The sequence below is a fragment of the Duganella sp. Dugasp56 genome, assembly GCF_047304105.1.
In the GTDB taxonomy this organism is placed as follows: Bacteria; Pseudomonadota; Gammaproteobacteria; order Burkholderiales; family Burkholderiaceae_D; genus Rugamonas; species Rugamonas hordei.
The window spans coordinates 1-56,829 of the sequence record NZ_JBGLYQ010000013.1; the positions used below are offsets into that span (position 1 = coordinate 1).

Here is a 56,829-nt window from a genome sequence, read left to right on the forward strand (position 1 = left end):
GGGAGACATTTTTCAAAAAAAAAACCCCCCCCTTTTTTTTTGGGGGGGGGGGCCGCCCCCCCACAAAAAAAAAAAAAAAAACCCGGCCCCCCCCCGGGGGGGGGGGGCCCCCCCCCCCCCCCCCCCCGCTACCATGAAACGGACTAATAGTGAGACGATGGCAAATCGAGAAGAGTTAGGCATTATCCGGGGCGCCCGCGCGGGAGACGCGGTGTGCCAGCTGGCGCTGGGCAAGCTCTATCTGTTCGGCGGCGCCAGCCTACCGTTGAGCCTGCCAACCGCCCTGCACTGGCTGAACCGCGCCGCGCTGCAGGAACAGGATGAGGCCTGGATGTTGATCGGCAGTCACGTGCCGTTCGAGCATGCGCAGCATTGCCTGCCGTCGGTGCTGTCGTGGTACGACCGCGCCTACGATGCCGGCATCGAGCAGGCCGGCCTGGTGCTGGCCCAACTTGTGCTAAATCAGGCGCAGCCGGCGGAATCGTTGCATTTACGCGACAAGGCGCTGCAGGCGCTGGAATCGGCCGCCCGCTCCGGTTCGGCCGAGGCGCAGTGGCTGCTGGCCCATCAATCCGGCGCGCAACCGCCGGTTCCCGCGACGCAGGCGCCGGTGCCGGCGCGCCAAGGCGCGCGCGTGCTGCCGGTCAGCCGCGGCAATGCACGCCAGCAATGGCTGGCGCGGGCGGCCGACGGCGGCCTGGCCGCCGCCCAATACGCGGTGCTGGAACAAAGCTGGAACGGCGATCGTGAGGCATTTTTACAACGCGCGCTGCCGCTGGTGCGCGCGCTGCTGGCCGAGGCGCCGCTCGATGCCGAAGCGGCCCGCCTGGCCGACTGGCAGCCCGAGCCGGTGCAACAGACGCTGCTGGCCCGCTGCGCCGAGTTGCTGGACGGCTTGCCGGACCACGAGGCCGAACTGCGGCATTGCCGCGAACTGGCCGCGCACGGCGGCGACCGCGCCGCGCAACTGGCGCTGGGACTGTGGTTTGCGCGCATGGACGGCGAGGGCAGGCGGCAAGCCAACGGCATCACCGCCGTCAATTTCAAACGGGCAATACGCTGGCTGACGCTGGCCGGCGAGCAGGGCCTGGCCGACGCCTGGTACGCGCTGTCGCGGATCTACCTGAAGCCGGAATTTTCGCAGCGCAGCGTGGCCGAGGCGCAGGGCTACCTGGAGCGCGCGGCCGACATGGGACACAAGGGCGCGCAGCTGGAGTGCGGCATGTATGCGTGGCGCAACCGCCGCACCGACGAATACAGCGACGTGCGCGCCGCCTACTGGCTGCAGAAAGCCGCCACCCAGGGCTGTTGCGAAGCCGAGGCGGCGCTGCTGCGCGTCGCGGCCGAGCCCAAGGAAGCGGAGTGGACCGGCGCGATCCTGGCCGGCCTGACGCGCGAGGCGCTGGAAAGCCAGCCGCTGCTGGCGGCCCGCCTGGAACTGGCCGAGCTGTTCGGCCTGAGCCGGGCTGAAGCGCTGTTACTGGATGTGAAGGCGGCCGACCAGGGCCATTGCCTGGTGGTGGATATCCGCGCCAGCTATGGACGCAGCAAGCGGCGGCTGATCTTGCTGCGCACGGCGCGCGAGCGGCAGGCGCTGGATCGCATCGTGCGCCTGTTCGAGAGTGTCGACAGCGGCCCCGATGGGCTGGAAGGCAATTACCGCCAGCGCCTGTACCGCCTGAAGACCTGGGCGCCGGCCGCAGCCGGAGTCGCCGCCGGCGACGACCGGTTGGCCGCCTGACGCCGCTTTAACGCCGGTTTAGATTTCTATCTCGCCTTCGAACACCGTCACCGCGGGGCCGGTCAGCCACACCGGCTGGCCCGGGCCGTCCCAGCTGATCGACAGCTGGCCGCCGCGCGCATCGATGCGCACCGGGCTGTCCAGCAAGCCGCGGCGGATGCCGGCCACGGCGGCCGCGCAGGCGCCCGTGCCGCAGGCCAGCGTTTCGCCGACGCCGCGCTCGAACACCCGCAGCCTGACGTGGTTGCGGTCGATGATCTGCATGAAGCCGGCGTTGACGCGGTTCGGGAAGCGCGCGTGGTGCTCGATCAGCGGACCGGTCAATTCCACCGGCGCCGTGTCGACGTCGTCGACGATCTGCACCGCGTGCGGATTGCCCATCGATACCACCGAGATCAGGATCTTTTCGCGGGCGCCGCCCAGTTCCAGCACCAGCGGCCACAACGTGTCCTCAGCCTGCCGCTCGCCGTGCAAGCCTTCGGCGTCGAACGGCACGCGCGCCGGCTCGAGCACCGGCGCGCCCATGTCCACCGTGATGCTGCCGTCCAGCTCCAGCCGCGGGGCGATCACGCCGGCCTTGGTTTCCACCGTGATGCTGCGCTGGTCGGTCAAGCCTTTTTCCGACACGAACTTGACGAAGGCGCGCGAACCGTTGCCGCACTGCTCGACTTCGCCGCCGTCGGCGTTGAAGATGCGGTAGCGGAAATCGCAGCCGGGCTGGGTCGGCTTTTCCACCAGCAGGATCTGGTCGGCGCCGACGCCGAAGCGGCGGTCGCCCAGCAGCTTCCACTGCGCCGGCGTGAAGGCGATGGCCTGGTTGATGCCGTCGATGACGACGAAATCATTGCCGGCGCCGTGCATTTTGGTGAATTTGAGTTTCATCTGCGCTTTTATTGTTTGCTGTACAGGGACGGTTCGCCAGGCGGCCGGGTCTTGAACCGCTTGTGGGTCCAGAAATACTCGGCCGGCGCCTCGCGCACGCGCTCTTCGATGAACTCGTTCATGCGGCGGGTGGCGGCGACCATGTCGGGACCAGGGTAATTGTCCCACACTGGATAGAATTTCACACGCCAGCCCTGGTAATCGGGCAGGAAGGTGGCGATCACCGGCATCACCTGGGCGCCGGTGGTGGCGGCGATGCGGGCGGTGGCGGTCAAGGTGGCCGCCTCGATGCCGAAGAAGGGCACGAACTCGGCATCCTTGTCGCCGAAGTCCATGTCCGGCAGCATGAAGTAGGGCAGCTTGTCGCGCAGCGCGCGCAGGATGGGCTTGATGCCGTCCTGGCGCGTGAACAGCTTGACCGGCTTGAAGCGGGCGCGGCCGGCGCGCAGCACCCGGTCGAAGGTGGCGTTCTTTTGCTGCACATACATCGACGAGGCGCTGGCCACCATCGCGATCGAGGCGCCGGCCACGTCCAGGCAGACGAAGTGCGGGCACAGCAGGATGGTCGGCTTCGAGCTCATCTCCTCGACCGGCACCGGACCCGGCTCGACCTTGATCAGGCGGTTCAGGCGCTCCTCGGAAGCCCACCACAGGATGCCGCGCTCCCACACGCTGCGCGAATACGCCTGGAAGTGGCGGTGGGCGATGTCGACCCGCTGCGCTTCGGTCAGCTCCGGCATGCACAGACGCAGATTGGTCAGCGTGATGTGGCGGCGCGAGCGCATCGCCACGAACAGCAGGCTGCCGACCAGGTCGCCAAAGCGGCCCAGCACCGGCAAGGGCAGCCAGTGCAGCAGCCACATGATCCCCAGCAGCAGCTTCATGGCTGTTCTCCCGCGTTTGCCGCGGTGGGCGCGGCGATGCCGGCCGGTACCTTGTAGCGGTTGTAGCTCCAGAAATACTGCGCCGGGCTGCGGGCGATCAGGCGTTCCATGGCGCCGTTGATGGCCTGGGCCTGCTCGGCGGCGCTGCCGTCCAGCGTGCCGTCGAAGGGCACGAAGCGGATCACGTAGCCGCGTCCGCCAGGCAGGCGCTCGGCGTAGGTGACGATGACGGTGGCGTCGCCCAGCTGCGCCAGCTTGGCGGGCAGGGTCATGGTGTAGGCGTCGCGGCCGAAGAACTTGGCCCACACGCCTTCGCCTTCCTGCGGCACCTGGTCCGGCAGCAGGCCGATCGGCTTGCCTTTCTTGAGGCACTTGGCCAGCATGCGCACGCCGGACATATTGGCCGGCGCCAGCAACAGATTGTCGCGCGCGCGGGCGCCTTCGATCAGCGGTTTCAATGCCGCTTTTTTAGGCGGGCGGTACATCACCATCAGTTCGGTGCGCAGCGCGATTTCCTGCGCGACGATTTCAAAACAGCCCAGGTGCGGCGTCAGGAACACAATGCCGCGTCCGGCGTCCAGCTCGGCTTGGACGATGTTCCAGTTCTCGTCGGTGGCGTGGCGCGACACGCGTTGCGGATCGGCGCACCAGATGAAAGGCAGTTCGACGATGCTCTTGCCGGCCTCGGCGATCGCCGCCGACAGGTGTTGCGTATAGCCGGCCAGCGCCAGATTGTCGCGCATGCGGCGGCGGTAGGAAGGCGAACTCAGGTAGACCAGCCAGCCAAGCGCGGCCCCCATTGCGTGCAGAAACGGCAATGGGAAAAATGAAAGAAAACGAAAAATGGGAACAAGCATGAAGATGATTTGTCTATTTGAGGGTGACTCTGGCTTCTGTTGCTATGCCAAAATTTTTTAAGAAGCGTAAAATACCACGTATGCAGTATCCGCTGAGTTAACAGACAACTTGCGTGGCGGAATATAAATATCGCTAAAGCGTCGCAAGCCGTATTGGTTGGCGACAAACATATTTAACCAGTATCAGGAGCTTGCGATGTCAAACGATTATCTCTTCACCTCGGAATCCGTCTCCGAAGGCCATCCGGACAAGGTCGCCGACCAGATCTCCGACGCCATTCTGGATGCGATCCTGACCCAGGACCCCAAAGCCCGCGTTGCCGCGGAAACCTTGTGCAACACCGGCCTGGTGGTGCTGGCAGGTGAAATCACCACCCACGCCAACGTGGATTATATTCAAGTCGCGCGCGAAACCATCAAGCGCATCGGCTACGACAACACCGAATACGGCATCGACTACAAAGGTTGCGCCGTGCTGGTGGCCTACGACAAGCAATCGCCGGACATCGCCCAGGGCGTGGACGAAGGCGCCGGCATCGACCTGGACCAGGGCGCCGGCGACCAGGGCCTGATGTTCGGCTATGCCTGCGACGAAACCGCCGAGCTGATGCCGGCCGCGATCCACTACGCGCACCGCCTGGTCGAGCGCCAGTCGCAGCTGCGCAAGGATGGTCGCCTGCCATGGCTGCGTCCGGACGCCAAGTCGCAAGTCACGCTGCGTTACGTCAACGGCCGTCCGGTGTCGGTCGACACCGTCGTGCTGTCGACCCAGCACGCGCCGGAAATGCAGCACAAGCAGATTGAAGAAGCGGTGATCGAGGACATCATCAAGCAGGTGCTGCCGCGCGAGTGGCTGGTCAACACCAAGTACCTGGTCAACCCGACCGGCCGCTTCGTCATCGGCGGTCCTCAGGGCGATTGCGGCCTGACCGGCCGCAAGATCATCGTCGACACCTACGGCGGCGCCAGCCCGCACGGCGGCGGCGCGTTCTCGGGCAAGGATCCTACGAAAGTGGACCGTTCGGCGGCCTACGCCGCGCGTTACGTGGCCAAGAACGTGGTGGCCGCCGGCCTGGCGCGCCAGTGCCAGGTGCAGGTCAGCTACGCGATCGGCGTGGCGCGTCCGATCAACATCACCGTCTACACCGAAGGCACGGGCGTGATTCCTGACGAGAAAATCGCCGCGCTGGTGATGGAGCATTTCGACCTGCGCCCGAAAGGCATCGTGCAGATGCTGGACCTGCTGCGTCCGATCTACGCCAAGACCGCCGCCTACGGCCACTTCGGCCGCGAAGAGCCGGAGTTCAGCTGGGAGCGCACCGACAAGGCGGCGGCCCTGCGCGCCGCCGCCGGCCTGAAGTAATCCGGCCGGTACAGTAAAAACGCCCTGCGGGGCGTTTTTTTTTGCTAAAATGCGCCTTCCGAGGAGCGTTGCGACGAATCACGAATTCGCCAGGCTCGGAATCTGCAACTGCGCTCACGTTACTTTTTTCAACACATGAAAGGAGGGCGTGATGAACGCCGTACTCAAATCCGCACAAGACTACCTGGTCGCCGACATCTCCCTGGCGCCCTGGGGCGACAAAGAAATCAAGATTGCCGAAACCGAAATGCCTGGCCTGATGGCCATCCGCGAGGAATTCGCCGCATCGCAGCCGCTCAAGGGCGCGCGCATCACCGGTTCGCTGCACATGACCATCCAGACCGCCGTGCTGATCCAGACGCTGGAAGCGCTGGGCGCCAAGGTCCGCTGGGCCTCGTGCAACATCTACTCGACCCAGGACCACGCCGCCGCCGCCATCGCCGCCGCCGGCACGCCGGTGTTCGCCATCAAGGGCGAAACCCTGGACGAATACTGGGACTACACCCACCGCATCTTCGAATGGCCTGCCGACGCAGCGGGCAACGCCGTCTACTCGAACATGATCCTGGACGACGGCGGCGACGCCACCTTGCTGCTGCACCTGGGCGCCCGCGCCGAGAAGGATATTTCGGTGCTGGCCGCGCCAGGTTCCGAAGAAGAAATCTGCCTGTTCAACGCCATCAAGGCGCACCTGGCGATCGACCCGTCGTGGTACTCCAAGCGCCTGCCGCAGATCCTGGGCGTGACCGAGGAAACCACCACCGGCGTGCACCGCCTGTACCAGATGCACAAGGAAGGCAAGCTGGCCTTCCCGGCCATCAACGTCAACGACTCCGTCACCAAGTCCAAGTTCGACAACCTGTACGGCTGCCGCGAATCGCTGGTCGACGGCATCAAGCGCGCCACCGACGTGATGATCGCCGGCAAGGTCGCCGTCATCGCCGGCTACGGCGACGTCGGCAAGGGCTCGGCGCAGGCGATGCGCGCGCTGTCGGCGCAAGTGTGGGTCACCGAAATCGATCCGATCTGCGCGCTGCAGGCGGCGATGGAAGGCTACCGCGTCGTGACCATGGACTACGCCGCCGAGCACGGCGACATCTTTGTCACCTGCACCGGCAACTATCACATCCTGACCGAGAAGCACATGCTGGCCATGAAGGACCAGGCCATCGTCTGCAACATCGGCCACTTCGACAACGAGATCGACGTCGCCGCGCTGAAGAAGTACACCTGGGACAACATCAAGCCGCAAGTCGACCACGTGATCTTCCCGTCGGGCAAACGCATCATCCTGCTGGCCGAAGGCCGACTGGTCAACCTGGGTTGCGGCACCGGCCATCCGTCGTACGTGATGAGCTCGTCGTTCGCGAACCAGACCATCGCCCAGATCGAGCTGTACGCCAACACCGACAAGTACCCGGTCGGCGTGTACGTGCTGCCGAAGCACCTGGACGAGAAAGTCGCGCGCCTGCAGCTGAAAAAGCTCAACGCGCAACTGACCGTGCTGACCGAAGAGCAGGCGGCCTACATCGGCGTGTCGCAGCAAGGTCCGTACAAGCCTGACCACTATCGTTATTAAAACCTCCGTCATTACCGCTTGCGCGGGAATGACGCCGTGCCACTTTGCAGCGAGTCTTAACTATGCGTTTGGTCCTTACCTGGTTAATCAATGCAATTGCCTTGCTGGCAGTTCCCTACCTGATGCATTCCGTCGATGTCACAAGCATAGGCGCAGCCCTCGTCGCGGCTCTTGTACTGGGCCTGGTAAATACGCTGATCCGCCCCGTGCTGCTGTTGCTGACGCTGCCCGTGACCCTGGTGTCGCTGGGCCTGTTCATTTTCATCATCAACGGCTTCATGTTCTGGCTGGTCGCCCAATGGGTGGACGGCTTCCACGTCGACAGCTTCGTGTCGGCCATCGGTGGCGCACTGTTGTACAGCGTGATTTCCTGGGCTCTGTCTACCTTACTTTTGAAGAACTCAGATGGCTAATCATAATTTCAGTATCGAATTCTTTCCGCCGAAGACGGCGGAAGGCGCGGAAAAGCTGCGCGTCACGCGCGCCAAGCTGTCCGAGCTGAAGCCCAAATACTTCTCCGTGACGTTCGGCGCCGGCGGCAGCACGCAGCGCGGCACGCTCGACACCGTGGTGGAAATCCTCGCCGCCGGTGAAGACGCCGCGCCGCACCTGTCCTGCGTCGGTGGCACGCGCGAATCGATCCGCGAGATCCTCACCGATTTCAAGTCGCACAACATCAAGCGCATCGTCGCGCTGCGCGGCGACCTGCCGAGCGGCTACGGCGCGGCAGGCGAGTTCCGTTACGCGAACGAGCTGGTGGAGTTCATCCGCCAGGAGACCGGCGAGTGGTTCCACATCGAAGTGGCGGCCTATCCGGAAGTGCACCCGCAGGCCAAGTCGCCGCAGGACGACTTGCTGGCCTTCGAGCGCAAGGTGAAGGCCGGCGCCAACGCCGCCATCACGCAGTACTTCTACAACGCCGACGCCTATTTCCAGTTCGTCGACCAGACCCGCAAGCTGGGCCTGGACGTGCCCATCGTGGCCGGCATCATGCCGATCACGAACTACACGCAGCTGATGCGCTTCTCCGACATGTGCGGCGCCGAGATCCCGCGCTGGGTGCGCCTGAAGCTGGCCAGCTTCGGCGACGACAGCGCGTCGATCAAGGCCTTCGGCCTCGACGTGGTCACGCAGCTGTGCGAGCGGCTGCTGGCCGGCGGCGCGCCGGGCCTGCACTTCTACAGCATGAACCAGGCCGCCGCGACCACCGCGCTGTGGCAGCGGCTGGTGTAACGGGCACGGGCTTAATCCACCTCGGCCTCGGTCACGATGCGGTCCAGCGCCACGTCGTGGCCGTCGCTGTCGAACCGCACCTGCAGGCACCGGTAGGCGATGCCAACCGTCTGCGGGCGCGGCTCCCGCGCCAAGGTGCGGTCGTAAAACCCGCCGCCATACCCCAGCCGATAGCCTTGCGGATTAAAACCCAGGCAGGGCACCAGCAGCGCCGGCGGATACGCCGCCTGCAGCCGCAGATCGGCCGGCACCGCCACCCCCATCGCATCCTTGACCATCGCCTCGCCGATGCGCCATTCGGCAAACTCCAGCGCCGCATGTTTTTCCACCACCACCGGCAGCAGCAGCCTGGCGCCCAGGCGGGCCAGCTCGGCATAGGCCGCATGCAGGTCCGGCTCGTCGCGCAGCGGCCAGTAGACCCCCAGCGCCGCCGGCTGCGCGGCGCGCCACCACGCCACCACCTGCGCGCCGATCGCATGGTCCCACGCGGCCCGCGTGGCCGCGTCCAGCGCGCGCCGCGCGGCCAGCAGGCGCTTGCGCAAATCGGCCTTGGCCATGGTGGCCGGGGCTGGTGGTTCGGTCGCGCTGCGTGGTATTCTAGGGTCGCTGGTCATGGTTCAGATATTAAAGACTTTAGAGAGTTGCACATTGATTTCCGCTTCGAAATGGATTGCCGGCGCCGTCGCCGTGGTCATGACTGTGGCCCTCAGCGCCTTTGCCCATGCCGACGACCTTGGCGATGACGGCCGCAGGGCGGACGACTCCTTCCTGCTGCTGCGCGACGCGGTGCGCCAGGACGATGCCGCCAAGGCCGATTTCTACGCCGCCCGCCTGACCGATTATTCGATCCCGTCCTATGTCGATTATTATCGGCTGAAACCGCGCCTGAAGGATGCTTCAGGCGCCGAAATCCGCGATTTCATGAAGCGCTACGAAGGCCAGGCCATCGTCGACCGCCTGCGCAACGACTGGCTGCTGGAGCTGGGCCGCAAGCGCGACTGGGCCACCTTCGACGAGCAGCTGCCGCTGTTCGTGCTGAACGACGACACCCAGGTCAAATGCTACGCGCTGCAGTCGCGCGCCCTCAAGGGGCAGAAGGTGGCCGGCGAGGCGCGCGAACTGCTGACCGCGCCCAACGGCTACGGCGAACCGTGCGCCGGCCTGATCGCCACCTTGTACCAAGCCGGCCAGTTCGGCGTCGACGACCTGTATGCGCAGCTGCGCCTGTCCGGCGAATACAACGCCACCGGCCAGGCGCGCCGCATCGCCGCGCTGCTTGGCGGGAACGAGAAGAAGGCGGTGCAGGCGGTCGACCTGCCGGCCATCGCGCTGACCAAGGGCGCCGGCAGCGGCCGCACCGATCACGAGATCTACATCGTCGCCATCGGCCGCATGGCCAAGACCAGCAGCAGGCTGGCGGTGCTGGCGCTGGACAAGGCGGCGCCGAAAATGACGGCGCAGGAGCAGCAGGAAGCGTGGGCGGCGATCGCGCTGCAGTCGTCGTATTCGTTGTCGCCGGAGACCACCGAGTACTGGCAGAAATCGAACGGCGCCGCGCTGTCGATCGACCAGATCCAGTGGAAGACCCGCATCGCGCTGCGCAACGGCGACTGGCGGCAGGTGGAGAAGAACATCCGCGCCATGCCGTCGGCGCTGCGCGGCGATCCGGCCTGGGTGTACTGGCTGGGCCGCGCGCTGATGGCGCAGACCAATGCCGGCCAGCCGACGGGAGAGGCGCTGCAGCTGTTCCACAGCATTGCCGACCAGTCCAACTTCTACGGCCAGCTGGCGCTGGAGGAAACCGGCAAGCTGGTGACGATCCCGCTGCCTGGCTTGCCGATCGGAGCAAACGAGATCGCCCCCATCGCGGCCAACCCGAACTTCCAGCGCGCGCTCAAGTTCTTCAGCATGCGGCTGCGCTTCGAAGGCACGCGCGAATGGAACTGGGGCCTGCGCGGCCTGAGCGAACGCGAACACCTGGCCGCCGCCGAATTCGCGCGCCAGAACAATATCCTCGACCGCATGGTCAACACCTCGGACCGCACCCGCATCCAGGTCGACTACACGCAGCGCTTCCCGTCGCCGCACATCGACATCATGCATCCGACCACGCAGACGCTGGGCCTGGACAAGGCCTGGGTCTACGGCCTGATACGCCAGGAATCGCGCTTCATCATGGACGCGCAGTCGAACGTCGGCGCCTCGGGCCTGATGCAGGTGATGCCGTCCACCGGCCGCTGGGTCGCCAAGAAAATCGGCCTGGCCGACTTCGCGCAGAACATGCTGAGCGACGTGCGCACCAACATCCTGCTGGGGGCGAACTACCTCAACATGGTGCTGGGGAACATGGACGGCTCGCAGGTGCTGGCCACCGCGGCCTACAACGCCGGGCCGGGCCGCCTGCGCTCATGGCGCTCGACCCTGACCAAACCGATGGACAGCGCGGTCTTCATCGAATCGATCCCGTATGTCGAAACCCGCACCTACGTCAAGAACGTGATGTCGAACACGACCTACTACGCGGCGCTGTTTGAAGGGCGGCCGCAATCGCTGAAGGCGCGCCTGGGCAACGTCGCGCCGAAGGGCTACACCGAACAGGAACAGCAGGAATCGAGCTTCGGTTCGCGCTAAAGAACACCAACCACTACGGACGCATCATGCAGAGCACTCAACTTGATCCCAGCCTGTCGCAATCCCTGGCCGCCGCGCGCGAACCGGGCCTGACGCTCGTCATCGGCAACAAGAACTATTCGTCCTGGTCGATGCGACCATGGGTGGCGATGACCGCCTTCGGCATACCGTTCCAGGAAGTGCGCGTGCTGCTGGACCAGCCCGACACCGCCAACCGCATCTGCGGCTACTCGGCCAGCGGCCGCGTGCCGGTGCTGCTGGCCGGCGAGATGACGATCTGGGACAGCCTGGCGATCTGCGAATACCTGGCCGAGCAATTCCAGGAACTGCACATGTGGCCGCAGGACGTGGCCGCGCGCGCGATGGCGCGCTCGATCTGCGCCGAGATGCACGGCGGCTTTTCCGACCTGCGCAACTCGATGTCGATGAATATCCGCGCCAGCTATCCGGGCAAGGGCCGCACCAACGGCACCCAGGCCGACATCGGCCGCATCAGCGAAATCTGGGAAGAATGCCTGTCGCGCTTCGGCCACCACCAGTTCCTGTTCGGCGACTTCTCGATCGCCGACGCCTACTACGCGCCGGTGGTGATGCGCTTTAAAACCTACGGCGTGGCGCTGGCGCCGGCGCTGGACGCCTACTGCCAGCGCGTGCAGGCCCATCCCGCCGTGGCCCGCTGGGTCGCCGAGGCGCTGGCCGAAACCGAAACGGCGCCCAGGCACGACGCCGAGATGCCGGATTAAGCGATGCAGATATATGTCGTCGGCGGCGCCGTTCGCGATGAGCTGCTTGGGCTGCCGGTCAAGGACCACGATCACGTCGTCGTCGGCGCCACGCCGGACGACATGCTGGCCAAGGGCTTTCGCCCGGTCGGCAAGGACTTCCCGGTGTTCCTGCATCCTGACACGCAGGAGGAATACGCGCTGGCCCGCACCGAGCGCAAGACGGCGCCCGGCTACAAGGGCTTCGTGTTCCATACTTCGCCCGACGTCACGCTGGAAGACGACCTGGTACGGCGCGACCTGACCATCAACGCCATCGCCCGCGCCGGCGACGGCACGCTGACCGACCCGTACGGCGGCCGGCGCGATATCGAGGCGCGCATCTTCCGTCACGTGTCCGACGCCTTTGCCGAAGACCCGGTGCGCATCCTGCGCGTGGCGCGTTTCGCCTCGCGCTTCAGCGATTTCCGCGTCGCCCCCGAAACCAATGCGCTGATGAAGCGGATGGTGGAGCAGGGCGAGGTCGACGCGCTGGTGCCGGAGCGCGTGTGGCAGGAACTGGCGCGCGGCCTGATGGAAGCCAGGCCGTCGCGCATGCTGGAGGTGCTGCGCGACTGCGGCGCGCTGGCGCGCATCCTGCCGGAACTGGACGTGCTGTGGGGTGTGCCGCAGCCGGAGAAATGGCATCCAGAGATCGACACCGGCCTGCACATGCTGCAGGTGATCGATTGCGCGGCGGAGGCGGGGCTGGAGCTGCCGACGCGCTTCGCCTGCCTGATGCACGACCTGGGCAAGGGCGTCACACCGTCCGGAAGCTGGCCGGCCCACCATGGCCACGAGGGCATGGGCGTCAAGCTGGTCGAACAGGTGTGCAAGCGCCTGAAGGTGCCGACCGAGTGCCGCGACCTGGCCGTGATGACGGCGCGCGAGCACGGCAACGTCGGCCGCGCCCTGCAGCTGCGGGCCAACACCATCGTCAAGCTGCTCGAGCGCTGCGACGCCTTCCGCAAGCCCGCCCGCTTTGTGCAGATGCTGCTGGCGACCGAATGCGACTCGCGCGGCCGCATCGGCCCGCAGGCCAGCTATCGCGACGCGCCGTTTCCGCAGAAGGCGTGGCTGGAGAACGCCATGGCGGCGGCGCGCGGCGTCAACGCCGGCGAGATCGCCCAGGCCAGCGCCGCGGCGCCGCAGCGCATCCCCGAACTGGTGCACAACGCCCGGGTCAGCGCCGTGAAGGCGGCGCTGCCGGTGTCCGACGCTCCCGGCACGGACGGATAAAGAAGGGTACAATTGATCGTATGTTGCACTGCACCATAATTATTTGGCAAGTATGAACTCGATCGATCTGTTCCAAAATCCGCTGCGCCGCTGGGGCAAGCACAAAGACGACAAGCGTCGTCCGACGGTGCTCGTCAAGGAGCTGCACGAGCGCGACCGGCGGCGCATGGTCAAGCACTTCCTCGGCCTGGAGAGCGGCGACCGCCTGCTGCGCTTCGGCACCGTGCTGCCGGACGAGCAGGTCGAGAACTACGTCAACCGCATCGATTTCTCGCGCGACATGGTGTTCGGCGTGTACAACCGCATGTTCAAGCTGGTGGCGGTGGGCCACCTGGCGTTCGCGCCGCGCGATGAATCCAGGAGCGCCGTCACCGAGAAGGAGAGGGTGGCGGAGTTCGGGGTGTCGGTCAGCAAATCGGCGCGCGGCATGGGCATCGGTTCCAGGCTGTTCGAGCGCGCCGCCATCCACTGCCGCAACAACGACGTCGACACGCTGTATATGCACTGCCTGTCGTCCAACAAGACGATGATGCACATCGCCAAAAAGGCCGGGATGGAAATCCATCGCGACCACGGCGAGGCCGATGCCTATCTCAAACTGCCGCCGGCCAATCCGGCCAGCATGCTGCAGGAAGCGCTGGACGAGCAGTTCGCCACGCTGGACTACACCCTCAAAGCCAACAAGCGCATCGCCGCCAAGTGGTTCGACCGCCTTACCGGTCGCAAATAAATCTCCTGCCGCTAGAACCTTTGCCGCCGGACCGGGAATGAACGGTCCGACAAGATACGTAATCGGCGGCAAATCCATGACCTTGATCTCACACTTATGCAGCGCGCAGCTGCAGGCCCCGGACTTTGGCGCCTGTGTGCGCCTGCTGTTGCTGGCGCCTGCGCTGGAGGAGTGCGTGGTGCGCGCCGGCCTGCAGGAATGGATGATGCGGCAGGTGGCGGATGGCGGCATGCACGTTCCGCAAGCCGCGCCGGTGCTGGCGTCGACGGCGGTTTTCGGACTGCTGCACCTGGGCGCCGGCTGGCAGCAGGCGCTGGCGGTGCTGGCGCCGGGCCTGGCGCTGGCGCTGTTGTACCAACGCACCCGCAGCTGGCACTGGTGCGCGCTGGTCCATAGCGGCATGAATGCCTTTGCGATCTCTGTCTGCGGCTTATAGATCAATCTTCAGGAGAACGGCATGGCATGGGGTATTCGAATACGGTGGGCGGGGGGGCTGCTGGCGATGGTGGCCACCCTGGCGGGTCTGTCGGGGCAGGCCATGGCGGCCGATGCCTTGAACGGCAAGAGTCTTTATCTGAACGGGCCGGTTTCCGGCGGCGCCAGCTGCGCATCCTGCCACGGCGCCTCGCCGGCCAGTAACGTCAACGGCATACTGGCGGCGGCCAACCAGCCTTCGGTCATCTCCAACGCCTTCGCCGCCAACGTGGGCGGCATGGGCAGCCTGTTCAACGGCAAATTCAGCGCGGCGGAACTGGCCGACCTGGCGGCCTTCATCGGCAATCCGAACGTGGTGGCCGCACCGGCGGCTTCGCTGGCTCCGTCCAGCCTGACCTTCAGCGGCACCGGCATCGGCCAGACCGCCGGCCCGCTGGCGGCTACCCTGAGCAACACCGGCAACGCCGCGCTCAATATCGGCACCATCGCCATCGGTGGCGCCGCGGCGGGCGACTTCCTGCTGGCAGGCGGCAGCTGCGCCAACGGCGCGGCCATCGCGGCAGGCGGCAGCTGCACCGTGCAGGCCAGCTTCAAGCCGACCGCCGCAGGCGCGCGCGCGGCTTCGCTGACCATCACCCACAACGCCGCCGGCGGCAGCAGCAGCGTCGCCCTCAGCGGCACCGGCAACAGCACGCCGCAGGCAACCATCGCGCTGTCGGCCGCCAGCGTCAATTTCGGCACGCTGCTGACCGGGTCGCCGTCGACGGTGTCGACTGTCACGGTCAGCAACAGCGGCCAGGCCGCGCTGACGTTCTCCTCCATCGCGCTGGGCGGCGCCAACGCCGGCATCATCACGCTTGGCGGCTCTTGCGCCGTCGGCGCGCCGGCAGCCTTGCCTGCGGGCGCCAGCTGCACGGTGACGCTGCAGGCATTGCCGGTGACGGCCGGTGCCTTCACCGCCAGCCTGACGCTGGCCTCCAATGCCTCGAATGGCAATGCCACGCTGGGCGTGTCCGGCAGCGCCACGACGCCGGCGCCGGCGCTGACCGCGACGCCATCGGCAATTGCCTTCGGCGCGCAGACCATAGGCGCCGCGGCGGCGACCCAAACGGTCACGCTGGCCAATACCGGCAACGTCGCCATCGGCTTCACCAAGATCGGGCTGACCGGCAATGCCGGCTTCAATCTCGGCGCCGGCGATTGCGGCGTCAGCCTTGCCGTGGGCGCCAGCTGCGCGGTGCCGGTGCGCTTTGCACCGACGGCCGAAGGCGCCGCCAGCGGCGCGCTGGCGGTGACTTCCAATGCGCCGGCGCTGCAAGTGGGCATCAGCGGCACCGGCACCAAACAGGCGACCGGCACGCCGGCGCTGTCCGAAACCGGCCCGGTGGCCTTCGCCGATACGCAAGTCGGCAGCAGCGCAGCCGTCCACACGACCACGCTGAGCAACAGCGGCAGCGCCGCGCTGACCATATCGACGTTGACTCTGGGCGGCAACCAGCCGGGCGACTTCGTCGTCGGCGGCACTTGCGCGGCCAATGGCGCGGTCGCGCCGGGCGCCAGCTGCACCGTCACCACGGCGTTCAAGCCGGTTGCGGCGGGTGCGCGCAGCGCGGATCTGCTGCTGGTGACCGACAGCGGCGCCCAGTTTCACCTGGCGCTGAACGGCAGCGGTGTCGCCGTCGCCGGCGGCACGCCGTCGCTGACCATCGCTCCGCAAAGCTTTGACTTCGGCGCTGTGGTCATAGGCGGCACGGCGCCGACGCGGCGCTTTACGCTGACCAACAGCGGCGCCGCCGCGCTCACGCTGGCCAGCGCCGCCTACACCGGCCCGTTCGCCGCCGTGTCCGACAGCACCGGCTGCGCAGCCTTCCCGCTGACGCTGGCGCCGGGCGCGTCCTGCGACCTGGTGGTGCGTTACACCCCGCTCAATGCAGGCACCAGCAGCGGCAGCGTGGCGATCCAGTCGAACGTTGCCAGCAGCAGCTGGACCATCGCGCTGAACGGCCAAGGCACCGCCGCCGCATCCAGCGGCACACCGTCGAATCGCGGCGGAGGCGGCTGCTCGATGGCGGCCGACGTTACCGATCCCATGATGGTCGTGCTGGTGGTGGTGGCGCTGGTCGTCATCGGCTGGCGCCGCCGCCGGCCTTTGGTCAAACAGAAAAATCACTGGAGCCTGAAATGAACACAAAATCAATCGCATTGCTGTTTGCCGCGGCGCTGGCTGCTTCCTCTTCCTTCGCGCTGGACAAGGGCGCTGCCGCACCGCAGTTCGACCTGCAGGGCATGGAGGGCGCGGTGAAGCTGGCCAAGCTGCAGGGCAAGCTGGTGTACGTGGACTTCTGGGCCTCGTGGTGCGGACCGTGCCGCCAGTCTTTCCCCTGGATGAACGAGATGCAGGCGAAGTATGGCGCCAAGGGCCTGCAGATCGTCGGCATCAACCTCGACGCCAACAGCGCCGACGCGCGCCAGTTCCTGGCGACGACACCGGCGCGCTTCAGCATCGTCTTCGATCCGCAGGGCGCAACCCCGCGCAACTACGGCATCAAGGGCATGCCGAGCAGCGTGTTGATCGGCCCTGACGGCAAGGTGCTGCTGGAGCACTCGGGTTTCCGCGAAGCCGACCGTGCCGACCTTGAAGCAAAAATCCAGACCGCGCTGGGAGCCGTCAAATGAAGGCGATACTGTTGATCGTCCTGGCGGCCGGCCTGTCCGGCTGCGCCTCGCTCGGCAATGTGCAGCCGTGGGAAAAGGGCACGCTGGCGCGTTCCGAAATGACCTTCGGCGACAGCCACCTGTTCAACCGCTTCGACGAGCATATCTACACCAGCCGCGAGGCGTCCGCCGGCGGCGCCGGTGTGGGCGGCGGCGGCTGCGGCTGCAATTAAGGGAACACCATGACTGAAAAAGATTCCAACCGCAGCCTGGCCGCCTCCATCATGGCGGCCGCGCTGATGCTGCCCGGCGTGCAGGCGCACGCCGAGACGCCGCCGGCCAACGGCAGCATCTCGCTGGGTTACCTGGACTACAAGGACAGCCAGTCCGGGCTGGACCGGATCACCGTGCATTCGCCGTCGGTGGCGATCGTGGCGCCGGTCGCCGGCGTGTGGAGCATCGGTGCATCGCTGGTGTCGGACGACGTGTCGGGCGCCTCGCCGCGGTATCACACGGCCATCTCCGGCGCGTCGCACATGCAGGACCACCGCACGGCCGGCGATGCCTCCGTCACCCGCTACTTCGAGCGTGGCAGCGTGACCGTGGGCGCGGCCTACTCTACCGAGCATGATTATGTGTCGCGCGCCTTGTCGCTGCAGGGCAGCTACGAAAGCGAGAACAAGAACACCACCTGGACCGTCGGCGTCGGCCATGCCGACGACCGCATCGATCCGGTCAACCGTATCGTCAGCAACGAAAAGAAGCGCACCACCAATGTGCTGTTGGGCGTCACCCAGGTGCTGACGACGAACGATATCGCCCAGCTGACGCTGACGCACAGCGCGGGGGAAGGATATTTCTCCGATCCGTACAAGTCGCTGGACAACCGTCCGCGCAGCCGCGACGAGAGCACCTTGCTGGCGCGCTGGAATCATCATCTGGCGTCGACCGGCGGCACCAGCAGGCTGTCGTACCGCTACTATCGCGACAGCTTCGGCGTGCGCGGGCATACGCTGGGCGAGGAGTATGTGCAGCCGCTGTCGGACGGCTGGACCGTGACGCCGGAAGTACGCCTGTACACGCAGAGCGCGGCCAGCTTCTATTATGATCCGGTCTACGATACGCGTCTCGGCGCGCCGTTCCCGCCGGGGTATAACGGCAGCGGCTACATGTCCGCCGACCAGCGCCTGTCCGGCTTCGGCGCGGTGACGCTGGCGCTCAAGGTCAGCAAGCAGCTGGACAAACTGTGGTCGGTCGACGTCAAGGTGTCGGCCTACCAGCAGCGCGGCAGCTGGCGCCTGTTCCATGAAGGCAGCCCGGGACTGGACGCGTTCCGCGCGCAGACGATACAGATAGGGATCAACCGGCAATGGTAGAGGCGATACACCGCACCACGTTTGACGCAATGGCGAGCCGCTGCGAGCTGCGCATCGGCGCACCCGATGCACAGGCGGCCGAGCGCCTGGCGCAGCAGGCCATTGCCGAGGTGCGGCGTATCGAAACCAAGTATTCGCGCTATCGGCCGGACAGCATCGTCTCGCGCATCAACGCGGCGGCGGGCGGCGAGGCGGTGCATTGCGACGACGAGACCATGTCGCTGATGAACTACGCGGCGGCCTTGCACGGCGCCAGCGACGGGCTGTTCGACATCACCTCCGGCGTGCTGCGGCGGGCCTGGGATTTTCGCCAGCCGAAAGTGCCGGCGGCCCAGGTACTGCAGCCTTTGCTGGCGCTGGTCGGCTGGTCCAAGGTGGAGTGCGGCGGACAGGACGTGCGTCTGCGGCAGGCCGGCATGGAAATCGATTTCGGCGGCTTCGGCAAGGAGTATGCGGCGGACCGCGCGGCGGCGTTGCTGGCCGATGCCGGCGTCAGGCACGGCTACGTGAACCTGGGCGGCGACATGCGCTTCATCGGGCCCGACCTGGACGGACGTCCATGGAGCATCGGCATCCAGGACCCGCGCGATCCGGATGGCGTGATCGCCAGCATCCCGATCAGCAGCGGTGCGCTGGCGACCAGCGGCGACTACGAGCGTTTCTTCGAGATCGACGGGCGGCGCTACTGCCACATCCTCGACCCGCGCGACGGCATGCCTGTGCGCTACTGGCGTTCGGTCAGCGTGCTGGCGCCGATGGCGATTGCGGCCGGCAGCTGTTCGACCATCACGATGTTGAAGCAGCGGGATGGAGTGGATTTTTTGAATGCGTCTGAAATGGGGTATCTGGCTGTGGACGACCAGGGGCAGATGCTGTTCAAGGATATTTGATCATGGTGGATTTTATGAGCATGCGGAATTTAAGAGTGCGGCTGTTGGCGCTGTTGGTGGCCTTGTTCGCGTTGATGGCCGGCGCGGCGAGGGCGGACGATTTCCTGGAGCCGGACCAGGCGTTCCAGCTGAAGGGTGAGCTGGTCGACGCGCACACGGTGCGGTTGACGTGGGCGATCGCCAGGGGGTATCACCTGTACCGGGATCGCTTGAGCTTCAAGTCGGCCGGGTCCGAGGTGAGCGCGCCGGCGCTGCCCGCGGGGCTGCGCAAGTTCGACACCAACTTCAATAAGGAGATGGAGACTTACCAGGACAGCCTGGTGGTCAACCTGCCGGTCGCGGCGAAGGCGGCGTTCACGCTGCAAGTCGGCTATCAGGGCTGCGCGGATGCGGGGCTGTGCTATTCACCGGCGACGCAGAGTTATCGTGTGGACCCGGCGGCGCCAGGCGCGCTGACGGCGGTCGATGCGCCGGCCGCCGCTTCATCGCCGGCGGCGCCGGCAGCGGCACAGGCAACGACACCAGCACCGGTATCGGCACCCGCCGCCGGCGCAGCCGTGCCCGAGGACGACAGCTCGCTGGCGCAGCGCACGCTGCAAAGCGGCAGCGCCTGGCGCATCGGCCTGGCCTTCCTGGTGTTCGGCCTGCTGCTGTCGTTCACGCCATGCGTGCTGCCGATGGTGCCCATTCTCTCCTCGATCATCGTCGGCGAGGGCACGGTATCGCGCGGCCGCGGTTTCTCGCTGGCGCTGGCTTATTGCCTCGGCATGGCGCTGGTCTACACCTCGCTCGGCGTGGGCGCCGGCCTTGCTGGCGAAGGCCTGGCCGGAGCGCTGCAAAAGCCGTGGGTGCTGCTGACCTTTGGCGCGCTGCTGGTCGGCCTGGCGCTGTCGATGTTCGACGTCTACCAGTTGCAGCTGCCGAGCGCCCTGCAGAGCCGCCTGAGCGAAACCAGCGGCAGCATGGGCGGCGGACGCTTCGCCGGCGTGTTCGTGATGGGCGCGTTATCGGCGCTGATCGTCGGCCCGTGCGTGGCCGGCCCGCTGGCCGGCGCGCTGCTCTACATCAGCCAGACGCGCAACGTCTGGACCGGCGGCTGGGCGCTGTTCTCGATGGCGGTCGGCATGAGCGTGCCGCTGCTGCTGACGGGGATCTCGGCCGGCAGCCTGCTGCCGCGCGCCGGCGCCTGGATGAACGGCGTTAAAAAGATCTTCGGCCTGCTGCTGATCGCCGTCGCCATCTGGATGGTCACGCCGGTGTTCCCGGTCACGGTGGCGATGGCGCTGTGGGGGATGTTCGCGTTGCTGTGCGCGATGTTCCTGCACGTGTTCGAAGCGATACCGAAAGGCGCCGGCCTGCGCACCTATGCCGGCAAGACGCTGGGCCTGGCCGCGCTGCTGGTCGGCCTGTTCGAGCTGACCGGCGCCGCCAGCGCCGGCCGCGACGTGCTGCAGCCGCTGGGCCACCTGGGCCTGGCACGCGCGGAAAGTCCGGCGTCGGGCGCCGAGGGCGAGATCAAATTCAGCCGCATCAAGACGGTGGCCGAGCTGGATCAGGTGCTGGCCACCAGCACCACGCCGGTGATGCTGGACTTCTACGCCGACTGGTGCGTGTCGTGCAAGGAGATGGAGCGCTTCACGTTCTCGCAGCCGGCCGTCAGCGGCAAGCTGAAACAGGTACGCCTGATCCAGGTCGACGTCACCGCCAACAGCGCCGACGACAAGGCGCTGATGAAGCGCTTCGGCCTGTTCGGCCCTCCGGGCATCATCCTGTTCAACGGCGGCAAGGAAATTCCCAACAGCCGCATCATCGGCTTCCTGGCGGCCGATCCCTTCCTGCAGCACCTGGGCCGCCATCTCACTTCTTAAACCAGCGGCAGCGCCGTGGTGTCCTTGATGCGTTGCAGGGCGAACGAGGATTTCACGTCCAGCACGGCGGGGTGGCGCAGCAGCGTCGCCATCATGAAGCGCGAGAAGTGGTCCATGTCCTCGACGTGCACCCGCAGCAGGTAGTCCATCTCGCCGGTCATCGCGTAGCAGGCCACCACTTCCGGCCACTGCTCCACCGACACCGCGAAATCGGCGCGCGGCGACGCCGGCGCGTTGGCCGCGCCCAGCGCGCGCGCGTTGCTGTGCGCCGCCGCGTCGCTGTGCTTCTCCAGCCGCACGTTGACATAGGCCAGCAGCCCCAGGCCGATCTTGTCCGGGTCCAGCAATGCCACGTACTGGCGGATCACGCCTGCCTCTTCCAGCCGCTTGATGCGGCGCAGGCAAGGCGACGGCGACAAGGCCACCAACTCCGCCACATCCTGGTTCGACAGCCGCCCATCTGCCTGTAATATTGACAAAATCTTACGGTCGGTTTTGTCCAGCGCAATCTTGGTCATAAATGCCTCATAAATTCCCGGTTCAGGCAATATTATTGCTCAAAATGGCCGTCCGTGGGAATTGTTTGCAATTTAATGCTGGTGAAGCGGGACTATACTGTGCGCTAATTCATAAGGAGACTCGCATGCAATTTACGCCTTGGGACAACCCGATGGGTACCGATGGTTTTGAGTTTGTCGAATACGCCGCGCCGGACCCAAAAGCGTTGGGTGCGCTGTTCGAGAAAATGGGTTTTACCGCGATCGCCCGCCACCGCCATAAGGATGTGACCCTGTATCGCCAGGGCGGCATCAACTTCATCATCAACGCCGAGCAGGACTCCTTCGCCCAGCGCTTCGCCCGCCATCACGGCCCGTCCGTCTGCGCCATCGCGATCCGCGTGCAGGATTCCGCCGCCGCCTACAAGCGCGCGCTGGACATGGGCGCCTGGGGCTTCGACAACAAGACCGGCCCGATGGAGCTGAACATCCCGGCCATCAAGGGCGTGGGCGATTCGCTGATCTACCTGGTCGACCGCTGGCACGGCAAGAACGGCGGCGAGAAGGGCTCGATCGGCGACATCAGCATCTACGACGTCGACTTCGTCGCCATCCCCGGCGCGGAAGCCAATCCGGTCGGCCACGGCCTGACCTACATCGACCACCTGACCAACAACGTCCATCGCGGCCGCATGAAGGAATGGGCGGACTTCTACGAGAAGATGTTCAACTTCCGCGAAGTGCGCTATTTCGACATCGAAGGCAAGCTGACCGGCCTGAAGTCGAAGGCCATGACTTCGCCGTGCGGCAAGGTGCGCATCCCGATCAACGAATCGTCGGACGACAAGTCGCAGATCGCCGAATACCTGGATGAATACCACGGCGAAGGCATCCAGCACATCGCGCTGGGGACCGACGACATCTATTCGTCGGTCGAAGGCATGAAGGGCACCGGCATCGCCTTCCAGGACACCATCGAGACCTACTACGAGCTGGTTAACCGCCGCCTGCCGAACCACGGCGAGCGCCTGGAAGACCTGCGCCGCCTGCGCATCCTGATCGACGGCCACAGCAGCGAGAACGAACGCGAACTGCTGCTGCAGATCTTCAGCCAGAACGTCATCGGTCCGATCTTCTTCGAGATCATCCAGCGCAAGGGCGACCAGGGCTTCGGCGAGGGCAACTTCCGCGCGTTGTTCGAATCCATCGAACTGGACCAGATCAAGCGCGGCGTATTGCAGGATCCAAGCAAGACGCCGGCATAAGGAATATAGTTTAGAAAACCGCCGCCAACACCGCAAAGAACGGTGCGGCGGCCAGTGCGCGGCAGAGCCTATCCGGCCCTGTCGCGCGTAGCACTTTGAGAATATTGGAGACGCAATGAACGCACCTCATAAGGGTACGCAGCTGGAGCCGGGCACACCCTCGGACGAAATTTCCCTGGACGACAAGTGGACGCTGGAACGCGGCCGCGCCTTCATGACCGGCACGCAGGCGCTGATCCGCCTGCCGATGATGCAGCGCGAGCGCGACGTCAAGGCCGGCCTGAACACCGCCGGCTACATCACCGGCTATCGCGGCTCGCCGGTCACCAGCGTCGACATGACGGCCATGAAGGCCAAGAAGTATCTCGACGCGCACCACGTCAAGTTCCATCCCGGGATGAACGAGGACCTGGCCGCGACCGCCGTCTGGGGCACGCAGCAAACCAATCTGTTCAAGGACGCCAAATACGACGGCGTCTTCTCCATGTGGTACGGCAAGGGCCCCGGCGTCGACCGCTGCGGCGACGTGTTCAAGCACGCCAACAACGCCGGCTCCGCCAAGCACGGCGGCGTGCTGGTATTGGCCGGCGACGACCACGCCGCCAAGTCCTCGTCCACCGCGCACCAGTCGGACCACATCCTCAACGCCTGCGGCATTCCGGTGCTGTACCCGTCGTCGGTGCAGGAATACATCGACTACGGCCTGCACGCCTGGGCCATGAGCCGCTACACCGGCCTGTGGGTGTCGATGAAGTGCGTGACCGACATCATCGAATCCGGCGCGGTGGTGGACTTCGACCCGGACCGCGTGCAGATCAACCTGCCGACCGACTTCGAGCTGCCGGCCGGCGGCCTGAATATCCGCTGGCCGGACACCGTGCTCGATATGGAAGTGCGGATGAACAGCTACAAGTGGTACGCCGCGCTGGCCTACTGCCGCGCGAACAAGCTCAATAAAATCATCTGGGACAGCCCGAAGCCGAAGATCGGCATCATCACCGCCGGCAAATCCTACCTGGACACGCGCCAGGCGCTGGCCGACCTGGGCATCGACGAGCAGGCCGCCGCCGACATCGGCATCCGCCTGTACAAGATCGGCATGACCTGGCCGCTGGAAGCGGACGGCGTGCACGAATTCGCCAAGGGCCTGGACGAGATCCTGGTGGTGGAGGAAAAGCGCCAGATCCTCGAATACGCGCTGAAGGAAGAACTGTACAACCTGCCGGACGGCGAACGCCCGCGCGTGGTCGGCAAGTTCGACGACACCGGCGAGTGGAGCAACAAGGGCAAGACCGGCCACGGCGACTGGCTGCTGCCGGCCACCTATGAACTGAACCCGGCGCAGATCGCCCGCGCCATCGCCTCGCGCATCGCCCACTACTGCGCCGGCCATCCGGTGGCCAAGCGGGTGCAGGAGCGCGTCGCCTTCCTCGAGGCGAAAGAGCTGGCGCTGAAGACGCTGCCGACCAAGTCCAACCCGGACACAGACCGCACGCCGTACTTCTGCTCCGGCTGTCCGCACAACTCGTCGACCAAGGTGCCGGAAGGCTCGCGCGCGCTGGCCGGCATCGGCTGCCACTACATGGTGCTGTGGATGGACCGCGAGACCTCGACCTTCACCCACATGGGCGCCGAGGGCGTCACCTGGGTAGGCCAGGCGCCGTTCACCAACGAGAAGCACGTGTTCACCAACCTGGGCGACGGCACCTACTTCCACTCCGGGATCCTGGCGATCCGCGCGGCGGTGGCGGCCAAGGTCAACATCACCTACAAGATCCTGTTCAACGACGCGGTCGCGATGACCGGCGGCCAGACCTTCGACGGTCCGCTCGATCCGGGCATGATCTCGCGCCAGATCGCGGCCGAAGGCGTGGGTCCTATCATCGTCGTCACCGACGAGCCGGAAAAATACCCGTCCGACTACAAGTGGGCCGAAGGCGTCACCGTGCGCCACCGCAGCGAGTTGATGGACGTGCAGCGCGAACTGCGCGACAAGCCGGGCGTGTCGGCGATGATCTACGACCAGACCTGCGCCTCCGAGAAGCGCCGCCGCCGGAAACGCAACGAGTATCCTGATCCGGCGAAACGCGCCGTCATCAACGAAGCCGTCTGCGAAGGCTGCGGCGACTGCTCCGTGCAGTCGAACTGCCTGTCGGTGGAGCCGCTGGAAACGGACCTGGGCCGCAAGCGCCAGATCAACCAGTCGTCCTGCAACAAGGACTTCTCGTGCACCACCGGTTTCTGCCCGAGCTTCGTGACGGTGGAAGGCGGCGCGCTGAAGAAGCCGAAGAAAGCCGCAGTGGGCGAAGGCCCGCAAGCGGTCCTGCCGATGCCGACGCTGCCGTCGACCGAGACGCCTTACGGCATCCTGATCACCGGCATCGGCGGCACCGGCGTGGTCACCGTCGGCCAGATCCTGGCCGTGGCGGCGCACGTCGAAGGCAAGGGCGCCATCGTGCTGGACATGAGCGGCCTGGCCCAGAAGGGCGGTCCGGTGATGTCGCACGTGCGCCTGGCCGACAAGCAGGCCGATCTGCACTCGACCCGCGTCGGCACCGGCAGCGCGGACCTGGTGATCGGCTGCGACCTGATCGTCACCGCCTCGCGCGACGCCTTGTCCCGCATGGGCGAGGGCCGTACGCATGCGATGATCAACTCGACCGGTTCGTCGACCGCAGCCTTCGTCAAGAATCCGGACTGGCAGTTCCCTGACGCCAGTTCGCGCGGCGAGATCGTGCGCGCCTGCGGCAACGAGCTGGTGGACTTCGTCGATGCCGGCCAGATCGCCACCGCGCTGATGGGCGACTCGATCGCCACCAATATGTTCATGCTGGGTTACGCCTTCCAGAAAGGCCATGTGCCGCTGAGCGAAGCGTCGATCGTCAAGGCGATCGAGCTCAACGGCGTGTCGGTGGGCTTCAACAAGTCCGCCTTCAACTGGGGCCGTACCGCCGCCCACGATCTGGGCTCGGTCACCAAGCTGACCACGCCCGCGAAAGTGATCGAGTTCAAGCGCATCCAGACCCTCGACGACATCGTCAGCCGGCGCGTCGAGCTGCTGACCGCCTACCAGGACGCGAATTATGCTAAACAGTATAAATCGTTTGTCGACCAGGTCCGCGCGGAAGAGGCCAAGCTGGGCAAGGGCACCCGCCTGAGCGAAGCCGTGGCGCGCTACTACTACAAGCTGATGGCGTACAAGGACGAGTATGAAGTCGCCCGCCTGTACACGGACGGCGCATTCCAGCAGAAGATCGCCGGCATGTTCGAAGGCGACATCAAGCTGAAGTTCCACCTGGCGCCGCCGCTGCTGGCCAAGCATGATTCCAAGGGCCAGCTGATCAAGCAGGAATTCGGTCCGTGGATGATGAAGGCGTTCGGCGTGCTGGCGAAATTCAAGGGCCTGCGCGGCAGCGCGCTGGATATCTTCGGCTACACGGCGGAGCGCAAGATGGAACGCGCACTGATCGGCGAATACCGCCAGACCGTGTCGTCGCTGCTGCCGAAGCTGACGGCGGAGAACCTGGCGCAGGCGGTGGCCATCGCCAGCATCCCTGAAGACATCCGCGGCTACGGCCACGTCAAGGAGCGTCACTTCAAGGCGGCCAAGGCGAAGGAAGCCACGCTGCTGGCGGCCTTCGGCAAGCCGGCCACGCCGGCGCCGGCCGACAGCCACACGCACGCCGCGTAACACGCATCGCTGTCGACTGAAAACGGCCCCTCGCGGGGCCGTTTTCTTATCCGCCGCGCGTCACACCTTGCGCAGGGAACATACTGTGTCGAACCAGGCTTGCATGCCCACCAGCGGTTGCGGGTTAATCGGCAGCAAAGCGTTGATATTGACGCCGTTGCCGCGTCCGCCGTTTTTCTTGTCCCACCAGACTCCTGCATTGAGGTCGTCCGGCTCCGGCGCGGGGCCGAATGCCTTGGCCGCATCGGGGGCGATGCCATGCGCCGCCACCTCCACCCGTCGTCCGCTGCGCCCTTCGGCTGCGCGGCCGCCGCTGATCCAGCCCAGCGAGTTCGATACCGCCACCACGCGTGGATGGATGCCGCGCGTGACGAATACCCGCAGCTGGGCCGAGCCGATTTTTTCCCCTGTGCCGCGATAGGCCTGCTGCGCTGGCTGGCTGGCCGCCCCGGATCGCGGCCGGTAGGTCGTCAGCTCGACCAGGTCGCCGTTCTTCAGGCCGAGCTTTTTCGCGGTGGCCGCGTTGATCCACATCGGGTTGTCGTGCACGATCTCGCTCAGGTATTTCTGCGATGCCGTGCGGCCCTGGGTATGGACGTTCCACTTGAAGGTGGTGAGGATGAAGCGGTCCTTCGGCAAATCACGGTGCCACGGCACCTGCGCGAAGGTGGGCATGCCGTCGTCCGCAATGCCCAGCGTGCCGGCCACCAGCGCGACCTCCGGCGCATGCACTTCAAACTTGCGCGACGGCGTGGCGAACCCGCGCACCGCCTTGCCGCCGGCCGACAGTCCGATCGCGCTCTCCTTGCCCTTGTCCCCGGTGCGGTAGATCACGCCGCTGGCGGCGTCGACGCGGCTGCCGTCAAGCTGCTGGGCGCTCAGCGGCTTCTGGAACACTTCGTAGGGCTTGGGCTGCGAACGGTCCACGTACACGCCGTAGTGCTTCATGTACTCGAAGCCATCCTTGAACTGTCGTCCGTCCGGCCCGGTGGCGGGCAGTTTGGAGCACTGGATGCGCACGAAGTCTTCGTGGCTGCCGAACTGGAAGTATTTCGCCTGCTCGGGAGCGAGCCGGCGGCCGATCTCGAACAGCACGTCGGCGAAGCTGCGCGCCTCGCCCGGCGGCGTCACGACCGGCTGGCGCAGCGTGACGAAATGCTGCAGCTCCATGTTGTTGCGGATGTCCATGCCCCAGCGTTCGAGGTAGCTGGCGTCCGGCAGGATCAGGTCGGCGTAATGGGCCATTTCGGAGTACACGACATCGGAGCAGGCGTGGAACGGGATCAGCTTCTCGTCGAGCAGCACCTCGACCGTGGTGCTGCGGCCTTCGGGCCAGGTCATCGGCGACGCCAGCGTGTAGCTGAGGTAGACGTCCAATTTGGCGCGCCCCTGGCGCAGATAGTCGTACACCACCTGTCCGACCTTCATCTTCTGCCAGCGGTTGGCCAGCGGCCACTCGGGCGGATCCTCCAGATCGGTGCGGATCTTCGACGCCGGCGGCAGCGGCAGCGGTTGTGGATAGCGGCTGATCGACAGCTTTTCCTCCAGGCCGTAGCAGTAGCCGCCAGGCCGGGCGATCGAGCCGACCAGCGCATTGAGCATGATGACCGCCCGCTCCGCGTTGAAGCCGTTGTAGTGGGCGCCGGCGCCGCGGTTGGTGAAGGCCGCCACCGCCGGCCGCTTGCGCGCGAACTCCAGCGCCAGGCGCTCGATGTCGCGTGCCGCGATGCCCGACAGCCCCGCCGCCCACGCCGGCGTGCACGGCGCCAGCCAGTCGCGGATGGTGGCCAGTCCGGGCTGGACGAAATTGGCGATGAACTCGTGATCGATCTCGTTCTCGCGCACGATCACGTGCGCCATCGCCAGCGCCACCGCACCGTCGGTGCCGGGAAACGGTTGATGCCATTCGTCGCTGCGGCCTGCGGTGTTGGACAGGCGCACGTCGAACGTCACCAGCTTGGCGCCGTGATCGAAGCGGGCCTTGACCACCCGGCTCACCAGATGCAGGCCGCCTTGATGCGCCTCGTAGAAGTTGGCGCCGAAATTGAGGAAGTAGCGGCAACGCTCGGCGTCGATCGATTCCCAGTCCGTCTCGCCGAGCGAGACGTAGTTGGCCGCGCGCTTGTTGGACGAGCACAGCGCCCGGTGGTTCAGCTGGACCGGCGTGCCGATCGCGCTGAGGAAGCGGTTGATCTCGGCGTCGATGCGGGACCGGCCCTGGTGCAGCGCGACCCGTTCCGGATGGCCGCTGGCGATGCTGGCCTTGATGCGTTCGGCCACCTCGGTGTACGCCTGTTCCCAGCTGATGCGCTGCCAAAGGCCGGCGCCGCGCGCGCCGGCGCGCTTGAGCGGGTAAAGCAGCCGTTCCGGATAGTCGTTGATGGTCGGTCCCGACTGCCCCTTGGCGCAGGTCATGTAGCTGCCCATGTTGGGATCGAGTGGATTGCCGCGGATCTTGATGACCTTGTTGTCCTGCACGAAGGCTTCGATGCCGCAGACGGTCGAGCAGTTCAGGCACACGCTGGTCGTGCGCCGGGCGGTGCGGTAGTCGTTCTTAACCTTGCGCCGGGCGCCGTCGGCCAGCGGCCGGTAGTTCAGCGCGCCGGCGGCGTTCGGCGTCAGCAGGATGGTCTCTCCCAGGCCCAGGCCGGCCATCGAGCCGATGCCGCTCCGGATAAATCCTCGACGGTCCATGCTCATTCTCCCCGGGTTTTGCCGGCCACCGGCGGCGCCGGCGAGAACGCCGGCTTCAGCTGGTCCCAGGTGTCGATCTCGTACGAGAACGGATCGTGGCTGCGGCCCTTGGGCACCTTGTGCTCCATCGCGCGCGGCACCACGCCGCCCAGGCCGCGGTACTGCACCAGCGGCCGGGTGTTTTCCTCCGGCTTGAGCGCCGCCACCTGCTGGCGGTGTACGGCGTGGAACTGGTTGATCTTGCTGGACGGATCGTTCAGGTCGCCAAACGCGAACACGTCGGCCGGGCACGCTTCGACGCAGGCCGGCGCCATGTCGGCCGCCAGCCGGTGCGAACAGAAGTCGCACTTGTCGGCCACTTCGGCGACCGGATCGATGTGGATGGCGCCGTAGGGGCAGGCCTTGATGCAGTCGCGGCTGCGGTCGCAGGCGGCGTCGTCGATGCGGACGATCCCGTCGGCGCCGCGCGCGATCGCATCGTTCGGACACGCCTTGAGGCAGGGCGCGTCCTCGCACTGCATGCACAGCGTCGGCAGGAAGGCGCGCCGGGTTGTCGGCTGATGGTTGTAGGGATTGACCGCGGCGTAATCGTAGTAGTACACCTTGGTGCGGAAGTGGCCGAGCGAGACCGAGTTCTCCACCTTGCACGCCACCGAACAGGCATGGCAGCCGATGCAGCGCTCAAGGTCGATCGCCATGCCCCATTTGGGGCCGGCCGCGATGGGTGTGGTCATCAGACTCTCCTTGAGAAACTTGAAAAATGCCGGGCCGTGCCAAGCGTCTCAGAAGATTAGACCACAAAAAAGACCCCGCGCAGTTCTTATGCGGCTTGCTGTTTCATGCGGGCGCGATACGCCGCCTGCTTGGCGCGGTTGCCGCAGATCGCCATGCTGCACCAGCGGCGCGCGTGGCCCTGGGTGCGGTCGTGGAACAGCAGCGTGCAGGTGGCCGACTCGCACTTTTTCACTTGCGTGAAATCGGCGGAGCAGACCAGGTCCGCCATCGCATCGGCGATCGGCGCCAGCAGCGTCGCCGGTGAGCGCCAGCGGCGCAGCGTCGTCCTGGCCAGGCCGGACACCGGTTCGTCTGCCGTCTCGCCGCCGGACGGCGCATCTTCGCGTATGCCGATGAGGCGATAGGTCTCGTCCTTCTCCAGCAAGGCGTTCAGCGGCGCCAGTTCCAGCAGCGCGCTTTTGGCCAGCATGCCGCCCTTGTGGCGGTACACAAACTCGCGAAACCATTCGCGCAACTCGCGCGCCTGCGAGGCCACCCGATCCAGTTCGGCCGGCGCGGCATTGGCGCGCATCCACGCCGCCGTCTCTGGCGGCAGCAAGCGCGCCTGCTCCAGCCACGACAGCAAATCTTCTCCGTTCGCCAGCCATTCGACCTGCTTGCCGGTGGGCTTGGCGACTGAATTCAAAAAGTCGAGACCAGGCGCATCGGCCAGGAACATGGCGGCAGGGCGGGTGTTCGTCATTCCAGTTTTCCCAAAGTGCGTTCTATGGCTCAAATATAACCTGATAAAAAGCGCTTGACAAGTTACTTTTGGCGATAGTAACCTGTATTTAGCATTTTAACGGGTTACTAAATTTAAGGAGCCAACCATGAATCCAGTCCACAACCGCACCGTCGACATCGACGGCCTGAACGTTTTTTATCGCGAAGCCGGTCCGGCCGATGCGCCCGCCATTCTTCTGCTGCACGGCTTTCCCAGCTCCAGCCACATGTTCCGCGATCTGATTCCGCTGTTGTCGCCGCACTTCCGCGTGGTGGCGCCGGACCTGCCGGGTTTCGGCCGCACGGACCTGCCGGGCCGCGACGCCTTCCACTACACCTTCGACGCGCTGGCCGGCGTGATCGACCGCTTTACCGAAAAAGTGGGACTGACGCGTTTTGCGATGTACGTGTTCGACTACGGCGCGCCGGTCGGCTGGCGCCTGGCGATGAAACATCCGGAGCGGATCGGCGCCATCATTTCGCAGAACGGCAACGCCTATGAGGAGGGACTGAGTGCAGGCTGGAATCCGATTCAGGCGTACTGGCGCGACCCCAGCGCGGAGAACCGCAACGCCCTGCGCGCCATGCTGACGCCGCAGACCACCGTGTTCCAGTACACCCACGGGGTGGCCGATCCATCGCTTGTTTCGCCGGACGGCATGGCGCTCGATGATCACTACCTGGCCCGCCCAGGAGCGGACGAGGTGCAGCTGGACCTGTTCCTGGACTATGCAAGCAATGTCGCGCTGTATCCCGCCTTCCACGATTACCTGCGCGCGCACCAGCCGGCCCTGCTGGCGGTATGGGGCAAGAACGATCCGTTCTTCCTGCCGGCCGGCGCCCAGGCGTTTGCGCGCGATGTGCCCAATGCAGATGTCCGCTTCTTCGACACCGGCCACTTCGCGCTGGAGACCCATGCCGGCGAGATCGGCGCCGCGATCATCGAATTCCTGACCAAATAAACGGAGGCCACACCATGAAAGACAATATTGAAATCATTCGCGACTTTTATGCGGCGCTGGCGGCTGAACAGGCGCCGCGCGCGCTGGCCCTGATGGCCGACGACATCGAGTGGACCACGATGTGGCAATACAAGGCGGAAGGGCGCGGCCCGCAAAAAGTCGCCGAAGGTGTGCTGATGCCGATGATGAAGGAGTGGCGCGAGGTGGCTTTCGTGCCGACCGAATTCATCGCGCAGGGCGCCGCCGTGGTGTCGCTGGGCGTGTTCAACGGCGTGCACGGCGCCACCGGGAAAAGCGCCGAGGCGCGCTATGCCCACGTATGGACGGTGGTCGATGGCCGCATCGCCAGCTTCCGCCAGTACATCGACACGCTGGCCGTCGCCGAGGCGTGCGCATGAGCGCCGCCACCGTGATCGTCACCGGCGCCAGCCGGGGCATAGGACGGGCCGCGGCGATACGCCTGGCGCGCGACTTCGCGCAGGTGGCGATCGTCGCCCGCAGCGCCGAGTCGCTGGCGGAAACGGCGGCGCGCATCCGCGAGGCCGGCGCGGAAGCGCTGGTGTTGAGCGGGGATCTGCGCGAACCGGAGGCCGCGCGGCGCGTCGTCGCCCGCACGCTGGAGCGTTTCGGTCGCGTCGACGCGCTGGTCAACGTGGCCGGGGCGGTGGCGCCGGCCGACCTGTTCTCGATGAGCGACGAGGAATGGGACGACGGACTGGCGCTGAAACTCCACGGCGCGCGCCGCCTCACCATCGCGGCGTGGGACGCGCTGAAGCAGTCGCGCGGCGCGGTGGTGCTGACCTCCGGCGCCACGGCACTGGCGCCCAAAGCGGCAATGGCCGCGGTGGGCACCGTCAATGCCGCGGTCAACGCGCTGGCCAAGGCATTTTCCGAGCGCGGCGTCGTCGACGGCGTGCAGGTCAACAGCGTGCTTCCGGGGCCGGTGCTCACCGACAGGCGCCGGGCGATGCTGGTCAAATACGCGCAAGCGCGCGGCCTGACGCTGGAAGACGGCATGCTGCGCTACGCCGCCGAGGCGGGCATCAGCCGTCTCGGGCAGCCGGAAGAAGTGGGGGATTTGATCGCCTTCCTGGTATCGCCGGCCGCTCGCTGGATGACCGGCGCCGCGGTGCGGATGGACGGCGGCGAGGTCGGCTCGGTGTGAGCCGCTCCTGCCTCACGCCGGCGTGCGCAGCGCAGCTGTGCGGCCGGCGTATTCCGTCAGCCAGTAGAGCAGGGCTGCGCCGTTGAAGGCCATGCCGGTCAGCAGCGCGGCGTGCCAGCCGTGCGTCGCGAACATCCAGCCGCCCAGCGCGGAGCCGAGCGCGCCGCCGGCGAAGAACAGCGCGAAGTACACGCCGTTCAAGCGGCTGCGCACTTCCGCGCCCAGCGAGAAGATGGCGCGCTGGCCCAGCACCAGGTTGGCCGCCACGCCCATGTCCAGCACGATGGACGCGATCACCAGGATGCCCAGCGCGACGTGGCGCAGCTCCGGAACCTGCGGCGCCACCAGTGGCAAGGCGAAGCCGGTCACGCCCAGCGCCAGCGCGGCGGCGGTGGCCATCAGCGTGTGGCCGGCGTCGGCCAGGCGGCCGGCGATGGGCGACGCCACCGCGCCGGCCATGCCGACCAGCGCGAAAATCGCGATGCCGGTTTGCGACAGGTGGAACTGCGGTCCGGCCAGCATCAGCGGCGTAACGGTCCAGAACAGGCTGAAGGAGCCGAACAGGCCGGCGTGATAGGCGGCGCGGCGGCGCAGCAGCGGCGTGCGCAGGAACAGGTGCCAGAGGGAGGCCATCAGCGCGGGATACGAGATCTTCGACGCCGGCATGCGCACCGGCAGCTTGGCGCGCAGCACCAGCGCCACCGCCAGCACGACCACGGCGGCGCCGCCGAACACCACATGCCAGTTGGACCAGTCCGCGATCAGGCTGGCGGCGGGGCGGGCCAGCATGATCCCCAGCAGCAGGCCGCTGACCACTTTGCCGACCGTGTGGCCGCGCGTGGCCTCCTTCGACAGATGCGCCGCGAACGGCACGATGATCTGCGCCGCAACGGAGCCCAGGCCGATGCCCAGCGCGGCGGTCAGGAACATCCAGGCGCTGGTGCTGAACGCGGCCAGCACCAGCATGGCGGACGTGAACAGCAGGCCGCCGACGATCAGGCGGCGGTTTTCCAGCAGGTCGCCCAGCGGCACCACGAACAGCAGGCCGAGGGTGTAGCCGATCTGGGTCAGCGTGACGATCAGGCCGGCCGCCTGGGCCGACAAGCCGGTGGCGGCGCTGATCGGCCCGACCAGCGTTTGCGCGTAGTACAAATTGGCGACGATCAGCCCCGTCGCCGCGGCCAGCAGCAGCACCATGCCGGGGCTGATGTCGTCTTTTGCGGTATTGCTCATGTTGATTCCTCAAGTGGGATGGGATGAGCAAATTCTAGGCAAAAGCGGGGCAAAGATAATTAGGGCATAATGGCCCTATACTTTTCACATTATGTGAACAATGGACAGATTGAAAGCCATGCAGACTTTCGTCCGCATTGTGGAGGCGAACAGCTTCACCAAGGCGGCCGAGACGCTGGACCTGCCGCGCGCCGCGCTGACGGCCACGATGAAAAACCTGGAAGCCTTCCTCGGCGTCCAGCTGCTGCAGCGGACCACGCGCCGGCTGTCGCTGACGCCGGACGGCGCCGACTACTTCCAGAAATGCCTGGACATCCTGCAGGCGGTGGAAGCGGCCGAGGACACGTTTCGCGGCCAGGCCGCCAACCGGCCCAAGGGACGGCTGCGGGTCGAACTGCCGGGCGCCGTCGGCCGCCTGCTGGTGATGCCGCACATCGCCGGCTTCTGCCGCGAGTATCCCGATATCGACCTGGTCGTCAGCCTGACCGAGCGCCTGGCCGACGTGACGCAGGAGGGCTTGGACTGCACGCTGCGCGTGGGCGAGCTGCAGGATTCGGCGCTGGTCGCGCGGCGCCTGGGCAGCATGCGCTTCCTGACCTGCGCCGCGCCGGACTACCTGGCGCGCCACGGCGTGCCGCAAACGCCGGACGACTTGCGCGCGCATCGCGGCATCATGCATTTTTCTGGCCGCACCGGCCGGCCTTTCGACTGGGACTACATGGTCGACGGCCGTGTCGTCATTGCCGATATCCGCGGCGCGATCGCCGTCACCGACCCGGAGGCCTATATCATCTGCGCCCTGCAGGGCATGGGCCTAATCCAGGCGGCGCGCTACCAGGTGCGCGACCACCTGGCCAGCGGCGCGCTGGTCGAGGTGCTGGGCGCAACGCTGCCGGCGCCGATGCCGATCTCGCTGGTGTATCCGCAGGGCCGCATGGCGTCGCCGCGTTTGCGCGTGTTCGCCGACTGGCTGGCGGGCCTGTTCCGCGGCGATCCGGACTTGCAAACTTGAGAATTGTAAAAGACATTGCAATAAAGCATGAGGCGGCGCCGTACGCACTATAATTCAGCGATGAAAATGCATCCTGCTTTGGTCGCCGTTGCGATCCTGTCGACCGTCTTGAGCGGCTGCGGCGGGGACTCCCGGCCTGTCGCGCCGGGTGGTCCGGTGGAACCTGCCGAGCCGCCGGTGACGCCACCGGTCGAACCTCCACCGGTGACGCCTCCAGTCACGTCTCCCGTTACGCCTCCGGTCGAGCCCCCGCTGATCGATCCCGACCATCCGCCAGACTGGATCACGCTGAAGGCGCACTGCGAAAATCCCCAGCCGGGCAGCGATGACGTACAGGGCACGCTGTACGACGAAATGAAATGGCTGCGCTCCTTCTTTGACGCCACCTATCTCTGGTACAAGGAGATTCCCACCAATCTGCGGCTGGAAGACTACCGCCGCGCGGTCGATTATTTCGCGGTACTGAAAACGCCGGTGGTGACGGCCTCCGGCCGCCTCAAGGATCGCTTCCACTTCACCTACCCGACGCCTGTATGGGAAGCGCTGTCCAATGCCGGCACCGAACTGGGATACGGCCTGACCTGGGTGCGCAACGCGGATCCGGCGGCACCGCGCGTGTGGAGGCTGACCATGGTGCATCCGGATTCGCCCGGGGCCGCGGCCGGCCTGCGGCGCGGCGACAACCTGGTATCGGTCGATGGCGTGGCCATCGCCGATTCCAGCGCGGCCGGCCTGGCGATGCCCAACGCCGGATTGTTCCCGGCCAAGGCCGGCGAAACGCACCAGTTCATATTGAACCGCGCCGGCGTCCAGATCAGCGTTGCGATGACGTCGGTGCAGCTGGCGAAGCCGCCGGTACAAAACGTCAAACTGCTCGATACGCCGACCGGCAAGGTCGGCTACCTGCTGTTCAACGAACACAATGCGGTGGCGGAGGGACAGCTGTTCAGCGCGTTCACGACGCTGAAACAGGCCGGCATCGCCGACCTGGTGCTGGACATGCGCTACAACGGCGGTGGCTATCTCAGCATCGCCGCCGAACTGGCCTACATGATCGCCGGGCCGCAGCCGACCGCCGGCAAGGTGTTCGAACGGCCCGTGTACAACGACAAGACCGTAGTGCAGCCGCCCCAGTATTTCCAGGCCACGGCGATGGGCTACAAGTCGGCGGCGACGGTCAAGAATGGCACGGCGCTGCCGTACCTGGGCCTGAAGCGGGTGACCGTCCTGACCACGCCGGGTACGTGTTCGGCGAGCGAGTCGGTGATCAACAGCCTGCGCGGAGTCGATATCGAGGTCAACCTGGTCGGCGGCGAGACTTGCGGCAAGCCGTACGCCTTCACGCCGGCCGACAATTGCGGCACCACCTATTTCGCCATCCAGTTCCAGGGCGTGAACAACAAGGGTTTCGGCGACTACGCGGACGGCTTCGCGCCGACCTGCCGCGCCGACGACGACCTCGCGCATGCGCTGGGCGATCCGGCCGAAGGCGTGCTGGCGGCGGCCCTGAGTTATCGCGCCACCGGAGCCTGCCCGGCGGTCGCGCTGCGCAGCCGCCAGATCTCCGGCGGCATGCTGCTGGTGCGGCCGGAAGCGAAGGAAATTTCGATCCGCGATCGCTGACGCACAAAGCCGACTATAATTTTCAAGGTCTCCGATGCCGGTGCAGGCATCGGCCTCTCAACCCTTGCTGGAAGCCCGTCCATGATTCGTTCCGCCATACTGCTTGCCTTTGCCACCACCACCGCCGGCGCCTTCGCCGCCGCTCCTGCCTCGCCACTGAGTACGATCTCCGAACGCTCCGGCTTCCAGAACACCGGCCGCTACGACGAAGTCGCCGACCTGTGTTCGCGCTTCCAGAAGGCGTATCCGAAGCAGGTGCGCTGCTTCAGCTTCGGCCGCACGCCGGAAGGACGGACCATGCTGGCGATGGCGGTTACCCGCACCGGCGCGCTGACCGCCGAGCAGGCGAAGAAACGCGGCATCCCGGTCATGCTGATACAGGGCGGCATCCACGCCGGCGAAATCGACGGCAAGGACGCCGGCTTCCTGGCGGTGCGCGAGGCGCTGGAAAACAAGGCGGCGCCGGGCGCATTGGACAAGCAGGTGCTGTTGTTCGTCCCGGTGTTCAACGTCGACGGCCACGAACGCTTCGGCAAGTGGAACCGTCCGAACCAGCGCGGCCCGGTGGAAATGGGCTGGCGCACCACGGCGCAGAACTACAACCTGAACCGCGACTACGTCAAGGCCGACGCGCCGGAAATGCAGGCCATGCTGGCGCTGGTGAACGCCTGGGATCCGCTGGCCTACATCGACCTGCACGTGACCGACGGCGCCAAGTTCCAGCCCGACGTCTCGATCCAGGTGGAGCCGGTGCACGGCGGCGACGAGGCGCTGAAGACCGCCGGCGCGGCGCTGCAGAACGCTGTCATGGCGGACCTGAAGTCGCAGGGTTCCGATCCCAAGCCGTACTATATTTCGTTCGACAAGGACGACGATCCGGCTTCCGGCTTCGTCGACAGCATGGCCACGCCGCGCTTCTCCACCGGCTACTTCCCGCTGCGTAACCGCTTCGCGATGCTGGTCGAGACCCACTCGTGGAAGGACTATCCGACCCGCGTGCGCATCACCCGCAACACCATCGTCTCGTTGCTGTCGCAGGTGGCCGCGCACGGCAAGGAATGGCAGAAGCTGACGCAGGAAGCGGACGCGCGCGCCGCCGCCATGGCCGGCGCCGAGGTCCCGATCAGCTACCGCACCACCTTCAACGTCAAGACCATCCAGTTCCCCGGCTATGAATACACGCGCGGCTACTCGGAAGTGTCGGGCGGTCTGATGACGCACTACGACGAGAGCAAGCCGCAGATGTGGACCGTGCCGCTGCGCGACGAAGTGGTGCCCGACCTGAAGATCGCCGCTCCGCAAGGGGGCTACCTGGTGCCTGCGGCCGATGCCGCATGGGTAGGCGCCAAGCTGGCGCAGCACGGCATCGGCTTCAAGGTGGTGGCGTCGGACCAGATGTCGGCCGAAGTCGAAACCTTCCGCGCGACCAAGACCAAATTCGGCGCGCAGTCGTTCGAAGGCCACCAGTCGCTGGCGGTGGAAGGCGACTGGTCGCGCGAGCGCCGCAGCCTGGCCAAGGGCGCGCTGTTCGTGCCGATCGCGCAGCCGAAGGCGCGCCTGGTGATGGCGATGCTGGAGCCGCGCGGCGCCGATTCGCTGCTGGCCTGGGGCGAGTTCAACAACGCCTTCGAGCGCAAGGAATACATGGAGGAGTACGTGGCCGAGGACGTCGCGCGCGAACAGCTGGAAGCCGATCCGACCCTGCGCGCCGAGTTCCAGAAAAAGCTCGACAGCGACGCGGAGTTCAACAAGAGCCCAGCCAAGCGGCTGGAATTCTTCGCCCGCCGCCATGCGTCATGGGATGAGCGCTTCAACCTCTACCCGGTGATGCGCACCGCGCAGAAGTACTAGTCAAAAACCAAGCAAAAAAAACGGGCCTCGGCCCGTTTTGTGTTGTAAGGCCTGGTCAGCCTTGTTGCAGCGGGATGATGCCGGGCACGGTAGCCGGCGTCGAGCATGGCTCCTCGTCGAAGGCGATGTCGCCCAGCGGGTTGGCCTGGCCGTCGGCCTTGATGTCCTTGAAGCCGAACAGGTCGCGGTCCATCAGGTGCGACGGCACCACCGTCGACAATGCCGAGAAGATGTTCTCGACGCGGCCCGGATGCTTCTTCTCCCACTCGCGCATCAGGCCCTTGATCTGCTTGCGCTGCAGGTTTTCCTGCGAGCCGCACAGGTCGCACGGGATGATGGGGAAGCCTTTGACTTCGGCGTAGCGCTCGGTGTCTTCTTCCTTCACGTAGGCCATCGGGCGGATCACCATGTGCTTGCCGTCGTCCGACACCAGCTTGGCCGGCATGCCCTTGAGCTTCCCGCCGAAGAACATATTCAGGAAGAAGGTCTCGAGGATGTCGTCGCGGTGGTGGCCCAGCGCGATCTTGTTGCAGCCCAGTTCATCGGCCACGCGGTACAGGATGCCGCGGCGCAGGCGCGAGCACAGCGAGCAGGTGGTTTTGCCTTCCGGGATCAGGCGCTTGACGATGCTGTAGGTGTCCTGATTCTCGATGTGGAACGGGATGCCCAGCTGCTTCAGGTAGGCCGGCAGGATGTGGTCGGGGAAGTTGGGCTGCTTCTGGTCCAGGTTGACGGCGACGATCTCGAAGTCGATCGGCGCGCGCTCGCGCAGCGTCATCAGGATGTCCAGCAGCGCGTAGCTGTCCTTGCCGCCCGACAGGCAGACCATGACCTTGTCGCCCTGCTCGATCATGTTGAAGTCGCCGATGGCCTGGCCGACCAGACGGCACAGGCGCTTGTGCAGCTTGTTGTTTTCCAGCGCGATTTTTTCGGCCGACTTGCCGGCCGGCTTGTCGATCGCCGCGGCCGCTACGTTGTCCAGTACTGCGTTCATACGTTTTCCTTGATTTTGAATACTTCCACGCCCACGCCTTCGCAGTCGGGATACACGTCCGGCTTCATGGTCGACACGCGGGCCGCGCGCACGCGCGGGTGTTCCAGCATGGCGTGCACGATGTCGTCGCACAGGCTTTCCTGCAGATGCACGTGGCCGCGCGCCATCAGCTTGGCGATGGTGTCGCGCATGAAGTCGTAGTCCACCACTTCCTCCAGCTGGTCCTTGACCGGGGTGGAGACGGCCAGCGGGATGTACAGGTCGACGTTGATCAGCAGGCGCTGCTCGCCCTTTTTCTCGAACTCGTAGACGCCGATGTTGATCAACACTTCGTAGTTGCGCAGGAACAGGCGGCGGCAGTCGTTCAGTTGCGGGTGAATCAGGGCGGACAGCATGGATAACCTTCTTTCGATTTTAAATTTATTTGGCCAAAAACATCACGTCGCGCGGCAGCGCCATCAGGTGCTGGCCGCCGTCGACCAGCAGCGTGGTGCCGGTCAGCGCGCGCGCCGTGGCGGCGTAGACCACGCTGTCGGCGATATCTTCCGGGGTGCTGGAGCGGCCCAGCGGGGTTTGCCGGTGCGCTTGGGCGAAGCCGGCTTCGGTCTGGTCGCCGGACACCATCGTGATGCCGGGCGCGATGCCGACCACCCGCACCGTCGGCGCCAGCTGCTGCGCCAGCATCGTGGTGGCGGTGTGCAGGGCCGCCTTGGACAGGGTGTACGACAAAAAATCAGGATTGAGATTGTACAGTTTTTGGTCGAGCAGGTTGATGACGACGGTTTGCGCGCCGGCCGGCGTGGCCGCGTGCAGCGCCTGCGCCAGCAGCACCGGCGCGGCGACGTTGGCGCGCATGTGGGCGTCCAGCCGGGCGGCGGTGAAGTCGGCGGCGTTGTCGTAGTCGAACAGCGAGGCGTTGTTGACCACGCAGCCCACGGGCCCCAGCGCGGCCATGACGCGCGGCAGCAGCGCGCGCACCGCGTCCTCGTCGGACAGGTCGCACTGCAGCGCGACGGCGCGCCGGCCCAGCGCGGCGATCTCCGCCGCCACCTGGCGCGCCTCCGCCTCCGAGGCCCGATAGTGCACCGCCACGTCCCAGCCGGCGCGCGCCAGGCCGAGCGCGATGGCGCGGCCGATGCGGCGCCCGGCGCCGGTGACGAGGGCGGTTCCGGCCCCGGATGAATTGTCCTGTGCTGTGATCATGCTGTCCAAAATGAGTGGTTCTGGCGGCGACGCGCGCCGATTCGCTACAATGCCGGTTATGTCCCTACCCGTACCTTCCAGTGACGCGCTGGCCGCGTCCCACGCCCTGCAGCACCTGATCGCCGCCGAAATCGAGCGCAACGACGGTGCCATCTCCTTCGCCCGCTATATGGAACTGGCGCTGTACGCCCCCGACCTGGGTTATTACAGCGGCGGCTCCGCCAAGCTGGGCAAAGATGGCGATTTTACAACCGCGCCCGAGCTCACGCCGCTGTTCGGCGCCGCCCTGGCACAGGTCGCAGCCGCTATTATCGCCCAAAGCGCGCCGAACATCCTCGAATTCGGCGCCGGCACCGGCAAGCTGGCGTTCGACATCCTGACCGAGATGGCCACCGCCGGCGTGCACGTCGAGCGCTATTTCATCGTCGAGCTGTCGGGCGAGCTGCGCATGCGCCAGCAGGAAAAGCTGCGCGGCTTTGCGCAGGTGGTGTGGCTGGACGAGTTCCCGGACGCCTTCGACGGCGTGGTGGTCGGCAACGAGGTGCTCGACGCGATGCCGGTCCACCTGGTCACCAAGCACCCGGACGGCTGGCAGGAGCTGCGCGTGACGGTGCGCGACGGCCGCTTCGCCTACCTGGAGGCGCCGGCCGGCGAGGAGCTGCAGGCGCAGATCGCGCTGCAGATCGCCGAACATGACAGCCTGCCGGTCGGTTACGTGACCGAAGTGCATGGCGTGGCCTGCGGCTTCATGGCGACGCTCTCGCGCATGCTGCGCAACGGCCGCGCCAACGCCGCCATGCTGTTCGATTACGGCTTCCCGGCGCACGAATATTATTTCGGCCAGCGCGCGGCCGGCACGCTGATGTGCCACTACCGCCACCACGCGCACGCCGACCCGTTTTATTACCCCGGCCTGCAGGACATCACCGCCCATGTCGATTTCACCGCGATGGCGCTGGCGGCGCAGGAGGCCGGCGTCGAGGTGCTGGGCTATATGAACCAGGCCGGCTTCCTGATCGGCGCCGGTGCCGGCGAGCTGCTGCTGCGCACCGACCCGTCCGACACCATGGCCTACCTGCCGCAGGCCGGCGCGCTGCAAAAACTGCTGTCGCCGGCCGAGATGGGCGAGCTGTTCAAGGTATTGGTGATCGGCAAGAACGTCATCTTGCCGGACGCCATTACCGCCCACGACCGTACCCACCGTTTGTAGATAGAATGGCACAATAGGCAGAATAGCAAGCGTTTTCCGCAGCAGTTCGCCGGGTTGGCGGGCGCGAGATCGGATATGATGAATGACGCGCGCTCGCCGGCAAACAATTAGGAATGATGGGAAAGATACACACACACTATGACAACCTGAAGGTGTCGCGCATGGCGCCGCAGGAAGTCATACGTGCCGCCTACAAGGCGCTCAGCCAAAAATACCACCCGGACAAAAATCCGGGGGATGAGAAGGCTGCGCGCATCATGGCTATTCTTAACAGCGCCTACGACACCCTGTCCGACGCCCAGCGCCGCAAGGAACACGACGAGTGGATCGCCGCCGAGGAGTGGGAGATCGAGTGGCTGGAGAGCACCCGCCACGAGGATGGCCGCGGCGGCGACAAGCATCGCCACGACGCGCCCGAACGCGCCTGGGGCCCGGAGCATGTCAGCGAGGTGCAGCACACCCGGCGCCTCGGCGGCTGGCGGCTGTGGGGCAGCCTGGCGGCCTGCCTGGCGCTGGGCTGGGCCGGCGGCGCGACCATGGTTTCCGATCAGCACCTGCTGTCGTCCGCGCTGGCGGCGGCCTGGGGCGGCAAGGCTGGCAAGGACGACGACGCCCCGGCCAAGCCCGAGGAGCGCGCCGTCAAGCCCGACGCCAAGAGCGAGCTGCGCGAGGCCTGGGCGACGACGCGGCCGTATTATCCGGAAGCGAACGGCGCCAAGCCGGCGCCGATCAAGGTGCTGGCTTTGTCGCAGGTGATATTGCCGAGCGCCGGCGCCGATTGCGACGCCGAAGCGCAGACCCTGGTCGCGCCGAACGGCGAGCCGTGGCCGACGCAGTCGGGCTACATGACCGGCTTCCCGGTCAGCAACCGGGGCGAGGACATGCAGCTGACGCTCGACAACGCCGGCAATGCCTCGTCGGTGTTCATCAAGGTCTACGACACCGAGCGCCACGCCAATGTGCGCTACGCCTATGTGCAGGCGCACGACAAGCTGGTGGTGGACAAGCTGGCCAACGGCAAATACGAAATCCGCTACCAGAACATCGATATCGGCGCCAACCAGAGCGGCTGCGCGCCGGCCGGACCGCAATCGAGCCGGACGGCGGCCGCCGGCGCCGAGGCAGCGGCGCCGGCGCCGGTCAACAACTAAGTCTTCAGAACCGGGTCTTCAGAACTCTTCCCAGCCCCCGTCCAGTTCTTCCTTCGGCTTGGCTGCCGGCCTGGCCGCTGCCTTTGCCGCTGGTGCCGCGGCTGGTTTTGCCGCAGCCTTGGCCGCCGTCAGCCGCGGCGCGGCAGCCTTGGCCGGCGCCGGCCGCGCCGCCTTGACCGCCGGACGCGGTGCGGCCACGGCCGGGCCGCCGCTCAGTTTGAAGACGCTGACCGAGGCCGACAGCGTGGCCGCCTCGTCCTGCATGCTTTGCGCGGCAGCGGCGGCCTGCTCGACCAGCGCGGCGTTCTGCTGCGTCATTTCGTCCATCTGCGAAATCGCTTCGTTGACCTGCTCGATGCCCAGGCTTTGCTCGTTGCTGGCCGAGGTGATCTCCGCCATGATGTCGGCCACCTGCTGTACCGACGTGACGATCAGGCCCATGGTCTGGCCGGCCTCGTCGACCACCGCGCTGCCGCCGTCGACCTTTTCCACCGAATCGTCGATCAGCACCTTGATCTCCTTGGCCGCCGTGGCCGAGCGCTGCGCCAGGCTGCGCACCTCGGATGCCACCACCGCGAAGCCGCGTCCCTGTTCGCCGGCGCGCGCCGCTTCAACGGCGGCGTTGAGCGCCAGGATGTTGGTCTGGAAGGCGATGCCGTCGATGACGCCGATGATGTCGACGATCTTGCTGGAGCTGGCCTTGATCGACCCCATGGTGTCGACCACCTGCGCCACCAGCTCGCCGCCGCGCGTGGCCACCGACGACGCCGAGATCACGAGCTGGTTGGCCTGGCGCGCGTTGTCGGCGTTCTGCTTGACGGTCGACGTCAGCTGTTCCATCGACGAGGCGGTTTCCTCCAGCGAGCTGGCCTGCGATTCGGTGCGGCCGGACAGGTCCATGTTGCCGGTGGCGATCTCGCCCGAGGCCTGGCTGATGGTGCTGGTGCTGCGCCGCACTTCGTGCACGGTGGAAGCCAGGCTGTCGTTCATGTGCTTGAGCGCGGTCAGCAGCTCGCCGGTCTCGTCCTGCGAGTGCACCTCGATGCGGGTGGTCAGGTCGCCGGCGGCGACCGACTTGGCGATGTCGACCGCCTCCTCCAGCGGGCCGGTGATCGAGGCGGTGATCCACAGCGCCAGGGCGGCCGAGGCGATCAGCGCGACCACGCCCATGACGATCATCATGTTGCGCGAAAAATCGATGTGGCCGGTGGCGACCTTGCCGCCGTCCTCGATGTCGGCCTTCTGCTGCTTGACCATGGCGCTGGTCAGTTCCAGCAGCGCGTCCAGGTCGGGGAAGGTTTCCTTGTTCATCAGCTCGGCGGCCTTGTCCCTGTCGTCCGCCTCGACCATGTCGGCCACCTTCAGGAACGACACGCTGTAGGCGGCGCGCGCGGCCTGGATTTTCGCCAGCAGCGCCTTTTCCTCCGGCGTGTCGGTCAGCGCGGCCAGCGTGGCCAGCGCGGCGTCGATGGTCTTCTTGTCCTGGTCGATCCGCTCGTAGCTCTTGGCGCGCAGCGCCTTGTCGGTGACGACGAACAGGGCCAGCACGCGGCGCGCGTCCTCGCGCGCGGCGCTGTCGATGACGGAGGCGGCCGAGGCGCTGGGCCAGTCGCGTTCGACGATGCCCTTGGTGCTGCTGCTGATGGAGCCGAAGCGGCCGATCGCCGTCGCGATCATGATCAGCATCAGCAGGACCATCAGGCCGAAGCCGGCGCTGAGACGGGTTTTTATCTTGTAGTCGGTCAGGTTCATGATTGCCTAATTGAGGTGTGGTTCAGGTGGCGGCGACATCCATCAGGCCCATCTCTTCGCTGGACATCAGCTTGTCGATGTTGACCAGGATGAGCATGCGTTCGTCGATGGTGCCCAGCCCGATCATGTAGTCGGAACTGAAGGCGGTGCCCATCTCCGGCGCCGGCTTGACCTGCTCCGGTGTCAAGGTGGTGACGTCGGAAACCGAATCGACCACCATGCCGACCACGCGGCCGTTGATGTTGAGGATGATGACGACGGTGAACTGGTCGTACACCGGCGCGCCGAGGTTGAACTTGATGCGCATGTCGACCACCGGGATGATGATGCCGCGCAGGTTGATCACGCCCTTGATGAACTCCGGCGCGTTGGCGATGCGGGTCACCGCTTCGTAGCCGCGGATCTCCTGCACCTTGAGGATATCGATGCCGTATTCTTCGGAGCCGAGGGTGAAGGCCAGGAACTCCCTGCCGGCGATATCCGAGGCATTTTCTTGCATGACGAACGCTCCCTGTTATTGTCCTTGAAATGTTGATCCCCGCGTTGCCTGCATCAGTCGTCCGCGGCGCCGCGATCCTTACAAATGGCGTATCAAGAGTATCAGAGTCGGCAGGCGATGACGAGCCTGGAAAAGTCGCGTATTGTAAAAACGCGCACCTCTGTTGCTATCGTTTCCGATGGGGGTTGTCACAGGGGGGGAATCTGATTATGCTAGGCTTAAGATTAGCCTAGCGCCCCACCAGGAGACCGTATGACCGATTCCACCGCCGCAGACGACAACTGGCTGATCGACGAAGACGAAGAAGAGCTTCCGGTCGCCGGTCTGGGCGCCCCGGATCAGCGTTTATGGCGGGTGCTGATCGTCGACGACGACGTCGACGTCCACGCCGTCACCCGCCTGGCGCTGCGCAATGTCAGCTTCAAGGGCCGCGAGCTGGAACTGTTCTCGGCCTACAGCGGCCGCGAAGCCTACGACATCCTGCGCGACACGCCGGACATCGCGCTGGTGCTGCTGGATGTGGTGATGGAGACCGACGACGCCGGCCTGATCCTGGCGCGCCGCATCCGCGAGGAACTGCATAATCCTATCGTGCGGGTGGTGCTGCGCACCGGCCAGCCGGGCCAGGCGCCCGAGCAGCGCGTGATCATCGAATACGACATCAACGACTACAAGGCCAAGACCGAGCTGACCACGCAGAAGCTGTTCACCACGGTGATCTCGGCGCTGCGCGCGTACGAAAGCCTGAACATGCTCGAGCGCAGCCGCATCGGCCTGGGCAAGATCCTGGCCGGCGCCACCAACCTGTACCAGATCCACTCGCTGCGCGAATTCGCCTCCGGCGTGCTGAACCAGGTCAGCGCTATCCTCGACGTCGGCTCGGACGGCGTGCTGTGCCTGATGCAGGGCGACACCGGCGTCACCACCGTGGTGGCGGCCACCGGCGGCTACGCCCAGCTCAACGAGTCGGAACTGATGCCGACCGGGCACCCGCTGTGGCCGACCATCGCCAAGGCCTTCGCCGAGAAAAAGAGCCAGTTCGACCACCCGGCCAACGTGCTGTTCATCCACACGCAGGAAAACCGCGAGGTGGCCATTTCCGTCACGCCGCCATGGCCGCTGGCGCAGATCCAGCGCGACCTGCTGGAAGTGTTCTGCCAGCGCATCGCCGCCGCGTTCGACAACCTGTACATGTTCGGCCAGCTGCGCAAGGCGCAGGAGGCCACCGTGGTGGCGCTGGCCGACCTGGCCGAGTTCCGCGACAGCGGCACCGGCGGCCATGTGCGCCGGGTGCAGATGCTGTCGTCGTCGCTGGCCAACCGGCTGGCCGAGCGCGGCGTCTATGCCGACGAGATCACGCCGCAGCTGCTGGAGATGATAGGCCTGGCCAGCATCCTGCACGACGTGGGCAAGGTCGCCACGCCGGACCACATCCTGCTCAAGCCGGGACCGCACACGCCGGAAGAGCGGGCCGAGATGCAGACCCACGCGGCGGTCGGCAAGTCGATCCTGGAGCGCGCCGCCCACATGGTCGACGGCGTCAGCTACCTGACCTACGGCGCGGAAATCGCCGGCGGCCACCACGAGCACTTTGACGGCAACGGCTATCCGAACCAGCTGGCGGGGCGCGCGATTCCGATCTCGGCGCGCATCGTCGCGGTGGTCGACGTGTTCGACTCGCTGCTGCACGAGCGTCCGTACAAGGAGCCGTGGCCGCACACCGAAGTGATGACCTACATTAAGGACCGCGCCGGCAAGCAGTTCGATCCCGAGGTCGTCGCCGCGCTGCTGGACCTGATCGAGCGCGATCCGACCATCGGCCACACGCCGGACTGAGCCAGATCGAATCATGCCATGCCAACCACCACCGCCCCCCATGACGGCGAACTGCGGCCGGTGCGCGGCGCGCTGCTGAAGAAACTCAGCGGCGACGAAGGCATGTTTGCGCTGGGCGCGTCGGTGGCGCGCGTGGTGCAGCTGGCCGATTCCGACGACCAGGGCACGCAGAGCCTGGCCTATTACGTGCTGTCGGACGTGGCGCTGACGCAGAAGGTGCTGCGGCTGGCCAACACGCCGACCTACCGCGCCGCCGGCGGCACCGCCGTCACCACCATCTCGCGCGCGATCTCCCTGCTCGGCTTCGACAACGTCAAGACCACGGCGATGGCCATGCTGCTGGTCGACACGCTGGCCAACAGCCGCCACGCGCACAGCGTGCGGGTCGAGCTGGAGGCGGCGCTGTGCGCCAGCCTGGTCGGCCGCGAAATGGCGCGGCTCAGCGTCTACCAGGGCGCCGAGGAGGCGGCGATCGGCGCGCTGTTCAAGAACATCGGCGCGCTGGTGGTGGCCTCGCACGAGCACGCGCTGTTCCGCGAGATCGCGCTGCTGACGGCGGCCGGCAAGCTGACGCAGGCGCAGGCCGCGCTGCAGGTGCTGGGCTGCAGCTACGACAGCCTGTCGGCCGCCATCCTCAACGAATGGAAGATCCCCGACGTGATCGTGCGCTCGCTGGCGCCGCTGCCGCCGGGCGCGCAGAAGCCGGCCGCCAGCCGCCAGGAGTGGATGCGCCAGGTGGTCTCGTTCAGCATGGACACGGCGCGGCTGCTGGCGCGGCGCCTGCCGGCCGACGGCGACGAGGGCAGGGCGCTGGCGCAGCGCTACGGCGCGGCGCTGAACCTCGACCCCGACCGGCTGGCGCTGCTGTTCAGCACCGTGGCGCGCGACATGGACGGGCTGCTGGAGAGTTTGCAGATGGGCGGGCAGGCCGACCCCGACGAACCCGGCGCGGGCCTGCCCAGCGTGCTGGCGCAGGCGGCGATGGGCGCGGCCGAGCCGCAGCAGGGCACCCACCCCAGCGGCAAGCCATACAACGCGCGCGACCTGCTGCTGGCCGGCGTGCAGGAGGTGACGCAGATGCGCGCCGGCGGCCACGGCAAGGTCAACGACATCATCCAGGCGGTGCTGGAGACGCTGTACCGCGGCATGGGCTTCCGCTTCGCCGCGGTGTGCCTGAAGGACGTGCGCAGCGGCCAGTACCGGGCGCGCGTGGCGTTCGGCGAGCGCCATGCGGAGCTGCAGGCGGGCTTCGTGTTCCCGGTGTCCAGCGACGGCAGCCTGTTCCACCTGGCGATGGAGAACAACGCCGACCTGATGATCGCCGACGCCAGCGCGCCGAAGATCCGCGCGCTGCTGCCGGAATGGCACCGCAAGCTGCTGCCCGACGCGCGCAGCTTCATCGTGCTGCCGCTGGTGGTGAACGGGGTGCAGCTCGGCCTGTTCTACGCCGACCGCGCGCTGCCGGCGGCGGAAGGCGTGCCGCCCGACGAGACCTCGCTGATCCGCGCGCTCAAGGGGCAGGTGCTGGTGGCGCTTACGCCGGCGTGACGCTGGCCTCGGCCGCCGCGGCGGCCGAAGCCGCGCTGCGCACCATCGCCTCGAACTGGGCCACCGGCATCGGCCGCGCGAACAGGTAGCCCTGCGCCTCGTCGCACTGCTTGGAGCGCAGGAAGTCGCGCTGCGCCTCGGTCTCCACGCCCTCGGCCACCACGCCCAGGCCCAGCGAATGGGCCAGCGCGATGGTGGCGGCGACGATCACCGCGTCGTTCGGATCGCTCTCGATATCCTTGACGAAGCCGCGGTCGATCTTGATGCGGTCGATCTCGAACAGCTTCAGATAGCTCAGCGACGAATAGCCGGTGCCGAAATCGTCGATCGCCACCTTGATGCCGCGCGAACGCAGCTCGACCAGCAGCGCGCGGCTGCGTTCCGGATCCTGCATCGCGGCCGATTCGGTGATCTCCAGTTCCAGCAGCGACGGCGCGATGCCGTGGCTGGCGATCAGCCGGTCCAGGTGCGGCAGCAGGCCGGGGCCGTGGCACTGGCGCGCCGACAGGTTGACCGCCAGCCGCAGGTGGGCCAGCTCCGGCGTGCGCCACGACGCCAGCAGCCCGCTGGCGCGCTGCAGCACCCAGTCGCCCAGCGGCAGGATCAGGCCCGATTCCTCGGCGATCGGAATGAAGCGGTCCGGCCCCACCATGCCCAGCTCCGGATGGTGCCAGCGCAGCAGCGCCTCGGCGCCGATGATGCGCTGCGTGGCCAGTTCGACCTGCGGCTGCAGGTACAGCTCGAATTCGTTTTGCTCCAGCGCCTGCCACAGGCGGTTCTCCAGCAGCAGGCGCTCGTGGGTGGCGGTGTTCATCGCGGCCGAGAAGAACTGGAAGTTGCCGCGGCCCTGGCTCTTGGCCGCGTACATCGCGGTGTCGGCGTGGCGCAGCAGGGTGCTGCCGTCATCGCCGTCGGACGGGAACATGGCGACGCCGACGCTGGCGCCGCTGTGCACGGCCTTGCCTTGCAGCTGGTACGGCGCGCTCAGCGAGTCGACGATGCGCACGGCGATGTTGGACGCCTCGTCCGGCGTGACCGGGCCGGAGGTGACGACGATGAATTCGTCGCCGCCGAGGCGGGCGATGATGTCGACTTCGCGCATCAGCTCCCGCAGGCGCTGGGCCACCGCCGCCAGCAGCAGGTCGCCGGTCTGGTGGCCGTGGGTGTCGTTGATTTTCTTGAAGTGGTCGAGGTCGATGAACAGCACGGCGGCGCTGCCGTTGGCGCGGCGCGTCTGCGCCAGCAGCTGGTCCAGCCGCAGGTTCAGCGACAGCCGGTTATCGAGGCCGGTCAGCGTGTCGTGGTGGGCCAGGCGGTGGATGCGTTCCTGCGCCAGCTGCTGCTCGGTCAGGTCGTGCAGGATGGCGACGAACAGGTGCTCGTCGGGCAGCTCCACCTCGCTGACCGACATCGCCAGCGGGAACTCGCTGCCGTCGCTGCGCCAGCCGGGCAGCTCGTATTCATGGGTGACGCCGCAGGCGATCATGCGCAGCAGGCCGGCCGCGTCGAGGCCGGCGGCGTCGCCGACGCCGACCGGCAGCAGGCGGTCCAGCCGCAGCTTGATCATGTTTTCCGGCGCGTAGCCGAACAGGCGGCCGGCGGCGGCGTTGGCCGACATCAGCACGCCGTCGCCGTCGATGGTGAGGATGGCGTCGGCCGCCTTGTTCAGGATCGCCTGCAGCCTGGCCTCGCGCTCGCGCAGGCGCGAGGTGCTGTCCTTGACCTGGGCCTGGATGCGCGCGCGCTCGCCGCTGATCAGCATCATCAGGGTGCCCAGCAAACCGGTCAGCAGCAGGCCGCAGGTCAGCACGGTCCAGCTTTGCCAGCCGCGCTGCTGCTGCAGGTATTGCGGCGTCGGCGCCAAGGTTAGTTCGTAGATGCGGCCGCCGAAGTGCAGCTGGCGCTGGAAGTCGTCCGGCTCGACCGCGCGCCGCAGGTTGTCGCGCACCACGCGGCGCGGGCCGTCGTCGTCCATGTCCTCGAAGCGCAGCAGGAAGTGGCCGAACTCGGAGCGCTTCAGCGCCTGGTCAAGGAAGGCGCCGAACTGCATCGAGATCAGCAGCGAGCCGATGGCCTGGTGGCGGTTGTTGTTCGGATAGACAGTTTGCATCAACAGCAAGCCGGGGCCGTTCAGCGTGCGCGCCAGCTGCAGCGGCGCGGTGGCGGTGGGCTGGCCGGACTGGATCGCGCGCTCCAGCGCGGCGCGGCGGCTGTCCTCGGACAGGAAGTCCAGCCCCAGGTAGGCGCGGGCCGGGGCCGGTTCGACAAAGGTGGAGACGAAATAGCGCTGGCGCGGCGGCGCCACGCGCAGGGCGTCGGCGTCGTCGCGCTGGCGGATCGCGTAGTCGGGCGCGACGTGGACGCGGGCCCAGGCCTCGAACGCGCCGCGCTCGTTGCCGGCCACCGGCATCAGCCAGGCCATCGACAGCAGCTCGGGGCGCTGGTCCAGGTAGCCGTGCGCCAGGTTGCTGAAGTCGTCCGCGCTGAGTGTGCGGCGCGGATCGTTGAGGGCCTTGGCCATCGCGTAGACGAAGCGTTCGTGTTCGCTGAACTGGGCCTGCAGCAGGTCGCCGGTCTGCTGCGCCTTGAGGCGGAAGGTTTGCAGCTGCTGGCTGTTTTCCCAGCGGTCGGCCTGCAGGTAGATGGCGATGAAGGCGGCCGCCGACAGCAGCAGCGGCAGGCCGACCAGCAGGCGCCGGCGCGACCACAGCGCGCGTGGGCGGCCGACGACGATCCACGTCAGCGGCGCGGCCAGCAGGATGCCGATGGTGTCGCCCATCCACCAGGCCAGCCAGTCGAAGATCACGGTGTCCCAGCGCAGGATGCCGACCAGCACCATGCCGCCCAGCGCGATGCTGCTGCAGACCACGGTGACCGTGCAGGCCAGCAGGATGAAGCGCACCACGTCGCGGCCGGAGCCGATGCCGGGATCGATGTAGCGGCGGAACAGGCCGCTGCCCAGCCATGCCTGCAGGGTGGCGCCGACGGCGGCGCCCAGCGCGCCCAGCAGCGCGGCGGAGGTGATGCCGGTGGGGCTGAGGGCGGGGTAGACCAGGTTGATCGCCAGCGCGCCCAGCGTGACGGCCGGCAACAGGCGGGCGCCGCCGGTCACGCAGCAGGCCAGCGCGATGCCGGCCGGCAAGAAGATGGGGGAAGCATAACCGGGCGGCAACGCCAGCAGCAGACCGAGGCGGCCGGTACCGAAATAAAGGGCCAGCAGGCCCAGGTTCGCCAGCACCAGGCTGCGCAGACTACCGCTACGATTGTTCAACTGCGGGGCTCCAGATGTCACAATGGTCAGCCGATTGTATAGGAATTCGTTCAACATAAAAACAACACTTGCACATTTGCAGGAGGTGCAGTTAAAATCTCGCCCCGAAGCAGACGGTTCATCCTTCCAGCGCGAAAAAACGCAGTAAAAGCGCAAGGCGGGGTTGACAGGTCAAGGTAATTGCTTCATACTCTGCGGTTCCTCGCGGAGGGGTGGCCGAGTGGTTAAAGGCGACAGACTGTAAATCTGTTCTTTCGAGTACGCTGGTTCGAATCCAGCCCCCTCCACCAAGTTGTTGCAGGAAGACTGAGTGGTGCAGTGATAGAAGTGAAGAATTGAACAATCCTCGCGGGTGTAGCTCAATGGTAGAGCAGAAGCCTTCCAAGCTTACGACGAGGGTTCGATTCCCTTCACCCGCTCCAGTGTTGTTGCAATGCAGATGCGCAAGCAGGGCATCGTGAGCAGTACCCAATAAGCCCTTGTAGCTCAGTGGTAGAGCACTCCCTTGGTAAGGGAGAGGCCACGTGTTCAATCCACGTCAAGGGCACCAGAATTCGCAGTATCCGCAGCACCGCAGCATATATATAAGTACATACGCAGCATCATCAAGACAGTCGGGCGCGAGCCCAGGCAATCACACCAAATCGTTAGGAGTCTAAAATGGCAAAAGAGAAATTCGAGCGGACCAAGCCGCACGTTAACGTCGGCACCATCGGCCACGTCGACCACGGCAAGACCACCCTGACCGCTGCGATCGCAACTGTTCTGTCGAAGAAATTCGGCGGCGAAGCTAAAGCATACGACCAGATCGATGCTGCTCCGGAAGAAAAAGCACGCGGCATCACCATCAACACCGCGCACGTCGAGTACGAAACCGCCGGCCGTCACTACGCTCACGTTGACTGCCCAGGCCACGCCGACTACATCAAGAACATGATCACCGGCGCAGCGCAGATGGACGGCGCGATCCTGGTTTGCTCCGCAGCCGACGGCCCTATGCCACAGACCCGCGAGCACATCCTGCTGGCCCGTCAGGTTGGCGTTCCATACATCATCGTGTTCCTGAACAAGTGCGACCTGGTCGACGACGCGGAACTGCTGGAACTGGTCGAAATGGAAGTTCGTGAATTGCTGTCGAAATACGAATTCCCGGGCGACGACGTGCCTATCATCAAGGGTTCGGCCCGTATGGCGCTGGACGGCAAAGAAGGCGAAATGGGCGTTGACTCGATCATGCGTCTGGCCGATGCGCTGGATTCGTACATCCCTACGCCAGAGCGCGCAGTGGACGGCGCCTTCCTGATGCCAGTGGAAGACGTGTTCTCGATCTCGGGTCGCGGTACCGTTGTGACCGGTCGTATCGAGCGCGGCATCATCAAGGTCGGCGAAGAGATCGAAATCGTCGGCATCAAAGATACCGTCAAGACCACTTGCACCGGCGTGGAAATGTTCCGCAAGCTGCTGGACCAGGGTCAAGCCGGCGACAACGTCGGTCTGCTGCTGCGCGGCACCAAGCGTGAAGACGTGGAGCGTGGCCAGGTTCTGGCCAAGCCAGGTTCGATCAAGCCGCACAACCACTTCACCGGCGAGATCTATGTCCTGTCGAAAGACGAGGGCGGCCGTCACACCCCGTTCTTCAACAACTATCGTCCACAGTTCTACTTCCGTACGACTGACGTGACCGGTTCGATCGAACTGCCAGCGGACAAAGAAATGGTTATGCCAGGCGACAACGTGTCGATCACCGTCAAGCTGATCAACCCGATCGCGATGGAAGAAGGTCTGCGCTTCGCAATCCGCGAAGGCGGCCGTACCGTTGGCGCAGGTGTTGTGGCGAAAATCATCGCCTAAGGAATAGTGGTCGTACCACCAGGGGCGTCTCTGGTGGTATAATCGTTATCCTTTGTAGTTTTACGTAGGGACGTAGCTCAATTGGCAGAGCGTCGGTCTCCAAAACCGAAGGTTGGGGGTTCGATGCCCTCCGTCCCTGCCACCGTTTTCAGGTGCAGGGCACCGAAAGTAAATATAAATGTCAAATCAATCCGTGCAGACCGTCAGCACGTCGAATGACAAGATTAAGGTTGCTCTGGCAATAGCCGTTGCAATCGCAGGTGTGGTCGGGTTTTATTACCTGTCAGACAAACCAGCTCTCGTACGCGCAGGCGCACTTGTAGCTGGTTTGGCTTTTGCCGTTCTGCTCTTGTGGACCTCGACGACTGGCCGTGAATTCCTGAATTTCGCCAAAGAAGCCGTACGCGAAACGAAAAAGGTCGTTTGGCCTACCCGTCGCGAAGCTACCCAGATCACTGGCATCGTGTTTGCCTTTGTGCTGGTGATGGCGTTGTTCCTGTGGGGCACGGATAAGACACTTGAGTTCCTGTTGTACGACGTCATTCTGGGTATACGAAAATAATGAGCGAAAATGTGCAAGATGGCGCGGCGGGCGTCCCCGGGCCGGGTGACGATCAGCCGCAAGATGCTGGCGCAGCGCCAATCAGCGTACCGGTGAGCAACAAGCGCTGGTACGTTGTACATGCGTATTCCGGCATGGAAAAAAGTGTCCAGCGTGCCCTGATGGAGCGCGTCGAGCGCGCCGGCATGCAGGAGCAGTTTGGCCAGATCCTGGTGCCGACCGAAGAAGTGGTCGAAGTCCGCAACGGCCAAAAATCCGTCACCGAGCGTCGTTTCTTCCCGGGTTATGTGCTGGTTGAGATGGAAATGACCGACGAAACGTGGCACTTGGTGAAAAACACCAACAAGGTGACCGGCTTCATCGGCGGCAAATCGAACAAGCCGACCCCGATTCCAGCGCGCGAGATCGACAAGATCATGCAGCAGATGCAAGAGGGTGTCGAGAAGCCGCGGCCGAAAGTGCTGTACGAAGTGGGCGAGCAAGTCCGCATCAAGGATGGCCCGTTCACCGATTTCAACGGCAATGTCGAAGAAGTCAACTACGAGAAATCCAAAGTGCGCGTGTCGGTTACCATCTTCGGTCGCGCCACTCCGGTGGAACTTGAGTTCGGCCAGGTCGAAAAAGTATAAGCAGCACCGTTCGCCAGAACGGGCGACGGTGTGAAAACCACCGCAAATCTGGCGCAAGAGGAGCCCTGCCCTGCAGAACACGCATGGTGGGGCGCTACTACTCATATCCAAGATAGGAGCCATCATGGCAAAGAAAATCATTGGTTTTATCAAGCTGCAAGTGCCAGCTGGTAAAGCAAACCCATCCCCACCGATCGGTCCAGCTCTGGGTCAACGCGGTCTGAACATCATGGAATTCTGCAAAGCGTTCAACGCGCAGACCCAAGGTATGGAACCAGGCATGCCGATTCCAGTCGTGATCACCGCGTTCGCTGACAAGTCCTTCACCTTCGTGATGAAGACCCCTCCAGCGACCTACCTGATCAAGAAGCACTCGGGCGTCACCAAAGGTTCGCCGAAGCCACATACCGACAAAGTCGGTAAGCTGACCCGCGCTCAAGCTGAAGAAATCGCTAAATTGAAAACCCCAGATCTGACCGCTGCCGACATGGATGCTGCTGTACGCACCATCGCTGGTTCCGCACGTTCGATGGGCATCACGGTGGAAGGTCTGTAATCATGGCAAAACTGTCCAAACGCGCTAAAGCTATCAAAGCCAAAGTTGATAGCACCAAAACCTACGCATTCGACAACGCTGTCGCTCTGATCAAGGAACTGGCCACCGCCAAGTTCAATGAATCGATCGACGTGTCGGTACAGCTGGGTGTGGATCCTAAGAAGTCGGACCAGGTCGTTCGCGGTTCCGTCGTGCTGCCAGCCGGCACCGGCAAGACCGTTCGCGTTGCTGTGTTCGCTTCGGGCGAAAAAGCCGAGCAGGCTAAAGCCGCCGGCGCCGACGTAGTCGGTATGGAAGACCTGGCCGAGCGCGTCAAAGCCGGCGACATGCCTTTCGACATCGTCATCGCTTCGCCAGACACCATGCGTATCGTTGGTACCCTGGGTCAGATCCTGGGCCCGCGCGGCCTGATGCCTAACCCGAAAGTCGGCACCGTTACCCCTGACGTCGCTACCGCCGTGAAAAACGCGAAAGCCGGCCAGGTTCAGTACCGTACCGACAAAGCCGGTATCATCCACGCGACCATCGGCCGCAAGTCGTTCGCTGACGCAGATCTGAAGAGCAACCTGGTTGCCCTGATCGACGCACTGAACAAAGCCAAGCCAGCCACCAGCAAGGGTGTATACCTGCGCAAGGTATCGCTGTCGTCGACCATGGGCGCTGGCGTCCGTGTTGACCAGGCTACCCTGGCTGCTTAAGTTTTAAAGTATTAAGTCCTCGGGCCGAAAGGCGCGGGGCAGTTCTTTGGGCTGGTCGTTTCTTTCGGGAGGCGGCCAGGCAATCAAAGACCGTTGGGCCGGGTGCATCAGGCAGGCAACCGGTTAATTGAATTTTTCACCCAACGCAGATGGTGTACCCGATCAAGTTTCGTAGTCCATTGGACTCCTAAACCTCGGACGCCGTTGTTCGAACCGATGGCAGGCAGTTGCCCGTCATCATTTAAGGAGGTTGACCGTGGGTCTCAATCTGAATGACAAAAAGGCCGTCGTCGCCGAAGTTTCCGCAAAAGTAGCAACTGCGCAAACTATCGTCGTGGCCGAATATCGTGGCATCCAGGTTGCTCACTTGACGCAACTTCGTGCCAAAGCGCGCGCTCAAGGCGTGTACCTGCGAGTGTTGAAAAACACCCTCGCACGTCGCTCCGTCGAAGGCA

At 65.6% G+C, this 56,829-nt stretch carries 49 protein-coding genes, 4 tRNA genes and 1 riboswitch (1 of these 54 only partly in view); of the genes, 38 read left to right on the forward strand and 15 right to left on the reverse strand.

Going from position 1 to position 56,829, the window contains the following annotated elements:
• Positions 1-157 precede the first annotated feature (157 nt).
• The gene (locus ACCD07_RS10990; protein ID WP_176652953.1) at positions 158-1,741 is read left to right on the forward strand and encodes an SEL1-like repeat protein; all 1,584 of its coding nucleotides are present in this window, start codon (positions 158-160) and stop codon (positions 1,739-1,741) included.
• Positions 1,742-1,759: 18 nt separating this feature from the next.
• On the opposite strand, the gene dapF is transcribed toward ACCD07_RS10990, so the two are convergent.
• From dapF to ACCD07_RS11005, 3 genes are read right to left on the reverse strand one after another with little or no spacing between them, the layout of a single operon-like run.
• Entirely contained in the window at positions 1,760-2,623 is an 864-nt protein-coding gene (dapF, locus tag ACCD07_RS10995) for a diaminopimelate epimerase (RefSeq protein ID WP_413447369.1), read from the reverse strand.
• An 8-nt stretch (positions 2,624-2,631) separates the two neighbouring features.
• The gene (locus ACCD07_RS11000; RefSeq protein ID WP_176652951.1) at positions 2,632-3,507 is read right to left on the reverse strand and encodes a lipid A biosynthesis acyltransferase; all 876 of its coding nucleotides are present in this window, start codon (positions 3,505-3,507) and stop codon (positions 2,632-2,634) included.
• Positions 3,504-4,364 (reverse strand): lysophospholipid acyltransferase family protein, encoded by an 861-nt coding sequence (locus tag ACCD07_RS11005; protein WP_413447370.1) that lies wholly within the window; start codon positions 4,362-4,364, stop codon positions 3,504-3,506. Before ACCD07_RS11005 ends, ACCD07_RS11000 begins: the two co-directional genes overlap by 4 nt.
• A 196-nt stretch (positions 4,365-4,560) precedes the next feature.
• Between ACCD07_RS11005 and metK the strand changes: the two genes are divergently transcribed.
• From metK to metF, 4 genes are all read left to right on the forward strand, one after another.
• Positions 4,561-5,727, forward strand: a complete 1,167-nt coding sequence (gene metK, locus ACCD07_RS11010) for a methionine adenosyltransferase (protein ID WP_176652949.1) — start codon at positions 4,561-4,563, stop codon at positions 5,725-5,727.
• Between the two features lie 54 nt (positions 5,728-5,781).
• Positions 5,782-5,850: riboswitch (S-adenosyl-L-homocysteine riboswitch) on the forward strand.
• Positions 5,851-5,878: 28 nt separating this feature from the next.
• Positions 5,879-7,306 carry an adenosylhomocysteinase gene (gene ahcY / locus ACCD07_RS11015; protein WP_353403928.1) on the forward strand — a complete coding sequence of 476 codons (1,428 nt, stop codon included), beginning with the start codon at positions 5,879-5,881 and terminating at the stop codon, positions 7,304-7,306.
• A 62-nt stretch (positions 7,307-7,368) separates the two neighbouring features.
• Positions 7,369-7,719 (forward strand): phage holin family protein, encoded by a 351-nt coding sequence (locus tag ACCD07_RS11020; protein WP_176652947.1) that lies wholly within the window; start codon positions 7,369-7,371, stop codon positions 7,717-7,719.
• The gene (gene metF, locus ACCD07_RS11025) at positions 7,712-8,539 is read left to right on the forward strand and encodes a methylenetetrahydrofolate reductase [NAD(P)H] (protein ID WP_176652946.1); all 828 of its coding nucleotides are present in this window, start codon (positions 7,712-7,714) and stop codon (positions 8,537-8,539) included. The genes ACCD07_RS11020 and metF overlap by 8 nt, the downstream gene beginning before the upstream one ends.
• A gap of 11 nt (positions 8,540-8,550) precedes the next feature.
• Here metF and ACCD07_RS11030 read toward each other — a convergent pair whose 3' ends face one another.
• Positions 8,551-9,096 carry a 5-formyltetrahydrofolate cyclo-ligase gene (locus tag ACCD07_RS11030; protein ID WP_353403954.1) on the reverse strand — a complete coding sequence of 182 codons (546 nt, stop codon included), beginning with the start codon at positions 9,094-9,096 and terminating at the stop codon, positions 8,551-8,553.
• 136 nt (positions 9,097-9,232) lie between these two features.
• Between ACCD07_RS11030 and ACCD07_RS11035 the strand changes: the two genes are divergently transcribed.
• From ACCD07_RS11035 to dsbD, 11 genes are all read left to right on the forward strand, one after another.
• A complete protein-coding gene (locus tag ACCD07_RS11035) occupies positions 9,233-11,170 on the forward strand; it encodes a transglycosylase SLT domain-containing protein (protein ID WP_413447371.1) in 1,938 nt (645 codons plus the stop codon).
• Positions 11,171-11,196: 26 nt separating this feature from the next.
• Positions 11,197-11,913, forward strand: a complete 717-nt coding sequence (locus ACCD07_RS11040) for a glutathione S-transferase family protein (protein ID WP_176652944.1) — start codon at positions 11,197-11,199, stop codon at positions 11,911-11,913.
• Between the two features lie 3 nt (positions 11,914-11,916).
• Entirely contained in the window at positions 11,917-13,170 is a 1,254-nt protein-coding gene (locus ACCD07_RS11045; protein ID WP_413447372.1) for a multifunctional CCA addition/repair protein, read from the forward strand.
• Between the two features lie 52 nt (positions 13,171-13,222).
• On the forward strand, positions 13,223-13,900 hold the full coding sequence (locus ACCD07_RS11050) for a GNAT family N-acetyltransferase (RefSeq protein ID WP_176652942.1): 678 nt from the start codon (positions 13,223-13,225) through the stop codon (positions 13,898-13,900).
• A gap of 76 nt (positions 13,901-13,976) precedes the next feature.
• Positions 13,977-14,336: a JDVT-CTERM system glutamic-type intramembrane protease MrtJ gene (mrtJ, locus tag ACCD07_RS11055; RefSeq protein WP_353403931.1), complete on the forward strand. Its 360-nt coding sequence runs from the start codon at positions 13,977-13,979 to the stop codon at positions 14,334-14,336.
• Positions 14,337-14,357: 21 nt separating this feature from the next.
• A complete protein-coding gene (locus ACCD07_RS11060) occupies positions 14,358-16,520 on the forward strand; it encodes a choice-of-anchor D domain-containing protein (RefSeq protein WP_413447373.1) in 2,163 nt (720 codons plus the stop codon).
• The gene (locus ACCD07_RS11065) at positions 16,517-17,011 is read left to right on the forward strand and encodes a TlpA family protein disulfide reductase (RefSeq protein WP_413447374.1); all 495 of its coding nucleotides are present in this window, start codon (positions 16,517-16,519) and stop codon (positions 17,009-17,011) included. Before ACCD07_RS11060 ends, ACCD07_RS11065 begins: the two co-directional genes overlap by 4 nt.
• Positions 17,008-17,223, forward strand: a complete 216-nt coding sequence (locus ACCD07_RS11070; RefSeq protein WP_353403934.1) for a DUF4266 domain-containing protein — start codon at positions 17,008-17,010, stop codon at positions 17,221-17,223. Before ACCD07_RS11065 ends, ACCD07_RS11070 begins: the two co-directional genes overlap by 4 nt.
• A gap of 9 nt (positions 17,224-17,232) precedes the next feature.
• The gene (locus ACCD07_RS11075; RefSeq protein WP_413447375.1) at positions 17,233-18,366 is read left to right on the forward strand and encodes a DUF3570 domain-containing protein; all 1,134 of its coding nucleotides are present in this window, start codon (positions 17,233-17,235) and stop codon (positions 18,364-18,366) included.
• Positions 18,360-19,256, forward strand: a complete 897-nt coding sequence (locus ACCD07_RS11080; RefSeq protein WP_176652936.1) for an FAD:protein FMN transferase — start codon at positions 18,360-18,362, stop codon at positions 19,254-19,256. Before ACCD07_RS11075 ends, ACCD07_RS11080 begins: the two co-directional genes overlap by 7 nt.
• Before the next feature lie 14 nt (positions 19,257-19,270).
• Entirely contained in the window at positions 19,271-21,124 is a 1,854-nt protein-coding gene (gene dsbD / locus ACCD07_RS11085; protein WP_413447424.1) for a protein-disulfide reductase DsbD, read from the forward strand.
• On the opposite strand, the gene ACCD07_RS11090 is transcribed toward dsbD, so the two are convergent.
• Positions 21,121-21,642: an Lrp/AsnC family transcriptional regulator gene (locus ACCD07_RS11090; RefSeq protein ID WP_176652932.1), complete on the reverse strand. Its 522-nt coding sequence runs from the start codon at positions 21,640-21,642 to the stop codon at positions 21,121-21,123. The genes dsbD and ACCD07_RS11090 overlap by 4 nt on opposite strands.
• A gap of 125 nt (positions 21,643-21,767) precedes the next feature.
• Here ACCD07_RS11090 and hppD point away from each other — a divergent pair, with 125 nt between their 5' ends.
• The gene (hppD, locus tag ACCD07_RS11095) at positions 21,768-22,886 is read left to right on the forward strand and encodes a 4-hydroxyphenylpyruvate dioxygenase (protein ID WP_176652931.1); all 1,119 of its coding nucleotides are present in this window, start codon (positions 21,768-21,770) and stop codon (positions 22,884-22,886) included.
• Positions 22,887-23,001: 115 nt separating this feature from the next.
• Positions 23,002-26,577 (forward strand): indolepyruvate ferredoxin oxidoreductase family protein, encoded by a 3,576-nt coding sequence (locus ACCD07_RS11100; protein WP_176652930.1) that lies wholly within the window; start codon positions 23,002-23,004, stop codon positions 26,575-26,577.
• Positions 26,578-26,637: 60 nt separating this feature from the next.
• Here ACCD07_RS11100 and ACCD07_RS11105 read toward each other — a convergent pair whose 3' ends face one another.
• The 3 genes from ACCD07_RS11105 to ACCD07_RS11115 form a co-directional block, all read right to left on the reverse strand.
• The gene (locus ACCD07_RS11105) at positions 26,638-29,271 is read right to left on the reverse strand and encodes a molybdopterin-dependent oxidoreductase (protein ID WP_413447376.1); all 2,634 of its coding nucleotides are present in this window, start codon (positions 29,269-29,271) and stop codon (positions 26,638-26,640) included.
• A gap of 2 nt (positions 29,272-29,273) precedes the next feature.
• On the reverse strand, positions 29,274-30,005 hold the full coding sequence (locus ACCD07_RS11110; RefSeq protein ID WP_413447377.1) for a 4Fe-4S dicluster domain-containing protein: 732 nt from the start codon (positions 30,003-30,005) through the stop codon (positions 29,274-29,276).
• A gap of 86 nt (positions 30,006-30,091) precedes the next feature.
• Entirely contained in the window at positions 30,092-30,748 is a 657-nt protein-coding gene (locus ACCD07_RS11115; RefSeq protein WP_413447378.1) for a CGNR zinc finger domain-containing protein, read from the reverse strand.
• A 127-nt stretch (positions 30,749-30,875) separates the two neighbouring features.
• On the opposite strand from ACCD07_RS11115, the gene ACCD07_RS11120 reads away from it, so the two are divergent.
• From ACCD07_RS11120 to ACCD07_RS11130, 3 genes are read left to right on the forward strand one after another with little or no spacing between them, the layout of a single operon-like run.
• On the forward strand, positions 30,876-31,730 hold the full coding sequence (locus tag ACCD07_RS11120) for an alpha/beta fold hydrolase (protein WP_413447379.1): 855 nt from the start codon (positions 30,876-30,878) through the stop codon (positions 31,728-31,730).
• A 14-nt stretch (positions 31,731-31,744) separates the two neighbouring features.
• Positions 31,745-32,128, forward strand: coding sequence for a nuclear transport factor 2 family protein (locus ACCD07_RS11125; protein WP_413447380.1), 384 nt, complete (start codon positions 31,745-31,747; stop codon positions 32,126-32,128).
• The gene (locus ACCD07_RS11130; protein ID WP_413447381.1) at positions 32,125-32,895 is read left to right on the forward strand and encodes an SDR family oxidoreductase; all 771 of its coding nucleotides are present in this window, start codon (positions 32,125-32,127) and stop codon (positions 32,893-32,895) included. Before ACCD07_RS11125 ends, ACCD07_RS11130 begins: the two co-directional genes overlap by 4 nt.
• A 12-nt stretch (positions 32,896-32,907) precedes the next feature.
• On the opposite strand, the gene ACCD07_RS11135 is transcribed toward ACCD07_RS11130, so the two are convergent.
• Positions 32,908-34,128 carry an MFS transporter gene (locus ACCD07_RS11135; RefSeq protein ID WP_413447382.1) on the reverse strand — a complete coding sequence of 407 codons (1,221 nt, stop codon included), beginning with the start codon at positions 34,126-34,128 and terminating at the stop codon, positions 32,908-32,910.
• 118 nt (positions 34,129-34,246) lie between these two features.
• Here ACCD07_RS11135 and ACCD07_RS11140 point away from each other — a divergent pair, with 118 nt between their 5' ends.
• From ACCD07_RS11140 to ACCD07_RS11150, 3 genes are all read left to right on the forward strand, one after another.
• Positions 34,247-35,140, forward strand: a complete 894-nt coding sequence (locus ACCD07_RS11140; RefSeq protein ID WP_413447383.1) for a LysR family transcriptional regulator — start codon at positions 34,247-34,249, stop codon at positions 35,138-35,140.
• Between the two features lie 66 nt (positions 35,141-35,206).
• Positions 35,207-36,763: a S41 family peptidase gene (locus ACCD07_RS11145; RefSeq protein WP_413447384.1), complete on the forward strand. Its 1,557-nt coding sequence runs from the start codon at positions 35,207-35,209 to the stop codon at positions 36,761-36,763.
• Positions 36,764-36,844: 81 nt separating this feature from the next.
• Entirely contained in the window at positions 36,845-38,614 is a 1,770-nt protein-coding gene (locus ACCD07_RS11150) for a M14 family metallopeptidase (RefSeq protein ID WP_413447385.1), read from the forward strand.
• Positions 38,615-38,669: 55 nt separating this feature from the next.
• Here the strand turns inward: ACCD07_RS11150 and ttcA are convergent, their stop codons facing one another.
• Genes ttcA through ACCD07_RS11165 form a run of 3 tightly spaced genes read right to left on the reverse strand, consistent with a single transcriptional unit; the run spans position 38,670 to position 40,811 of the window.
• A complete protein-coding gene (gene ttcA / locus ACCD07_RS11155) occupies positions 38,670-39,608 on the reverse strand; it encodes a tRNA 2-thiocytidine(32) synthetase TtcA (protein ID WP_176652919.1) in 939 nt (312 codons plus the stop codon).
• Complete coding sequence (locus tag ACCD07_RS11160) at positions 39,605-40,003, reverse strand: dihydroneopterin aldolase (protein WP_176652918.1); 399 nt, start codon at positions 40,001-40,003, stop codon at positions 39,605-39,607. Before ACCD07_RS11160 ends, ttcA begins: the two co-directional genes overlap by 4 nt.
• A 25-nt stretch (positions 40,004-40,028) precedes the next feature.
• Complete coding sequence (locus ACCD07_RS11165) at positions 40,029-40,811, reverse strand: SDR family oxidoreductase (protein WP_413447386.1); 783 nt, start codon at positions 40,809-40,811, stop codon at positions 40,029-40,031.
• Positions 40,812-40,869: 58 nt separating this feature from the next.
• Between ACCD07_RS11165 and ACCD07_RS11170 the strand changes: the two genes are divergently transcribed.
• Both ACCD07_RS11170 and ACCD07_RS11175 read left to right on the forward strand, forming a co-directional pair.
• On the forward strand, positions 40,870-42,021 hold the full coding sequence (locus ACCD07_RS11170; protein WP_413447387.1) for a class I SAM-dependent methyltransferase: 1,152 nt from the start codon (positions 40,870-40,872) through the stop codon (positions 42,019-42,021).
• Between the two features lie 116 nt (positions 42,022-42,137).
• Complete coding sequence (locus ACCD07_RS11175; RefSeq protein WP_413447425.1) at positions 42,138-43,172, forward strand: J domain-containing protein; 1,035 nt, start codon at positions 42,138-42,140, stop codon at positions 43,170-43,172.
• Positions 43,173-43,190: 18 nt separating this feature from the next.
• On the opposite strand, the gene ACCD07_RS11180 is transcribed toward ACCD07_RS11175, so the two are convergent.
• Entirely contained in the window at positions 43,191-44,924 is a 1,734-nt protein-coding gene (locus tag ACCD07_RS11180) for a methyl-accepting chemotaxis protein (protein WP_413447388.1), read from the reverse strand.
• A 22-nt stretch (positions 44,925-44,946) separates the two neighbouring features.
• Positions 44,947-45,423, reverse strand: coding sequence for a chemotaxis protein CheW (locus ACCD07_RS11185; RefSeq protein WP_176652914.1), 477 nt, complete (start codon positions 45,421-45,423; stop codon positions 44,947-44,949).
• Between the two features lie 252 nt (positions 45,424-45,675).
• Between ACCD07_RS11185 and ACCD07_RS11190 the strand changes: the two genes are divergently transcribed.
• Together ACCD07_RS11190 and ACCD07_RS11195 are read left to right on the forward strand one after the other, a co-directional pair.
• Positions 45,676-47,259, forward strand: a complete 1,584-nt coding sequence (locus ACCD07_RS11190) for a DUF3369 domain-containing protein (RefSeq protein ID WP_176652913.1) — start codon at positions 45,676-45,678, stop codon at positions 47,257-47,259.
• 18 nt (positions 47,260-47,277) lie between these two features.
• Entirely contained in the window at positions 47,278-48,807 is a 1,530-nt protein-coding gene (locus ACCD07_RS11195) for an HDOD domain-containing protein (protein ID WP_413447389.1), read from the forward strand.
• Here the strand turns inward: ACCD07_RS11195 and ACCD07_RS11200 are convergent.
• The gene (locus ACCD07_RS11200) at positions 48,794-52,078 is read right to left on the reverse strand and encodes an EAL domain-containing protein (protein WP_413447390.1); all 3,285 of its coding nucleotides are present in this window, start codon (positions 52,076-52,078) and stop codon (positions 48,794-48,796) included. The genes ACCD07_RS11195 and ACCD07_RS11200 overlap by 14 nt on opposite strands.
• A gap of 206 nt (positions 52,079-52,284) precedes the next feature.
• Between ACCD07_RS11200 and ACCD07_RS11205 the strand changes: the two genes are divergently transcribed.
• The 10 genes from ACCD07_RS11205 to rplJ all read left to right on the forward strand — a co-directional run.
• Positions 52,285-52,368 (forward strand) — tRNA-Tyr (locus tag ACCD07_RS11205).
• A 58-nt stretch (positions 52,369-52,426) separates the two neighbouring features.
• Positions 52,427-52,500: transfer RNA gene (locus tag ACCD07_RS11210), tRNA-Gly, on the forward strand.
• Between the two features lie 53 nt (positions 52,501-52,553).
• Positions 52,554-52,628: transfer RNA gene (locus ACCD07_RS11215), tRNA-Thr, on the forward strand.
• Between the two features lie 110 nt (positions 52,629-52,738).
• Positions 52,739-53,929 (forward strand): elongation factor Tu, encoded by a 1,191-nt coding sequence (tuf, locus tag ACCD07_RS11220; RefSeq protein WP_209720678.1) that lies wholly within the window; start codon positions 52,739-52,741, stop codon positions 53,927-53,929.
• A gap of 66 nt (positions 53,930-53,995) precedes the next feature.
• Positions 53,996-54,071, forward strand: a tRNA-Trp gene (locus tag ACCD07_RS11225).
• Between the two features lie 36 nt (positions 54,072-54,107).
• Positions 54,108-54,491, forward strand: coding sequence for a preprotein translocase subunit SecE (gene secE, locus ACCD07_RS11230; protein ID WP_008444107.1), 384 nt, complete (start codon positions 54,108-54,110; stop codon positions 54,489-54,491).
• A complete protein-coding gene (nusG, locus tag ACCD07_RS11235) occupies positions 54,491-55,120 on the forward strand; it encodes a transcription termination/antitermination protein NusG (protein WP_353404756.1) in 630 nt (209 codons plus the stop codon). The genes secE and nusG overlap by 1 nt, the downstream gene beginning before the upstream one ends.
• Before the next feature lie 124 nt (positions 55,121-55,244).
• The gene (gene rplK, locus ACCD07_RS11240; protein WP_093561569.1) at positions 55,245-55,676 is read left to right on the forward strand and encodes a 50S ribosomal protein L11; all 432 of its coding nucleotides are present in this window, start codon (positions 55,245-55,247) and stop codon (positions 55,674-55,676) included.
• A 2-nt stretch (positions 55,677-55,678) separates the two neighbouring features.
• On the forward strand, positions 55,679-56,374 hold the full coding sequence (rplA, locus tag ACCD07_RS11245) for a 50S ribosomal protein L1 (protein ID WP_117012693.1): 696 nt from the start codon (positions 55,679-55,681) through the stop codon (positions 56,372-56,374).
• A 256-nt stretch (positions 56,375-56,630) separates the two neighbouring features.
• A protein-coding gene (gene rplJ, locus ACCD07_RS11250) for a 50S ribosomal protein L10 (RefSeq protein ID WP_176655974.1) crosses the window boundary here: on the forward strand, positions 56,631-56,829 show its beginning. The gene runs 335 nt beyond the window's last position; the window shows 199 of its 534 coding nt (coding positions 1-199); the start codon lies at positions 56,631-56,633; the stop codon falls past the right edge of the window.

Coding starts and splice junctions, on each gene's coding strand:
- ACCD07_RS11100 (WP_176652930.1), top strand. CDS start 23,002: ATGAACGCACCTCATAAGGGTACGCAGCTGGAGCCGGGCACACCCTCG.
- ACCD07_RS11105 (WP_413447376.1), bottom strand. CDS start 29,271: ATGGACCGTCGAGGATTTATCCGGAGCGGCATCGGCTCGATGGCCGGC.
- ACCD07_RS11160 (WP_176652918.1), bottom strand. CDS start 40,003: ATGCTGTCCGCCCTGATTCACCCGCAACTGAACGACTGCCGCCGCCTG.
- ACCD07_RS11140 (WP_413447383.1), top strand. CDS start 34,247: ATGCAGACTTTCGTCCGCATTGTGGAGGCGAACAGCTTCACCAAGGCG.
- ACCD07_RS11060 (WP_413447373.1), top strand. CDS start 14,358: ATGGCATGGGGTATTCGAATACGGTGGGCGGGGGGGCTGCTGGCGATG.
- hppD (WP_176652931.1), top strand. CDS start 21,768: ATGCAATTTACGCCTTGGGACAACCCGATGGGTACCGATGGTTTTGAG.
- ACCD07_RS11130 (WP_413447381.1), top strand. CDS start 32,125: ATGAGCGCCGCCACCGTGATCGTCACCGGCGCCAGCCGGGGCATAGGA.
- ACCD07_RS11075 (WP_413447375.1), top strand. CDS start 17,233: ATGACTGAAAAAGATTCCAACCGCAGCCTGGCCGCCTCCATCATGGCG.
- metF (WP_176652946.1), top strand. CDS start 7,712: ATGGCTAATCATAATTTCAGTATCGAATTCTTTCCGCCGAAGACGGCG.
- metK (WP_176652949.1), top strand. CDS start 4,561: ATGTCAAACGATTATCTCTTCACCTCGGAATCCGTCTCCGAAGGCCAT.
- dapF (WP_413447369.1), bottom strand. CDS start 2,623: ATGAAACTCAAATTCACCAAAATGCACGGCGCCGGCAATGATTTCGTC.
- mrtJ (WP_353403931.1), top strand. CDS start 13,977: ATGACCTTGATCTCACACTTATGCAGCGCGCAGCTGCAGGCCCCGGAC.
- dsbD (WP_413447424.1), top strand. CDS start 19,271: ATGAGCATGCGGAATTTAAGAGTGCGGCTGTTGGCGCTGTTGGTGGCC.
- ACCD07_RS11120 (WP_413447379.1), top strand. CDS start 30,876: ATGAATCCAGTCCACAACCGCACCGTCGACATCGACGGCCTGAACGTT.
- ACCD07_RS11165 (WP_413447386.1), bottom strand. CDS start 40,811: ATGATCACAGCACAGGACAATTCATCCGGGGCCGGAACCGCCCTCGTC.
- ACCD07_RS11045 (WP_413447372.1), top strand. CDS start 11,917: ATGCAGATATATGTCGTCGGCGGCGCCGTTCGCGATGAGCTGCTTGGG.
- ahcY (WP_353403928.1), top strand. CDS start 5,879: ATGAACGCCGTACTCAAATCCGCACAAGACTACCTGGTCGCCGACATC.
- ACCD07_RS11195 (WP_413447389.1), top strand. CDS start 47,278: ATGCCAACCACCACCGCCCCCCATGACGGCGAACTGCGGCCGGTGCGC.
- ACCD07_RS11065 (WP_413447374.1), top strand. CDS start 16,517: ATGAACACAAAATCAATCGCATTGCTGTTTGCCGCGGCGCTGGCTGCT.
- ACCD07_RS11115 (WP_413447378.1), bottom strand. CDS start 30,748: ATGACGAACACCCGCCCTGCCGCCATGTTCCTGGCCGATGCGCCTGGT.
- ACCD07_RS10990 (WP_176652953.1), top strand. CDS start 158: ATGGCAAATCGAGAAGAGTTAGGCATTATCCGGGGCGCCCGCGCGGGA.
- ACCD07_RS11005 (WP_413447370.1), bottom strand. CDS start 4,364: ATGCTTGTTCCCATTTTTCGTTTTCTTTCATTTTTCCCATTGCCGTTT.
- tuf (WP_209720678.1), top strand. CDS start 52,739: ATGGCAAAAGAGAAATTCGAGCGGACCAAGCCGCACGTTAACGTCGGC.
- ACCD07_RS11080 (WP_176652936.1), top strand. CDS start 18,360: ATGGTAGAGGCGATACACCGCACCACGTTTGACGCAATGGCGAGCCGC.
- ACCD07_RS11180 (WP_413447388.1), bottom strand. CDS start 44,924: ATGAACCTGACCGACTACAAGATAAAAACCCGTCTCAGCGCCGGCTTC.
- ACCD07_RS11035 (WP_413447371.1), top strand. CDS start 9,233: ATGACTGTGGCCCTCAGCGCCTTTGCCCATGCCGACGACCTTGGCGAT.
- rplA (WP_117012693.1), top strand. CDS start 55,679: ATGGCAAAACTGTCCAAACGCGCTAAAGCTATCAAAGCCAAAGTTGAT.
- ACCD07_RS11175 (WP_413447425.1), top strand. CDS start 42,138: ATGGGAAAGATACACACACACTATGACAACCTGAAGGTGTCGCGCATG.
- ACCD07_RS11020 (WP_176652947.1), top strand. CDS start 7,369: ATGCGTTTGGTCCTTACCTGGTTAATCAATGCAATTGCCTTGCTGGCA.
- ACCD07_RS11110 (WP_413447377.1), bottom strand. CDS start 30,005: ATGACCACACCCATCGCGGCCGGCCCCAAATGGGGCATGGCGATCGAC.
- ACCD07_RS11090 (WP_176652932.1), bottom strand. CDS start 21,642: ATGACCAAGATTGCGCTGGACAAAACCGACCGTAAGATTTTGTCAATA.
- ACCD07_RS11030 (WP_353403954.1), bottom strand. CDS start 9,096: ATGGCCAAGGCCGATTTGCGCAAGCGCCTGCTGGCCGCGCGGCGCGCG.
- nusG (WP_353404756.1), top strand. CDS start 54,491: ATGAGCGAAAATGTGCAAGATGGCGCGGCGGGCGTCCCCGGGCCGGGT.
- ACCD07_RS11145 (WP_413447384.1), top strand. CDS start 35,207: ATGCATCCTGCTTTGGTCGCCGTTGCGATCCTGTCGACCGTCTTGAGC.
- ACCD07_RS11135 (WP_413447382.1), bottom strand. CDS start 34,128: ATGAGCAATACCGCAAAAGACGACATCAGCCCCGGCATGGTGCTGCTG.
- ACCD07_RS11000 (WP_176652951.1), bottom strand. CDS start 3,507: ATGAAGCTGCTGCTGGGGATCATGTGGCTGCTGCACTGGCTGCCCTTG.
- rplK (WP_093561569.1), top strand. CDS start 55,245: ATGGCAAAGAAAATCATTGGTTTTATCAAGCTGCAAGTGCCAGCTGGT.
- ACCD07_RS11190 (WP_176652913.1), top strand. CDS start 45,676: ATGACCGATTCCACCGCCGCAGACGACAACTGGCTGATCGACGAAGAC.
- ACCD07_RS11040 (WP_176652944.1), top strand. CDS start 11,197: ATGCAGAGCACTCAACTTGATCCCAGCCTGTCGCAATCCCTGGCCGCC.
- ACCD07_RS11185 (WP_176652914.1), bottom strand. CDS start 45,423: ATGCAAGAAAATGCCTCGGATATCGCCGGCAGGGAGTTCCTGGCCTTC.
- ttcA (WP_176652919.1), bottom strand. CDS start 39,608: ATGAACGCAGTACTGGACAACGTAGCGGCCGCGGCGATCGACAAGCCG.
- ACCD07_RS11050 (WP_176652942.1), top strand. CDS start 13,223: ATGAACTCGATCGATCTGTTCCAAAATCCGCTGCGCCGCTGGGGCAAG.
- ACCD07_RS11125 (WP_413447380.1), top strand. CDS start 31,745: ATGAAAGACAATATTGAAATCATTCGCGACTTTTATGCGGCGCTGGCG.
- ACCD07_RS11170 (WP_413447387.1), top strand. CDS start 40,870: ATGTCCCTACCCGTACCTTCCAGTGACGCGCTGGCCGCGTCCCACGCC.
- secE (WP_008444107.1), top strand. CDS start 54,108: ATGTCAAATCAATCCGTGCAGACCGTCAGCACGTCGAATGACAAGATT.
- ACCD07_RS11070 (WP_353403934.1), top strand. CDS start 17,008: ATGAAGGCGATACTGTTGATCGTCCTGGCGGCCGGCCTGTCCGGCTGC.
- ACCD07_RS11150 (WP_413447385.1), top strand. CDS start 36,845: ATGATTCGTTCCGCCATACTGCTTGCCTTTGCCACCACCACCGCCGGC.